At 76.1% G+C, this 57476-nt stretch carries 49 protein-coding genes and 1 tRNA gene (1 of these 50 running past the window's edge); 29 read left to right on the forward strand and 21 right to left on the reverse strand.

Annotated elements, in window-relative coordinates:
- Positions 1-10: 10 nt before the first annotated feature.
- Both Cph01nite_RS19410 and Cph01nite_RS14500 read left to right on the forward strand, forming a co-directional pair.
- Positions 11-103, forward strand: a complete 93-nt coding sequence (locus Cph01nite_RS19410) for a non-reducing end alpha-L-arabinofuranosidase family hydrolase (RefSeq protein ID WP_505661174.1) — start codon at positions 11-13, stop codon at positions 101-103.
- Between the two features lie 208 nt (positions 104-311).
- Complete coding sequence (locus Cph01nite_RS14500; protein ID WP_203675401.1) at positions 312-548, forward strand: DUF7455 domain-containing protein; 237 nt, start codon at positions 312-314, stop codon at positions 546-548.
- Positions 549-566: 18 nt separating this feature from the next.
- On the opposite strand, the gene Cph01nite_RS14505 is transcribed toward Cph01nite_RS14500, so the two are convergent.
- Positions 567-1898: a serine hydrolase domain-containing protein gene (locus Cph01nite_RS14505; RefSeq protein WP_203675402.1), complete on the reverse strand. Its 1332-nt coding sequence runs from the start codon at positions 1896-1898 to the stop codon at positions 567-569.
- A 100-nt stretch (positions 1899-1998) separates the two neighbouring features.
- Positions 1999-2529 carry a TetR/AcrR family transcriptional regulator gene (locus Cph01nite_RS14510; protein ID WP_203675403.1) on the reverse strand — a complete coding sequence of 177 codons (531 nt, stop codon included), beginning with the start codon at positions 2527-2529 and terminating at the stop codon, positions 1999-2001.
- Positions 2530-2616: 87 nt separating this feature from the next.
- Here Cph01nite_RS14510 and Cph01nite_RS14515 point away from each other — a divergent pair, with 87 nt between their 5' ends.
- The 4 genes from Cph01nite_RS14515 (at position 2617) to Cph01nite_RS14530 (ending at position 6459) form a co-directional block, all read left to right on the forward strand.
- Positions 2617-3333, forward strand: a complete 717-nt coding sequence (locus Cph01nite_RS14515) for an MBL fold metallo-hydrolase (RefSeq protein WP_203675404.1) — start codon at positions 2617-2619, stop codon at positions 3331-3333.
- A gap of 85 nt (positions 3334-3418) precedes the next feature.
- Positions 3419-5362 (forward strand): ATP-dependent helicase, encoded by a 1944-nt coding sequence (locus tag Cph01nite_RS14520; RefSeq protein ID WP_203675405.1) that lies wholly within the window; start codon positions 3419-3421, stop codon positions 5360-5362.
- A gap of 119 nt (positions 5363-5481) precedes the next feature.
- On the forward strand, positions 5482-5934 hold the full coding sequence (locus tag Cph01nite_RS14525; protein ID WP_203675406.1) for a hypothetical protein: 453 nt from the start codon (positions 5482-5484) through the stop codon (positions 5932-5934).
- A 48-nt stretch (positions 5935-5982) separates the two neighbouring features.
- On the forward strand, positions 5983-6459 hold the full coding sequence (locus Cph01nite_RS14530; protein ID WP_203675407.1) for a heme-binding protein: 477 nt from the start codon (positions 5983-5985) through the stop codon (positions 6457-6459).
- 43 nt (positions 6460-6502) lie between these two features.
- Here the strand turns inward: Cph01nite_RS14530 and Cph01nite_RS14535 are convergent, their stop codons facing one another.
- The 5 genes from Cph01nite_RS14535 to Cph01nite_RS14555 all read right to left on the reverse strand — a co-directional run bounded on the left by Cph01nite_RS14535 (position 6503) and on the right by Cph01nite_RS14555 (position 10375).
- Positions 6503-7495 (reverse strand): RDD family protein, encoded by a 993-nt coding sequence (locus Cph01nite_RS14535; RefSeq protein WP_203675408.1) that lies wholly within the window; start codon positions 7493-7495, stop codon positions 6503-6505.
- 151 nt (positions 7496-7646) lie between these two features.
- Complete coding sequence (locus tag Cph01nite_RS14540) at positions 7647-8894, reverse strand: type II toxin-antitoxin system HipA family toxin (RefSeq protein ID WP_203675409.1); 1248 nt, start codon at positions 8892-8894, stop codon at positions 7647-7649.
- On the reverse strand, positions 8881-9210 hold the full coding sequence (locus tag Cph01nite_RS14545) for a helix-turn-helix domain-containing protein (protein ID WP_203675410.1): 330 nt from the start codon (positions 9208-9210) through the stop codon (positions 8881-8883). Before Cph01nite_RS14545 ends, Cph01nite_RS14540 begins: the two co-directional genes overlap by 14 nt.
- 41 nt (positions 9211-9251) lie before the next feature.
- A complete protein-coding gene (locus Cph01nite_RS14550) occupies positions 9252-9806 on the reverse strand; it encodes a hypothetical protein (protein WP_203675411.1) in 555 nt (184 codons plus the stop codon).
- On the reverse strand, positions 9803-10375 hold the full coding sequence (locus Cph01nite_RS14555) for a hypothetical protein (RefSeq protein WP_203675412.1): 573 nt from the start codon (positions 10373-10375) through the stop codon (positions 9803-9805). The genes Cph01nite_RS14550 and Cph01nite_RS14555 overlap by 4 nt, the downstream gene beginning before the upstream one ends.
- Positions 10376-10759: 384 nt before the next feature.
- Here Cph01nite_RS14555 and Cph01nite_RS14560 point away from each other — a divergent pair.
- Positions 10760-10835: transfer RNA gene (locus Cph01nite_RS14560), tRNA-Lys, on the forward strand.
- Between the two features lie 187 nt (positions 10836-11022).
- On the opposite strand, the gene Cph01nite_RS14565 is transcribed toward Cph01nite_RS14560, so the two are convergent.
- Positions 11023-11274, reverse strand: coding sequence for a hypothetical protein (locus tag Cph01nite_RS14565; RefSeq protein WP_203675413.1), 252 nt, complete (start codon positions 11272-11274; stop codon positions 11023-11025).
- Between the two features lie 426 nt (positions 11275-11700).
- Entirely contained in the window at positions 11701-12588 is an 888-nt protein-coding gene (locus tag Cph01nite_RS14570; RefSeq protein ID WP_203675414.1) for a DUF2599 domain-containing protein, read from the reverse strand.
- A 104-nt stretch (positions 12589-12692) separates the two neighbouring features.
- Between Cph01nite_RS14570 and Cph01nite_RS14575 the strand changes: the two genes are divergently transcribed.
- Together Cph01nite_RS14575 and Cph01nite_RS14580 are read left to right on the forward strand one after the other, a co-directional pair.
- The gene (locus Cph01nite_RS14575; RefSeq protein WP_203675415.1) at positions 12693-12923 is read left to right on the forward strand and encodes an antitoxin; all 231 of its coding nucleotides are present in this window, start codon (positions 12693-12695) and stop codon (positions 12921-12923) included.
- Positions 12920-13267, forward strand: a complete 348-nt coding sequence (locus Cph01nite_RS14580) for a type II toxin-antitoxin system PemK/MazF family toxin (RefSeq protein ID WP_203675416.1) — start codon at positions 12920-12922, stop codon at positions 13265-13267. Before Cph01nite_RS14575 ends, Cph01nite_RS14580 begins: the two co-directional genes overlap by 4 nt.
- Positions 13268-13585: 318 nt before the next feature.
- Here Cph01nite_RS14580 and Cph01nite_RS14585 read toward each other — a convergent pair whose 3' ends face one another.
- Positions 13586-14695: a right-handed parallel beta-helix repeat-containing protein gene (locus Cph01nite_RS14585; protein WP_203675417.1), complete on the reverse strand. Its 1110-nt coding sequence runs from the start codon at positions 14693-14695 to the stop codon at positions 13586-13588.
- 200 nt (positions 14696-14895) lie between these two features.
- Here Cph01nite_RS14585 and Cph01nite_RS14590 point away from each other — a divergent pair, with 200 nt between their 5' ends.
- The 4 genes from Cph01nite_RS14590 to Cph01nite_RS14605 all read left to right on the forward strand — a co-directional run bounded on the left by Cph01nite_RS14590 (position 14896) and on the right by Cph01nite_RS14605 (position 18331).
- Positions 14896-16311 (forward strand): sugar porter family MFS transporter, encoded by a 1416-nt coding sequence (locus Cph01nite_RS14590; RefSeq protein WP_203675418.1) that lies wholly within the window; start codon positions 14896-14898, stop codon positions 16309-16311.
- 135 nt (positions 16312-16446) lie between these two features.
- On the forward strand, positions 16447-16644 hold the full coding sequence (locus Cph01nite_RS14595; protein WP_203675419.1) for a hypothetical protein: 198 nt from the start codon (positions 16447-16449) through the stop codon (positions 16642-16644).
- Between the two features lie 85 nt (positions 16645-16729).
- On the forward strand, positions 16730-17821 hold the full coding sequence (locus Cph01nite_RS14600; RefSeq protein WP_203675420.1) for an NADH:flavin oxidoreductase/NADH oxidase: 1092 nt from the start codon (positions 16730-16732) through the stop codon (positions 17819-17821).
- A 99-nt stretch (positions 17822-17920) separates the two neighbouring features.
- Positions 17921-18331, forward strand: a complete 411-nt coding sequence (locus Cph01nite_RS14605) for a TIGR03618 family F420-dependent PPOX class oxidoreductase (protein WP_203675421.1) — start codon at positions 17921-17923, stop codon at positions 18329-18331.
- A gap of 9 nt (positions 18332-18340) precedes the next feature.
- Here the strand turns inward: Cph01nite_RS14605 and Cph01nite_RS14610 are convergent, their stop codons facing one another.
- The 3 genes from Cph01nite_RS14610 to Cph01nite_RS14620 all read right to left on the reverse strand — a co-directional run bounded on the left by Cph01nite_RS14610 (position 18341) and on the right by Cph01nite_RS14620 (position 21443).
- Positions 18341-18970, reverse strand: coding sequence for a DUF2238 domain-containing protein (locus Cph01nite_RS14610; RefSeq protein ID WP_203675422.1), 630 nt, complete (start codon positions 18968-18970; stop codon positions 18341-18343).
- Between the two features lie 89 nt (positions 18971-19059).
- Positions 19060-20301, reverse strand: a complete 1242-nt coding sequence (locus tag Cph01nite_RS14615) for a glycosyltransferase family 2 protein (RefSeq protein ID WP_203675423.1) — start codon at positions 20299-20301, stop codon at positions 19060-19062.
- Entirely contained in the window at positions 20298-21443 is a 1146-nt protein-coding gene (locus Cph01nite_RS14620) for a polysaccharide biosynthesis protein (protein WP_203675424.1), read from the reverse strand. Before Cph01nite_RS14620 ends, Cph01nite_RS14615 begins: the two co-directional genes overlap by 4 nt.
- Before the next feature lie 138 nt (positions 21444-21581).
- Between Cph01nite_RS14620 and Cph01nite_RS14625 the strand changes: the two genes are divergently transcribed.
- Both Cph01nite_RS14625 and Cph01nite_RS14630 read left to right on the forward strand, forming a co-directional pair.
- The gene (locus Cph01nite_RS14625) at positions 21582-22127 is read left to right on the forward strand and encodes an MOSC domain-containing protein (protein WP_203675425.1); all 546 of its coding nucleotides are present in this window, start codon (positions 21582-21584) and stop codon (positions 22125-22127) included.
- Between the two features lie 165 nt (positions 22128-22292).
- Complete coding sequence (locus Cph01nite_RS14630; RefSeq protein ID WP_203675426.1) at positions 22293-22982, forward strand: YceI family protein; 690 nt, start codon at positions 22293-22295, stop codon at positions 22980-22982.
- 7 nt (positions 22983-22989) lie between these two features.
- On the opposite strand, the gene Cph01nite_RS14635 is transcribed toward Cph01nite_RS14630, so the two are convergent.
- The gene (locus tag Cph01nite_RS14635; protein ID WP_203675427.1) at positions 22990-24495 is read right to left on the reverse strand and encodes an Hsp70 family protein; all 1506 of its coding nucleotides are present in this window, start codon (positions 24493-24495) and stop codon (positions 22990-22992) included.
- The gene (locus Cph01nite_RS14640) at positions 24492-25904 is read right to left on the reverse strand and encodes a hypothetical protein (RefSeq protein ID WP_203675428.1); all 1413 of its coding nucleotides are present in this window, start codon (positions 25902-25904) and stop codon (positions 24492-24494) included. The genes Cph01nite_RS14635 and Cph01nite_RS14640 overlap by 4 nt, the downstream gene beginning before the upstream one ends.
- 203 nt (positions 25905-26107) lie before the next feature.
- Between Cph01nite_RS14640 and Cph01nite_RS14645 the strand changes: the two genes are divergently transcribed.
- The 4 genes from Cph01nite_RS14645 to Cph01nite_RS14660 are packed head-to-tail and all read left to right on the forward strand — an operon-like array spanning position 26108 to position 32329.
- Positions 26108-27097 carry an AAA family ATPase gene (locus tag Cph01nite_RS14645; RefSeq protein WP_239069282.1) on the forward strand — a complete coding sequence of 330 codons (990 nt, stop codon included), beginning with the start codon at positions 26108-26110 and terminating at the stop codon, positions 27095-27097.
- A gap of 1 nt (position 27098) precedes the next feature.
- On the forward strand, positions 27099-28241 hold the full coding sequence (locus tag Cph01nite_RS14650) for a DUF58 domain-containing protein (RefSeq protein ID WP_203675429.1): 1143 nt from the start codon (positions 27099-27101) through the stop codon (positions 28239-28241).
- A gap of 49 nt (positions 28242-28290) precedes the next feature.
- The gene (locus Cph01nite_RS14655; RefSeq protein ID WP_203675430.1) at positions 28291-30609 is read left to right on the forward strand and encodes a transglutaminase domain-containing protein; all 2319 of its coding nucleotides are present in this window, start codon (positions 28291-28293) and stop codon (positions 30607-30609) included.
- Positions 30599-32329, forward strand: coding sequence for an NHL repeat-containing protein (locus tag Cph01nite_RS14660; protein ID WP_203675431.1), 1731 nt, complete (start codon positions 30599-30601; stop codon positions 32327-32329). Before Cph01nite_RS14655 ends, Cph01nite_RS14660 begins: the two co-directional genes overlap by 11 nt.
- A gap of 108 nt (positions 32330-32437) precedes the next feature.
- On the opposite strand, the gene Cph01nite_RS14665 is transcribed toward Cph01nite_RS14660, so the two are convergent.
- Both Cph01nite_RS14665 and Cph01nite_RS14670 read right to left on the reverse strand, forming a co-directional pair.
- Entirely contained in the window at positions 32438-33943 is a 1506-nt protein-coding gene (locus Cph01nite_RS14665) for a dynamin family protein (RefSeq protein ID WP_203675432.1), read from the reverse strand.
- Positions 33940-35835: a dynamin family protein gene (locus tag Cph01nite_RS14670; protein ID WP_203675433.1), complete on the reverse strand. Its 1896-nt coding sequence runs from the start codon at positions 35833-35835 to the stop codon at positions 33940-33942. The genes Cph01nite_RS14665 and Cph01nite_RS14670 overlap by 4 nt, the downstream gene beginning before the upstream one ends.
- 171 nt (positions 35836-36006) lie before the next feature.
- Here Cph01nite_RS14670 and Cph01nite_RS14675 point away from each other — a divergent pair, with 171 nt between their 5' ends.
- Positions 36007-36711, forward strand: coding sequence for a response regulator transcription factor (locus Cph01nite_RS14675; protein ID WP_203675434.1), 705 nt, complete (start codon positions 36007-36009; stop codon positions 36709-36711).
- A gap of 118 nt (positions 36712-36829) precedes the next feature.
- On the opposite strand, the gene Cph01nite_RS14680 is transcribed toward Cph01nite_RS14675, so the two are convergent.
- Entirely contained in the window at positions 36830-41722 is a 4893-nt protein-coding gene (locus Cph01nite_RS14680) for a beta strand repeat-containing protein (RefSeq protein ID WP_203675435.1), read from the reverse strand.
- A 158-nt stretch (positions 41723-41880) separates the two neighbouring features.
- On the reverse strand, positions 41881-43233 hold the full coding sequence (locus Cph01nite_RS14685) for an NlpC/P60 family protein (RefSeq protein ID WP_203675436.1): 1353 nt from the start codon (positions 43231-43233) through the stop codon (positions 41881-41883).
- 147 nt (positions 43234-43380) lie between these two features.
- Between Cph01nite_RS14685 and Cph01nite_RS14690 the strand changes: the two genes are divergently transcribed.
- Entirely contained in the window at positions 43381-43944 is a 564-nt protein-coding gene (locus Cph01nite_RS14690) for a Pvc16 family protein (protein WP_203675437.1), read from the forward strand.
- A gap of 32 nt (positions 43945-43976) precedes the next feature.
- On the opposite strand, the gene Cph01nite_RS14695 is transcribed toward Cph01nite_RS14690, so the two are convergent.
- Positions 43977-47684 carry an eCIS core domain-containing protein gene (locus Cph01nite_RS14695; protein ID WP_203675438.1) on the reverse strand — a complete coding sequence of 1236 codons (3708 nt, stop codon included), beginning with the start codon at positions 47682-47684 and terminating at the stop codon, positions 43977-43979.
- Positions 47685-47874: 190 nt separating this feature from the next.
- Complete coding sequence (locus tag Cph01nite_RS14700) at positions 47875-49878, reverse strand: ATP-binding protein (RefSeq protein ID WP_203675439.1); 2004 nt, start codon at positions 49876-49878, stop codon at positions 47875-47877.
- Between the two features lie 185 nt (positions 49879-50063).
- Between Cph01nite_RS14700 and Cph01nite_RS14705 the strand changes: the two genes are divergently transcribed.
- The 8 genes from Cph01nite_RS14705 to Cph01nite_RS14740 all read left to right on the forward strand — a co-directional run.
- Positions 50064-51617 carry a phage tail sheath family protein gene (locus Cph01nite_RS14705; RefSeq protein WP_239069283.1) on the forward strand — a complete coding sequence of 518 codons (1554 nt, stop codon included), beginning with the start codon at positions 50064-50066 and terminating at the stop codon, positions 51615-51617.
- 27 nt (positions 51618-51644) lie between these two features.
- Positions 51645-52091, forward strand: a complete 447-nt coding sequence (locus tag Cph01nite_RS14710) for a phage tail protein (RefSeq protein WP_203675440.1) — start codon at positions 51645-51647, stop codon at positions 52089-52091.
- Positions 52091-52570: a hypothetical protein gene (locus tag Cph01nite_RS14715; protein ID WP_203675441.1), complete on the forward strand. Its 480-nt coding sequence runs from the start codon at positions 52091-52093 to the stop codon at positions 52568-52570. The genes Cph01nite_RS14710 and Cph01nite_RS14715 overlap by 1 nt, the downstream gene beginning before the upstream one ends.
- Positions 52564-52734, forward strand: a complete 171-nt coding sequence (locus Cph01nite_RS14720; protein ID WP_203675453.1) for a hypothetical protein — start codon at positions 52564-52566, stop codon at positions 52732-52734. Before Cph01nite_RS14715 ends, Cph01nite_RS14720 begins: the two co-directional genes overlap by 7 nt.
- Before the next feature lie 2011 nt (positions 52735-54745).
- Positions 54746-55327, forward strand: a complete 582-nt coding sequence (locus tag Cph01nite_RS14725; protein WP_203675442.1) for a hypothetical protein — start codon at positions 54746-54748, stop codon at positions 55325-55327.
- Between the two features lie 74 nt (positions 55328-55401).
- On the forward strand, positions 55402-55860 hold the full coding sequence (locus Cph01nite_RS14730; protein WP_203675443.1) for a phage tail protein: 459 nt from the start codon (positions 55402-55404) through the stop codon (positions 55858-55860).
- Positions 55857-56579 carry a CIS tube protein gene (locus Cph01nite_RS14735; RefSeq protein ID WP_203675444.1) on the forward strand — a complete coding sequence of 241 codons (723 nt, stop codon included), beginning with the start codon at positions 55857-55859 and terminating at the stop codon, positions 56577-56579. Before Cph01nite_RS14730 ends, Cph01nite_RS14735 begins: the two co-directional genes overlap by 4 nt.
- Positions 56576-57476, forward strand: partial view of a VgrG-related protein gene (locus Cph01nite_RS14740; protein ID WP_203675445.1) — the 5' portion only. 866 nt of this gene lie beyond the right edge of the window; the window shows 901 of its 1767 coding nt (coding positions 1-901); its start codon is at positions 56576-56578; the stop codon falls past the right edge of the window. Before Cph01nite_RS14735 ends, Cph01nite_RS14740 begins: the two co-directional genes overlap by 4 nt.

Here is a 57476-nt window from a genome sequence, read left to right on the forward strand (position 1 = left end):
CCCCTGCAACCTGCAGCTCCTCTACCAGGGCCGCAGCCCGAGCTCGGGTGGCGACTACGGCCGCCTGCCGTACCGGCCCGGCCTGCTGACGATGCAGCGCTAGTCCGCACCGCCACGCCCCCCACGCACCGTCCCGTCCGGACGGGGCGTGGGGGGCGTCGTCGTGCCGGGGCGGGGGTCCCGCCGGTTCACCGCTCAGCGAACACCCCTGCGGGATGGTCCCGCGGCAGCCGATGGTTCAGGTGAGCACAACGCGCGGTGCCGTCAGGGACGAGTGCTGCTCCCCCGCCAGCGAGACGAGGAGTCCGCCCATGAACGCCACCACCGTCGACACCCGCCCGACCAGCGCGCAGCTCACCCGGCAGGACCGCTGCGACCGCTGCGGCGCCCAGGCGTTCGTCCGCGCGACCCTCGCCGGGGCCGGCGGCGCGGACCTGCACTTCTGCGGGCACCACTTCCGCGCCCACGAGCTCAAGCTGGTCGCCGCCGGCGCGACGATCCTCGACGAGCGCCACCGCATCGACGAGCAGGCGGCCGAGCGCGTCTGACGGCGGGACGGCTCCGGCTCAGCAGGTCGCCAGCAGCATCGGCACCAGCAGGTCGCCGAGGTCGTACAGGGCCTGCGGGTCGGCACTGAGGTTGCGCCCCGTCACGCCCAGGGCGAGCGAGCGGGAGCCGTCCGGCGAGCTGAGCGCGACGCTCACGGTGCCGTAGCTCGCGCCGTCGTGGCCGTACAGGTACGCGGGGGCCTCGGGCGGCGCGCACGGGTCCGGCAGGCGGTAGACGCCGAGCCCGTACTCGAGGAGGTCCGCGCTGCGCGGCCTCGTCATGTCGGCGACGGTGCTCGGCGCGACCAGCCGGCCGGTGAGCAGGGCGCCGGAGAACGCGACGAGGTCGGCCGTGGTGCTCGTCGCGGCCCCGGCCGCGCCGAAGACGTCCGGGTCGAAGTGCCCCAGCGGGTACCAGCCGGCGCCCTCGTCGCCGGTGTAGGCGGCGCCGACCAGGAACGGCCCGCGGTCCTGCGGCTCGTCGGGCAGGTCGCTGTGGCGCATCCCGGCGGGCCGGAAGACGCGCTGCCGCAGCAGGTCAGCGAGGTCCTGGCCGGTGACCTCCTCGAGCAGCATGCCCAGCACGACGTACCCGGAGTTGGAGTAGGACCAGCCGGCCCCGGGGGCGAACAGCCACGGCGTGGCCAGGGCGGCGGCCACGTGGTCGGCGTCCGTGTAGTCCTGGCCGATCGCGTCGATGAACTGCTCGAGCGACGCCGGGTCGCTCATGCGCGCCAGGAGCAGCGCGTCCGTCCCGGTGGGCATCCCCGAGCGGTGGCTGAGCAGGTGCTCGACGGTGACGTCGGGCTGCCCGGGCAGCAGACCGGGCAGCACGTCCTCGACGCGGGTGCCCAGCGCCCAGGTGCCGCGCTCGACCTCCTGCATGACGAGCGTGGCGACCATGGGCTTGGTGATGCTCGCGACGCGGAACCTGTCGGTGACGTGGGCGGGCGGGCGCCGGTCGAGGTGCCGCACGCCCGCCGCGCCCGACCACCGCAGGCCGGGGGCCTGGACGCGCGCGGTGACGGCGACGGCGCCGTCGTCCACGAGCGTGCGCACCGCGGCGTCGAGGGCGCGGCGGTCGGCGCCGCCGGGTGCGGGCCGGGGGCCGCCCTGGCTGCGGGTCGACGCGTCGGGCCCGGCGGCGGCCGCGGTCGCAGCCGCCAGCACGGCCCGGGACAGCGCGGTCTCGTCCTGCGTGGTCCACGTCGAGCCGACGGCGGCACCGGTCGCCGTCGTCGCGACGGGGGCGGAGGCAGCGGGGGCGGAGGCAGCGGGGAGGGCGGCGAGCGGCAGGGCGAGCGCGGCAGCGGCGACGACGCCGGCGGTCAGACGGGCACGGGACGGCACGGGCGGCTCCTCCGGGTCGGGGTGAGAAGTCCACCGTGGCAAACCCGACGTGCGGGCACAACCGCGACGCCCGTCGCGCAGGGTCGGGTGCGGGCAGTTCTCAGCCGGCCGGTGCGAGCGCGGCGGACAGCCGCGCCAGGCCGTACTCGAAGGCCTCGTCGAGGTCACCGCCCAGCCGGAACGCCCCGGACAGCTCCATGGTGAGGAACCCGGTGGCCCACGCCGTGACCAGGCGGGCCGCCTCGAGCGCGTCGGCCTCCCCCACGAGGTCGGCGGCGATGCGCAGCACCGGGGCGCTGGCGCGCGCCAGGGCCTCGAGGTCGGCGCCGGAGGACAGCAGCAGGCGGAACCCGGCGGGTCGCTCGTGCGCGAACGCCCGGTAGGTGCGGGCGGCTCCGGCGACGGTGGCGTCGGCTGCCGCGAGCCGGCGGCCCAGCTCGTCCGCGGTGGCGGCGCAGACCAGCGCGAGCAGCGCGTCGCGGTCGCGCACGCGCTTGTAGAGGGACGGGGCCCGGACCCCGACGCGGCTCGCGACGGCCTGCATGGTCAGGCGCGCCTCGCCGTCGGCCTCGAGCACCTCGCACCCGGCGGCGACGATCTGCTCGAGCGACGTGCGCTCCGGGGTGGGCATGGCATCTCCTCAAGGCTATTGACGTTAGCCATGATGGCTAACTACCGTAGCCATTCCTACCACGACCCCCACCGCGAGAGGCACCCGATGAAGCTCGGACCGCACCTGCACCGCATCGGCAACGACGTCGTCGCCGCCTACCTCGTCGACACCGACGACGGCGTCACCGTGATCGACGCCGGCCTCGCCGGGCACTGGTCCGAGCTGCTCACCGAGCTCACCGCCATGGGCCGCACCGTCCAGGACGTCCGCGGCGTCGTCCTGACGCACGGGGACACCGACCACCTCGGGTTCGCCGAGCGGCTGCGCCGCGAGCACGGCGTGCCCGTGCACGTCCACGCCGCCGACGCCGACCGCGCCCGCGGCGGCGACAAGCCGAAGCCGAGCCTCGGGCGGTGGCGGCCCGGCGCGGTCCTCGGGTTCCTCGCCTACGCCGTGCGCAAGGGCGGCCTGCGGACCACCTACCTCACCGAGGTCGTCGAGGTCCACGACGGTGACGTGCTGCCCCTGCCCGGCGCGCCGCGTGTCGTGGGCATGCCCGGCCACTCCCCCGGCAGCATCGCGGTGCACGTCCCGGTCGCGGACGCCGTCTTCGTCGGCGACGCCCTGACCACCCGTGACGTCCTGACCGGGCGGACCGGCCTGCAGCCGGCACCGTTCACCGACGACCCCGCGCAGGCGCTCGACGCGCTCGCACGGCTCGCGGACCTCGACGCCACCTGGGTGCTGCCCGGCCACGGCGCACCGTGGCGGGGCGACCTCGCGGCCGTGCAGGAGCAGGTGCGGCGGGCCGCCGCGGGGTGAGCCGACGCGGACGTCGCACCCACGAGGCACCATGGGGCCACGGACGACAGACAGGAGCACGTGGTGGGCGGGCGGTGAGCGCACGGTGAGCGCGGCGGCAGCGGAAGAGGTCCTCGCGGGCCTCGACGACCGCCAGGCGGCAGCCGTCGTCGCACCCCCGGGCCCCGTGCGCATCATGGCGGGCGCCGGCACCGGCAAGACGCGGACGATCACGCACCGCATCGCCTACCAGCACCTGACGGGCGCGACGCCGGCGGACTCCGTGCTGGCGGTGACGCACTCCGCCAAGGCCGCCGGGGAGATGCGCGACCGCCTCGCGCGCCTCGGTGCCGGCAACGTGCAGGCGCGCACGTTCCACGCCGCGGCGATGCGGCAGCTGCGGTACTTCTGGCCCGCGACCGGCCTGCCGGGCGACGGCCCGGTGCTGCTCGACGTCGACGGGCGCGGCGCCTACTACCGCTACCTGCGCGGCGCGCTGGCGGTGACGCTGCGCACGTCCGCCGGTGACCTCGACGCGGCGCTCGTCACGGACCTCGCCACCGAGCTCACCTGGGCCGCCGCCCGCGACCTGACCGCCGACAAGTACCCGGCCGCGGCCACGGCGGCGGGGCGGCGGCCGGGCCTGTCGCTCGCCACGGTCGCCGGGGCGATGCGCCGGTACACGACCGCGAAGCGCGCCGCGGGGGTGCTCGACTTCGCGGACCTGCTGAGCACGTGCGCGCGGATGCTCGAGGAGCACGAGGAGGTCGCCGCGGCCGTGCGGGGTCAGTACGCGTCGTTCGTCGTCGACGAGTACCAGGACACGGACCCGGCGCAGCAGCGCCTGCTCGACGCGTGGCTCGACGGGCGCGACCGGCTCGCGGTCGTGGGTGACGCGCGGCAGGCGGTCTACGCGTTCAAGGGCGCGGACCCCGCACTGCTGCGCGACTTCACCGTGCGGTTCCCGCACGCGGTCACCGTCGACCTGGTGCACGACCACCGCTCGACACGGCAGGTCGTCGAGGCGGCGAACCGGCTCATGGCCGGGCGGACCGAGGCGGCCGGCCCGGCGCTGGTCGGCATGCGCGGCGACGGGCCCGCGCCGCTCGTCGAGCGCTGCGACGACGAGGACGACGAGGACGCGCGCGTCGTCACGACCGTGCAGGGCTGGCTGCGCGCCGGGGTCCCGGCCGAGGAGATCGCGGTCCTGCACCGGTTCAACGCGCAGGCCGTCAAGCTCACCGCGGCGCTGCGGGACGCGGGCGTCCCCGTCGTCGCGGGCGACGGGTCGGCGTACTTCGACCGCCGCGAGGTCGCGCAGACCCTCACGCTCCTGCGCCGGCACGCGTCCCGGGCCCCGGACGACGACGCCCGCGCGGCCCTCGACGACGCGCTGGCCCGGGCCGGCTACGACCCCGACGCCCCGCCCGACGGCACCGGCGCCGCGCGCGAGCGCTGGGACGCCCTCGACGCGCTGCGCGCCCTGGTCGCGTCCCTGCCGGCGGCGCTGACCCGGACCGTCCGCACCCTGTCCGTCGACCTGGACCGGCGGGCCGCGGAGGACCACGCACCGCCCGGTCGCGGGGCCGTCACGGTCACGACCATCCACAAGGCCAAGGGCCTGGAGTGGGACGCGTGCCTGCTGGCGCGCGCGACGGCCGGGTCGCTGCCGTCGGTGTACGCCACGACGGGTGCGGAGCTCGCGGAGGAGCGCCGCCTGGCGTACGTCGCGGTCACCCGCGCCCGGCGCCACCTGGTGGCGACGTGGGCGGCGGGCCGGCCGGGCGGGCGGCCCGCGCGACCGTCGCCGTACCTCGACGCGCTCGCACCGGCCGACGCACCCCGCGGGCGTGACGTCGCCCGGGCCGCCCTGCCGGGGCGCGGGGCGGGGGACCGTGCGGGGGCGCGGTTCACCGCCGGGCAGCGCGTCACGCACGACCGGCACGGGCTCGGGCGGGTGGTCGACGTGCGCGCCGGCAGGGTGACGGTCGACTTCGGGTCGGACGGTCGGCGGACGCTGACGCCGGACGGGCGGCTCGTCGCCCTGTGAGCGACGCGCCCCGGCCCACGTCGGGTGGCGGGGCGTCGGGGCCGTAACGTTGCCCGCCGCGGCGGGAGCGTCATCCCCCGCGCGAGGCGTGAGGACCGGACGACGAGGAGGAGACGCCCGTGGCACCCGATCCGGGACCAGGGACGCGGGACGTCCCGCGGACGGCGCTGCTCGTGCTCGGCGTCGTGGGGGTCGCCGCGCTCCCCGTCCTCGTCACCGTGCTCGTGGCGGCCCTGCTGCCCGGGGTCGGACGCCTCACCACCGAGGGCGGGGCCGGACGGCTGCTCCACCTGCTGTGGGTCTACCCCGTGTTCGCGGCGGTCACCCTGCTCGTCGTCGGGCCGGTCGCCCGGCGGGCGGGACGCTCCGCCACCCGCCTCGGTGAGACCGTCACCGAGGTGATCGGTGCCTGGGTCCTGCTGACGGCGCTGTTCCAGATGTTCTTCGAGCAGGGTGCGGGTGCCGCCGTCGCCGGCGTCGTCACGCTGGCCGCGCTGGCCCCCGTGGCCGTGGTCCTGCGACGCACCGCCCCCCGCGACGACGACGTCCCGCAGGAGCCCTCCCCCGCATGACGCGCGCCCGCCGCTGCCGCGCGCGACGGCGTGCGTCAGGATGAGCACGTGACCGAGCTCCCCACCTTCACCGTCGCCGACCTCGAGGCCGAGCCGCGGCTCGACCTGCCCGCCTTCACGCAGGACGACGCCGTGGACCTCGGCCTGCTGGCCGTCGGGGTGGTCCGCGAGCGCGGCGCGAACCTCGCGGTGCGTGTCGAGCTGGGCGGCGAGACCGTGTTCCTGGCCATGACCGGCTCGACCGGCGCGGGCAACGTGCCGTGGCTCGAGGGCAAGGCGCGGGTCGTGCACCTGCTCGGTGAGCCGTCGCTGCTGGTGCGCCGGCGCCACGAGGCGGCGGGCACGCCGTTCGACCAGCGCGCCGACGTGGACCACGACCTGTTCAAGGCGCACGGTGGGTCGGTGCCGCTGCTCGTCGGCGGTGAGGTCGTGGGCACGCTGACGACGTCGGGCGAGCCGGACGTCGTCGACCACGCGGTGGCCGCGGAGGCCGTGCGCCGCTACCTGGCGGCACGCGCGGGCTGACGCCGCCCGGACCCGACCGGCGGCTCGTCACCCGGCAGGGGCGTCAGCCCGCAGGGGCGTCCGCCGACCTCGGGGGCAGCGGCGCGGTGCAGGACATCAGCGTCCGGCCGTCCAGCAGGACGTCGACCTGCACGGTCCCGGAGCTCCGCGCCTCGATGGGGACGCTCGCCCCGAAATCGCCCACCAGCCCCTGGTGCTCCATCACCGCGCCGCCGGTGGTGGCACGCACGACGACCGGCCGCTCGTGGTCGGCCGGCCCCGGCACGTCCCAGTGGACCTCGAGCTGCAGCTCCTCACGCTCGGTCCGCTCCGTCCCGGCGACCCACGTCCACAGCCGCACGGGGTGGCGCCACTCGACCTCGCGGACCAGCTCCGCTCCCATCACGCGGACCGGGACCCCCGGGTCCCGGGCCTCGAGCGGGCACGCGGTGCGGGCCTGACGATCCATCCCGCCCGACTCGGTGAGCGTCACGCCGGCGGCGAGGCCGACCGCGACGACGAGCCAGGCCGCCGCCGTGACGGCCCGCGACCGCCCGTCCTCCCGCGGCGCCGGTGCCCGGTGGACGACGACGGTGTCGGCGAGGCTGTCGGCGAACGTGCGCCGCTCCGCGTGCCACAGCGGTCGCAGGTACCCGACGAGCAGGAACGCGTCGAGCAGGTGCGCGAACCACCGCAGGACCGAGCGCAGGACCCCGGGTGGTCCGCCCACCGGACCGTCGGACGGCGCGTGCACGACCTCGATGCCGACGACGCGACGGCCCGGGGTCTGACCCGTCAGGCCCTGCAGCACGAGCATCGCCAGCCACGCCCCCGCGAGGACGGCGGAGGACGTCCACGGGACGGTGTCCGCTGGGCCCCCGCTGTCGAAGGTCGGCTGCAGCGACGGGGCCGTCGCCCCCTCGCCGGCGGCGAACCACGTGATCGCGCTGAGCACGGCGCCGTCCAGGAGCGCGGCGACGACACGGCGCCCCCAGCTGGCGAACCGGGGCGTGACGACCCGGCTCTCCACGGTCGGGGCGAGCGGCGTCGTCGTCACGCGGGCCATCGTGGCAGCAGCCGCGCCCGGCCACCAGGGCCGGACGTCCACGCTCAAGGCCTCCCTGCGCCCGACATCCGTGGGGTGGGCTGAGCGGAGGCGGGCTGGGCGGACGCGGGCGACTGCCCGGCATCGACCGCGGGCGACGACCTCAGACGTAGAAGACCGACGGGTTGAGGATCTGCCGTCCCCACAGCAGGGCACGGTCCGCCGCGGTCAGGCGCGCACGGTCGGCGGCGTCGTCCCACTGATCCCGGATCGTGGTGACGACCCGGTCGACGACGTCACGCGCCTCGTGGCGGTCCAGCAGGTACACCTCTGCCGCCTCCACGCACGTGGCGAACCGCGCCGCGCGCTGCCCGGCCCGCCCGATCGCCATCGCCTGCGCGGTCTCGTCCCCCGCGCGCACCTGCGGGCACAGGTCGTACGCCGGCGTCAGCGTCAGCGCCTGCCCGTCCCAGAACGCCGCGTGGTTGCGCGCGTGGTCGTCGGTGTTCCCGATCGCGACGTTGAGCACGATCCGCGTGAACAGCTCGCGCAACGTCGCAGCCGGCGCGGTGAAGTGCCGCCGGACCAGGTCGGCCAGATCCGGGTACGTCGCGTACCGCCCGGTCCTCTCGCTCAGGCCCAGCATCGTCAACGCCGAGACCATCAGGGTCCGTCCGCCGCCGCTGGGTCGGTCGAACCGCTCGACCAGCAGCACCGCGCGCCCCGCAGCCGTGGTGCTCGACGTGCGCGCGACGTCCACCCCGGCGCGCGCCGCCAGCTCCATGGCGACCGCCTCACCCTGGACGACCGGGTACGGGTCCATCGTCGAGGAGAACTTCGCGATGAGCTCACGGTCCCCGTCACGCACCACGGCCTTGGGGCGGGCGCCGCCGATCGACGTCCCCCGCAGCAGCGCCTCCGCGAGCGCCGGGGGCAGGACCTCGCCGGCCTGGACCCGGTCGGCGGCGTCCTGCAGGTCCTCCACCGACGCCGACCCGCCCCCTCGCGGGACGTACCGGCTCGGTGACTCCTGGAAGTCCAGCGCCCCGATACGGTCCGACGAGGACTCGAGCAGGTACGTCAGTGCGCTCAGGTCCTCGGTGTCCGAGGACGCGCCCAGCCGCCCGAGGTGACGCGCCAGGATGACCCGCTGCCCCCAGGAGTCCGGGCCGGCGTCGCTGAGGCAGCCGGGCATGTCGAGTCCGTCAGCGGGCGGCTGCGGCCCAGCGACCAACGGCAGCTCGGGGGTGTACAGCGAGATCGCGTCCGGACGCGCCAGGTACGACCGCCCGTAGGTGAACAGGTGCCGGCCACCGTCGACGTCCAGGCGCCCCGCCACCACGGGCTCCAGGTGCCCCGGCAGCCACACCCACACGAATGCGGTCTGCGGCCTCGGGTCAGAAGTCGTCATCGACCTGCACCGTCGCACGCACGCGCTGCGGCAGCAGCGCCAGCCGGTCGGCCGCCCGTGCCGCAAGAGCCGGCAGCTCCTCCGCAGGCACGGAGAACAGCGGCACGCCCAGCACCGTGGCGACCTCGAAGACCATACCGATCGCCACGGTCGGCGCCCCCCGCTCGACCGAGCGCAGCGTCCCCGGGTCGATGCCCACCCGCTCGCAGACCTCCGCCACGCTCATCCGTCGCTCCCGGCGCGCGGCCGCGATCAGCGCTCCGAGGGTGGCCGTCGCGTGCTCGGTCGCTCGGGAGTACGTTCGGACACGCCGCATGACCGCCACCTCCTGGAGGGAGTTTAACCACTCTTTACCCTCTAAGGCTGGATACATTCCTCCCGCACCCGGCGCTCACAGCCGAAAGTGTGCCGATCGAGGGCTGCGCGGGGCCGGCGACGTGACGCATCCGCTCGGCGCGGCCCCTGCGCTCCCCGCCACACCACGACCACCACGGTGACGCAGGCCAGCACCGTCCACACATCGGTCGCGTCGGGCTGGACGACCACCCGGACCGGTGCGACGGCCCCGCCCACGAGCGCGTCGACCGGGAACCGCAGCGCACCGACCACGGCGGTGTACACGTCCCGCACCGCCTCGGAGAGCTTGACCGCCGCGAAGACCAGGGCCGTCACGGCGGCCACGACCGACGCCGGGACGACCGAGGGTGGGCGCCGCGTGACGACGTCGCGCGCCGCGAGCAGCAGGAACGGGAAGAACGCCAACCCGGCGACGTCGGACAGCTTGCCGGTCACCCAGCCCGGCGCCGCCGCCTTGAGCACGTGGTCGTTGAGCAGCAGGACCGCGAGCGCGACCAGCGGCACGGGGTGCAGCACGATCTCGCCCGGCACCCGGGCCGCGTCGGGCGGCCTCATGAGCCGTCCTCGCCGGGCGGGTCGAGCAAGAGCCGGTCGACCGCCCCGCTCATGCCGCCGAGGTGCAGGGTCACCGGTGTCGGCACGTCGACGGGGAGCAGGAACGTCACGCTCGCCCAGGCCTCGTACCCGTCACTGCCCTCGACCGGCGAGGGACGCCAACCGTACGACGCCACGCCTTGCACGGACCACGTCCGGCCGCGCCCGTCGCTCACCGTGAGGGTGCGCAACAGGTCCTCCGGGACGGGCTCGGGATCCCGCCCGTCGAAGGTCAGGCCGACGTCCACGGGGACGTCGGCGTCGTCTGCGGAGAGACAGCTCGGCGTGCGCACCCAGACGTACCGGGCCCCGTACCCGCCGCCGAGGAACGACGACGGGGTCGCGGGCCAGGTCTGCTCGTCGTCGTACTCCTGAGGGCCGTAGAACGCGCTCACCTCACCGTCGGACGTCGGCTCGGGGCACCGCTCGAACCCTGGCGAGGTCGCCACGCTGGCCACCGCTCCGACCAGGAGCACAGCGGCGACGGCGGCGGAGCGCAGGCGGGACGGTCGCGGCAGGTGCGTCGTCATGGCGGCACCGTAGGGCGAGGTCGCAGGTCGCGTGGGCGTCGATGCCGATCTGTCACCGTGCCGACGCGGCGCCGAGACCAGGGACCGGACGAACCGGGCAGACGACCGTCTCCCCGGAGACGATCTCACTCCCTCCATGAGCTCGACGGCCCGGGATCTGTGGTTCGAGACCGTCGACGGCGTCGACCGCTACCCGCGCCGCGGCAGAGCGGCACCAGCAGGGCCGGCAGGGTGCGGGAGGGGCCCGAGCCGAGCCCGCAGCGGCGAGAGCCCGCCCGCCTGGCGACGAGCCGCGTACCCTGGGTGCGCGGACCTGCGCGGCTGACCAGGGGATTCTCTCTCGAGCTGTCTCGAGCCTGGTCTCAGTGAAGGAGCGCTTGTCCCGGGCCTCTAGCTCAACTGGCAGAGCAGCGGACTTTTAATCCGCGGGTTGTGGGTTCGATCCCCACGGGGCCCACCATCGCAGGTCTCTGAACTGCACAGACGCTGCTCCACGACTGACATCGCGGCTGGCCGGGATGTCTCTTGTGGCAGTTTGGGGCAGGAAACGGGTCGCAGCCACAGATGGACGGTCACCGGTCGCGTCTGCGATGAGGGCATCGACGGTGTCGCGATAGGAGCGGGTCATGCCCCCAGATGTGCGGCGGTCAGGCGACGGCGTGGAGGACCTGGCGGCTCTGCAGGTAGGGCCCGAGCCGCCCGCGGGTGATCCCGGTCGCCGCCGACAGCATGCGGTCCGAGGCATCCGGGTCGGCGGCCAGCGCTGCTTCGACGGCGGCGATCTCGGCGTCGGTCAGCGTGACCTCGCGGGCACCGGCTGCTGCCGGGCGAGGTGCGCGGGGTGACGACACGGCCGTCCGCGCGCTCTCGATCGACAGGTCCATCCAGCGGGTGAGCACGACACGGTCGACGAGGGCGTGCTCAACTGGCCGACCCGCTCGTCCCCAACTAGCCCGAGACCGGCTGTCCGTCGACCTCCTCGCTTTGTGACCCCAGCACCGGGACGACCCCCGCCTGCATGGCTCGGGGGCCGCCCTGGTGCACAGGCACGCTCACCTCATAGCGGTCGCGCCCGCAGGCCGCTCAGCCCCTCCGGCGAGCGGCGCGGACCGTCAGGAGCACCCCGCCGACCAAGGCGGCCATGATCAGTGCCCACCCGGCGAAGGTCCAGCCCATGAGTTCGTCGGGTACCCCGCAGCCGAACGAGGAGTCCTCGTACTCGCAGGACGCCCATGGTTGCAGCAGTAGCACGACCGAAGCCACGGCGCTGGTGACCATGAGCAACGGTCCTGCGATGTTCGTCCGCCTGGACGCCGACGGCTCGGTCATCCGCGCTCACCGCCGTTGGCCGTCAGCCAGTTGCACCGGTGCGATGCGACGTGCCGTCCCCACCCGTTGGGCCGGTTGGGGCGGAACTTCTCCAGGTTCCAGTCCCCAGCCAGGTTGAAGTATCCGCCGGCGACGTGGCATTCGTACTGCTGGTGCAGGCTCAGCTTCTCGGTCACGCGCGGCTGCTTCGCCGCCACCTCGGCCCATCCTGCGGTGAAGAAGATGGTGAGGTTGCCTGCCGCCGGTAGGTGCATCGCCTGCCCCCAGGTGGACTTGGTCGCGTTGACCCGCAGGTCGCCACGGTCAGTGTGCCGCCAGACATTCGAGAATAGGTCGATACCGAGCCACGGGTCGGCGACGACTGGGTACGTCACGCCTTCGGTACGGTGGTCGACGACCTGGGTGATGACACCGTCGGTGACTTCGAACCGAGTGGGAACGGCGACTCCGGCTGCGTCCACCGCCCACGGCGCTGCTGCGCCGAGCACGATACGGCCGGCCTGGTCGAGTAGGACTACGCCACCGTTGCCCAGGGTGTGCCACTGCGCATCGTCGTCAGCGTCGATGGTGAATGGGTAGTGCGTGGGGGAGTCCTGGCCGGTGATCGAGTAGATCACCTGTACCGAGCCATCGTCCTTCTCTAGCGCGGCGAACGCGGTGTCCTCCTCGGTCACGACGACCGCGTCACCAGTGGTGAGTTCTCCGACCCGTGCGCTGTCTCCGACGGGTATGGCGACGGTGACGTCATCGGCGAGCTCGAGCTGGGCGACGCCGGCGTCGAGGTCAAGCGCCAGCGTGATCCGCCAGGAGGAGCGCCACCGCGGGAAGGGTGGAGACCTCATGACGACCGGGGCGCCGAGGCAGGTCGTGAACTTGCAGCTCATCGTCGATGTCAGCGCCAGGGAACGCGGCCTCCCCGGCGGCGGTGCACACGCGCCTACTCCAGGTCGGTAGGAATGACGGTAGGAATCGCCGTACGCTGCTCGGTATGAAGGTGTCCGTGAGCTTGCCGGAAGCCGATGTCGAGACCCTCCGCCGGTTTGCTGCCACACAGCCCGGTGTCACCGGGCTGTCCGGTGCGGTCCAGGCCGCCGTGCGGGCACTTCGCGAACGTGAGCTCCTTGCCGAGTACGACGTCGCGACCGCCGAGTGGGCCGAGTCCGGGCAGGCTGAGGACTGGGCCACGGTGAGCGCCGACGGCCTCGCCGAGCGCCCGTGAGGGGCGAGATCTGGCTGGTCAACCTCGATCCTGTCGTCGGATCGGAAGCGTTCAAGACACGCCCTGCTGTCATCGTCGGGCGTGCGCCGCTCGCTCACCGGGCCATGGCGAACGGCCGCGGTGTCGTGCCAGTCGTTCCGGTGACGTCGAACACCGAGCGGGTGCTGTCCTTCCAGGCGCTGCTGCCTGCCGCACGAACCGGCCTGGACGGGGACTCGAAAGCGCAGTGCGAACAGCTGCGCGCCGTGGACGTCGCGTGCCTCGTCGAGCACGTCGGCACCGTTCCCGATGACGTCATGGTCACGGTCGACGCGGGCATCCGTGTCTGGCTGGACCTGCCCTGACCTGCGGCGTCAGACGCGCCGGCTCCCGGTCCACTGCCGGGCCGGGCCGGGTTCGAGGAGACAGGTCGATACCGAGCCACAGTCGGCGACGACCGGCTACGTCACGCCTTCGGTGCGGCGGTCCACGACCTGGGTGACTGACCGGAACTGCTCGCAGGCCGGGTGATCTCGTCCGCGGGTTCTGGGTTCGATCCCCACGGGGCCCACCTGCAGCTCCCGCCCGGTGTGCCCGGCGGCCCGGCGCTCGCACGCCGGACTGCCGGGCCGCCGGTCGTCCGGGACCCGCTCGGGCGTGATCCGCCCGACGCGACACCCCTGTCAGGAGGTGCCGCCGCAGACCACCCCGACGCACTGCGGGGCGTTGCCGTTGCCCTGGGCCCGGTTGCCGCCCAGGTCGGTGGCGTTCGGTGCGTGAAGGCCCCAGCCGGTGTTCCTGGTCGCGGTGTTGTCCCCGAGCTCCAGGTCCGGGTCCTGCGACACGATGCCGTCGCCGTTGCGGAGGAACCTGTTGCCGGTGAGCGTGTCGAGCGGCGAACCCGGGGTGCCGGCCTCGCCGGCGTACCCCGTGCCGTTGCCGGTGAACGTGCTGCGGGTCAGCTCGAGGCCGAGCTCGTAGCTGCTGCGGACGCCCGTCTGGTTGCCGGTGAACGTCGAGCCGTCGATGCGCGCCGTCGAGAAGGCGCCCTGGTAGCCCGTGCCGTTGTCGGTGAACACGCTCGCCCGGACCGTGAGGTCACCGGCGTCCTGGAACACGGCCTCGCTCGAGTTGCGCCGGAAGGTGCTGCGCTCGACCGTGCAGGTCACGCTGCACACCAGCCCGATGGCGTTGTCCTCGAACGTCGAGCGCGACACCACCGCGGTGCCGCTCCACGCGAGCTCGACGCCCCGGTTGTTCTGGCTGACGGTGCTGCCGGTGATCTCGATGCGGCGCAGGTAGGCCGTGGACACGCCGGCGATGTTCCCGGTGACCGTTGAGTTGACGAGCCGCACGTCCGCCTCGTTCTCGTCGAACATGTCGCCGAACCCGGCGACGCCCAGGGAGTTCCCCTCGGCGGTGATGCCGCGGATCGTCTTGGCACCCGGGCCCGAGACGTACACGCCGTTGTAGAACCCCACGATGCGGCCGTTGCGGACCTGGGCGTCGCCGACCCCCGAGAGGTGGACGCCGGTGCCGCCCTGCGACGCACCCGGCCCCTGGAGCGTGCGGCCGCGCAGGTCGAGCGAGCCGCCCGCCCCGACGACGACCCCGGTGTCGCTGCACACGAGGTCCCGCGCGAGGTACGCGGGCCCGGTGACGGTCTGCCCGCACGCGGTGACGGGCGTCGGCCGGGCAGGCGGTCCCGCGTGCGCCGGTGCTGCCTGGGCCGGTCCGGCGAGGACGAGCGTGGCGCCTGCGAGGACGGTCACGACGACGGACGTGGTGCGCATGTGGTTCCCCCTTGTCCGGGCCCACCTCCGCGTGGGCCACCGGCGCCAGGATGGCGAGCCGGCGCCCGGTCTGTCCGCTTTCCTGCCGGTTTTTCACCCTCCCGCTCCAGCACGGCAGCTCGGTGCACCGAGCTGCCATCTCGTGCCGACCGTCCGACCGGGTGATACACATCACAGGACGGTCGAGCAGGGGAGACACGATGGCTGACAGCGCACCGACGGTCGAGCGGTACCACGCGGGCCGGGTGATCATGCTCGCGGTCGTCGCCGCCCTCGGCGGCTTCCTCTTCGGCTTCGACACCGCCGTGGTCAACGGCGCGGTCGTGGCCGTCCGCGCCGAGTTCGAGATGGGCGCGGGGCTCACGGGTTTCGTGGTCTCGTCCGCCCTGCTCGGCTGCATCGCGGGCGCCTACCTCGCCGGCCGGCTGGCGGACCGTCAGGGCCGCATCCGGGTCATGGTGCTCGCCGCCGCGCTCTTCATGATCAGCGCCATCGGGTCGGGACTCGCCGTCGGGCCCGTCGACCTCATCGTCTGGCGGCTCGTCGGCGGCGTCGGGGTGGGCGCCGCGTCCGTCATCGCCCCCGCGTACATCGCGGAGATCTCCCCCGCCGCCGTCCGTGGTCGCCTCGGCTCGCTGCAGCAGCTGGCGATCGTCACCGGCATCTTCGTCGCCCTGCTCTCCGACGCGCTGCTCGCCAACATCGCCGGTGGCGCCGCCGAGGAGCTGTGGCTGGGCCTGGCCGCCTGGCGGTGGATGTTCCTGGTCGAGGTGATCCCCGCGCTCGCCTACGGGATCCTCGCCCTGCAGATCCCGGAGTCCCCGCGGTTCCTCGTCGCCAAGGGCGAGCTGGAGCGTGCCCGTTCCGTGCTCGGTGAGGTGCTCGTCACGGGCGTCAAGGAGCGGATCGAGGAGATCCGCAAGACCGTCACGCAGGAGGCCCGGACGTCGTTCGCCGACCTGCGCAAGCCGTCCGGTGGCCTGCTGCCGATCGTCTGGATCGGCATCGCCCTGTCGGTGTTCCAGCAGTTCGTGGGGATCAACGTCATCTTCTACTACTCCTCCACGCTGTGGCAGTCGGTGGGGTTCACCGAGGAGGACGCCCTCACCCAGACGGTCATCACCTCGGTCACCAACATCGTCGTGACCATCGTGGCGATCTCCTTGATCGACAAGATCGGCCGCCGCACGCTGCTGCTCATCGGCTCCGCCGGCATGTTCGTCACCCTCGGGGTCCTGGCGGTGGTGTTCGGGACCGCGAACCTTGTCGAGAACGCCGACGGCGTCCTCGAGCCGATCCTCGGGGACACGCAGGGCGTGATCGCGCTGATCGCGGCCAACGGGTTCGTCGTCTTCTTCGGGATGTCCTGGGGCCCTGCGGTGTGGGTCCTGCTCGGTGAGATGTTCAACAACCGCATCCGCGGCACCGCGCTGGGACTGGCCGCCGCCGCGCAGTGGCTGGCGAACTTCCTCATCTCGACGACGTTCCCCGCCATGGCCGAGGTCGGGCTGTCGTTCGCGTACGGCTTCTACACGGTCTTCGCGCTGCTCTCGCTGTTCTTCGTCGCCAGGTTCGTGCCCGAGACCAAGGGCCGCCAGCTGGAGGACATGGCCTGACCAGCGCGTCCGCACCCGCCACCCGCGCCCGGCCCACCATCTCGCCGCATCCGTTCAACCTCGCGCACCGGTGTACCGATACACCTGGGGACAGCACGACCAGGCGTTGCACCGCCTCGGCCCGAGGAGCCCGCGATGAGCACCACCACCGTCATCGACACCCGTCACGACAGCGCCGCGTCGCTCGCCGTCGCCCTGGGCCTGGTGCACCCGGCTCCCCGGCCGGTGCGCGTGCCGCCGCTGACGCAGCGGATCGTCCCGGGCCGCTCGCCGCTGGAGGCGTCCGGGTGGGCCGAGACGGTCGAGACCGACGGGCCCCTCGCCCGCCTCTGACCCGCGGACCGGCGGTGCCGTGAGATCGGCCACGTCCGCCCCTCCGGCAGCACGTCCGGCGTCCGACGACGGCCAGAATGGCGCCATGCCCTCGGCTCTCTTCTCCCCCCTCACCGTGCGCGGCACCACGTTCTCCCACCGCGTGTGGATGGCCCCCATGTGCCAGTACTCCGCCGCCGCGGACGGCCCCGACGCGGGCGCGCCGACCGACTGGCACGTGCAGCACTACGGCTCCCGCGCGGCCGGCGGTGCGGCGCTCGTGATCGTCGAGGCCACGGCCGTCGTGCCCGAGGGCCGGATCACGCCGTTCGACCTGGGGATCTGGGACGACGCGCAGGTCGCGGCGCACCGCCGGGTCGTCGACCTGGTCCACGCGCAGGGCGCGCGGGCAGGCATCCAGCTGGCGCACGCGGGGCGCAAGGCCTCCACCGACGCGCCGTGGCGCGGCGGCGCACCGCTCGGCCCGGACGCCGGCGGGTGGCCGGTCGTCGGCGCGAGCCCCGTGCCGTTCGCGGACGGGCACCCCACGCCGACCGCGCTGACGACCGACGGGATCGCGGACGTCGTCGCGGCGTTCGCCGCCGCGGCCCGCCGGGCCGTCGCCGCCGGGTACGACGTGGTCGAGGTGCACGCCGCCCACGGCTACCTGCTGCACCAGTTCTGCTCGCCGGACTCCAACGTGCGCGACGACGCGTACGGGGGCACGTTCGAGGACCGGACCCGCCTGGTGCGGGAGGTCACGGCGGCCGTGCGCGCAGCGGTCCCGGAGGCGATGCCGCTGCTGGTGCGGGTCTCCGCGACCGACTGGGTGGAGCCCGCAGGGTGGACCGGCGACGACACCGTGCGCCTCGCGCGGGACCTCGCCCCGCTGGGTGTCGACATGGTGCACGTCTCGACGGGCGGCAACCTGCCGGGCGTGGCGATCCCCGGCGGCCCCGGCTACCAGGTGCCGTACGCCGCACGGGTGCGCGCGGAGGCCGGTGTGCCGACGATCGCCGTGGGCGCCATCACCGACCCGGCGCAGGCCGAGCAGGTGGTCGCCGGCGGGTCGGCGGACGCCGTCGCGCTCGCCCGGCCGCTGCTCGTCGACCCGTTCTGGCCGCACCGGGCGGCGCTCGCCCTGGGGGCGGACCTCCCGCTGCCCGTGCAGTACGACCGGGCCCGCGCGCTCGTCTGAGACGCCGTCGCCCGCGCTGCCCCCGGGACGGCGGCGCCCCGGGGCGGCGGCGCGCGGTCTCGGGGAGGATGGGCCGGTCACCCTGCGGAAGGAACGCCCGTGCCCCAGCCACCCCTGCCTCCCGAGGTCGCCGACCTGCTGGCCCGGCCCAATCCGGCGGTCATGGCGACCGTCCACCCCGACGGGCACCCCGTCACCGTCGCCACCTGGTACCTCGTGGAGGACGACGGCCGGGTGCTGCTCAACCTCGACGCCGGGCGCGCCCGCCTGCGGCACCTGCGCAGCAACCCGCACGTCTCGCTGACCGCACTGTCGCAGGACAGCTGGTACACACACGTGAGCGTGCAGGGCCGCGTCGTGGAGATCGTCGACGACGTCGACCTGGTCGACATCGACCGGCTCTCGACGCACTACTCCGGCAAGCCGTACCCGGTGCGGGACCGCCCGCGCGTCAGCGTCCGCGTCGTCGTCGAGCACTGGCACGGGTGGGGCGCGGCCAAGGCCGACTGACCCGGGCGGTCACGTCGCGGCGGGCTCGTCGCGGGGCGTCGTGGACGCACCGGCGACGGCCCGCGGGCGGCGCCGCGCGGTGAGCCACACCCCCGCGACGGCCGACCCGATCCCCCCGGCGACCAGGTCGCCGACCGTGTCGGCGTACCCCACGTAGATCTCGGGGTCGACGTACGTGTTGCCGAGGTACTCCCCGACCTCCCACAGCACGCTGAGGGCGCAGCCCAGCGCGGCGGTCACGGCGACGACACCGAGCCGCGCGGCGCCCGTCGTCACGGTGCCCGCGTCGACGACCACGCCCGTGCGACGTTGCAGCAGCAGGTACGCGACCGCGGCGACCAGGCCCGTGACGACGAGGTGCGCGACCACGTCCAGCCACGCGACCGCCTGGTACAGCTGCAGGGCACCGCACCACGCGGCCGCGACCAGCCCGAGCCCGTACGCGGCGTCGAGCCGGCGCGGCGCGGCGGCGGCGAGCGGCACGACCAGCCCGGCCAGCACCAGGGAGAACAGCGCGACGTCGACCGGCCCGCGCCACACCAGCGCGACGACCAGGCAGACCGCACCCAGGACGCGCACCGCGCCCCCGGGCCCGCGCACCAGCGCACGCATCGCCTCCGCCCGCTGCGTGCGCGCCATGTCCGCCTCCGTCCGCGGGCCGGCCCGCCCGGCGCCCGCGGCGACGCTACGTCGGCACCGCACGCGCCGCACGGCGAGCGGGACGTGCGTCAGCGGCGGGCCCACCAGTCGGTCGCGCGCGCCGGCCCGGGGCCGGGCAGCCGTCGGATCACCGGGGAGTCGGCGGGCTCGGGTGCCCACCACGGGTCCCGCACCCGCAGCAGCCCGGCCTCACCGGCCCGCACCGCCGCGACCACGTACGCGAGCGCCGCCAGCGGCAGCAGGACGAACGCCCGCAGCAGCGCGTACAGCGGGTACAGCCACGCGACGGGGTCGCGCAGGTCCCGCGTGAGCGCCGCGGTCAGGGCGCCGTGCGCGACGACGACAGGCACCAGCACCCACGGCACGTGCCAGGCGCTCCACCACAGCAGCGGCACCAGCCCGAACCCTGCCGCGACCGTCCCCAGGTGCAGCGACGGCCGGCGGAGGGCCAGGTGCGGGTGGACGACGGCGACGCGGAACACGCCCGCCAGCTCGGCCAGCCGCTGCCCCGTCCACGCCGACGCCGTGCCGGTCCCGCGCTGCACCGCGGGCACGTCGAGGTGCGCGACCCGGTGACCGCGCGCGGCCGCGAGCACCCCGAGCTCGACGTCGTCCCCCTGGCCGAACCGCGTGTGGCGGCGCAGCAGGTCGGCGTGCACGGCGCGGCGCGCGACGTGGGTGCCGCCGCGCACGTACCAGGGCACGCGGTGCCGCAGCCGCGCGGCCAGGGTGTCCTCGATGCGCAGCACGCGCGCGAGCAGCCCGTGCGCCGGGACCGTCGCGGTGATCGTCCCGAGGTCGACGCCGGCGGCGACGAGCCCGCCGACGACCTCCTCGAGCGGCCGGGGGATCTCCGTCCCCGGGTCGACGCACACCACGTAGGTGCTGGTCACGACGGCGTGCGCGTCGTCGAGCAGCCCGACCCGCACCGCGCGTGCGGGTGCGGCGCCGGCCGGGGCGCGCCGCGCCCGCGACGCCCCGGCGACGTGCACGCGGAAGCCGTGCGCACCGGCCACCGCCCACAGCCGCCGGTAGAACGCGGGCGTCTGCGTCGCGGTCGTGACGAGCAGGACGCGCGCGCCCTCGGCGTGCAGCCAGCCCAGCCGCTCGAGGTCCCCCGGGTCGCCGTGCACGGGGACGACGACGGTCAGGTCGGGCACGGGACCCGCACCGCCCCGGGCCGGGACCGCGGGGGCGCGCGGTGCGGTGCCGCGCCGGGCGCGCAGCCGCGTGCCCCACGCCACCGCCAGCGCGAGCACCGGCTCGGCGAGCAGCGTGAGCAGCAGCGCGACCTGCGCGGCCGTGGTCATGCCGGGACGGGTCCGAGCACGCGCAGCGCGGGGCCGGGGCCGCTGCGGGGGACGTGGTCGTCGGGTGCCGCGTCGTCGTCGGCGCGGGCGGCGAGCCCGCCGTGCTGCTCGGCGAGCAGGCGGCGGACGCGGGGCTCGTCGGCGTCGTCGGCGGCCGCGTAGAGGCGCGCCAGGACGCGGTCGAAGCCCGGCGGGCGCGTGACCGGCGGGCAGCGCAGCACGCGGTCCACCGGGGTGGGCCGGGGCCGCTCGCCCGGGCCGACGGGCGCTCCGTGGTGCTCCTCGCCAGGGGTGGGCCCGGTGGCGGTGACGCGGGGCGCGGGCAGCCCGGCGAGCTCGGCGTACCGGTGGACGAGGTCGAGGACGCGCACGCGCTCACCGGCGTCGAGCACGAAGGTGCCGCCGCTGCGGTCGATGAGCGCGGCGGCCTCGAGCACGAGCCCGGCGGCCTCGTCAGGCGTCACGAGGCGGCGCGCGGCGTCCGGGTCGCCGACCGTCACCGGCAGGCCGGCGGCGGCCTGGTGCACCAGGGCGTCCCAGAACGAGCCGCGCCCGCCCAGGACGGCGCCGACCCGCACGGACGCGGCCTGGAGCCCGTCCTGACCGCGGACGACGAGCTCGGCGAGCCGCTGGGTGGCGCCGAGCACGGACGTCGGGTGCGCGGCAGCGGCGCCGGAGACGTGCACGAGGCGCCGCACCCCGTGCCGGTGGGCCGCCCGCACGACGTTCTGCGTGCCCCACACGTTGGTCATGACGCCGGCGGCGCTGAACCGCTCGAGCAGCGCGCCGTGGGTGAGTGCCGCGGCGTGCAGGACGAGGTCGGGGGCGGCGTGCGCGAACGCGGCATCGAGCGCCCGGGCGTCGCGCACGTCCGTCAGCCAGACGGACGACGCGTCGGTGAAGCCGGCGCCGGTCAGCTCGAGCTGCTGCGCGTGCAGCCGGCCCTCGTCGACGTCCAGCAGGTGCAGCGCCGCGGGCCGCAGCGCGGCGAGGCGGCGGGCGAGCGCCCGCCCGAGGGAGCCGGCGGCTCCCGTCACCAGGACGTGGCGCCCGGCGACGAGCTCGCGCACGGCCGCGCCGGTGGCGTGCGGGCGCGTGGCCGGCAGCAGGTCCTGCGGGCGCGGGCGGCGGTGGTGGGTCATGGGTGCTTTCCTGACGGGGGCGCCGGACCCGTCGAGCGTATTGCCGGGTATGTCCGGTTCTCGCTGCGGGCGGCGTGGACCACCCGTTCGGCGGTGACGTTCCAGCCGTCCGGCCGAGCCCGCCCCTACGCTGGTCGGGTGGCCGTGATCCTCGCCGTGTGCGTCGTGCACGCCCTGCGCCCCGACGCGGGGCCCGTGGGGGTGACGGCGATCGACAAGCGCGCCGTCGCCGGGCCGGTGCGGGTGGGACCGTACGGCCTGCGGGCGGACGTGCAGGCCGACCGGGTGTTCCACGGCGGCACCGCCCAGGCGCTGTACGCGTACGGCCAGGACGACGCGGACCACTGGGCGCGCGAGCTGCGGCGCGAGCTGGCTCCCGGCTGGTTCGGGGAGAACCTGCGGGTGGCGGGCCTGGACCCGAACGCGGCGCGGGTCGGCGAGCGCTGGCGCGTCGGTGCGGACGTCGTGCTGGAGGTCACCGGGCCGCGCGAGCCGTGCTCGACGTTCGCGCGGTGGGTGGGCGGCGCGGACGAGCAGGGCTGGGTCCGCCGGTTCCGGGACGCCGGTCGCGTGGGCGCCTACCTGCGGGTCGTGTCGCGCGGGTCGGTGCAGGCGGGCGACCCGGTGGTCGTGGAGCCGGCGGCACCGGGCGCGCCGACGGTGCTCGAGGTCCTGCGCGGCTGAGCCGGCAGAGGGTCCCCCGGGTGGCGGGTGTCCACCGCCCAAAACGTTCCGTACCGGGGCAGACCGCCCGGCAGGATGGTTGAATATTCTCGGACGACTGTCCAACCGGCGCCTCCCGGATCGCGGACGGGCGGGACGCCGGACGCCCGAGACGTGGGGGACGACATGAGCGAGCCGACCCGTACCGCCGACCGACCCGTCCGCCAGTGGCAGGGCCTGACCATCCCCGACCCGGGGGTCTACGAGCTCGACGACGCCCACAAGCGCGTCGGGTTCGTCGCCCAGCACATGATGGTCAGCCCCGTGCGGGGCGAGTTCGCCCGCGCCGCGGCGACCATCGTCGTGGGTGAGGACCCGCTGCACTCCTCGGTGACCGCCGTCATCGCCACCGAGAGCCTCACCACCCACCACGACGACCGCGACGCCCACCTGCGCAGCGCCGACTTCCTCGACGTCCAGCAGTTCCCGATGATCGAGTTCCGCAGCACCGGCGTCGCGTGGCGCGGCGAGCAGGACGCGATCCTGCAGTGGGCGCGCCTGCGCAACCACAACGCCGACCGCCGCCGCGTGTCGCCCGACACCATCGAGCGCGCCGACCGCAACCGCATGAAGTTCGACGTCACGGGCGACCTGCGGATCAAGGGCGTGACGCGCCCGGTGACCCTGCGGATGGACTTCGGCGGGGCGCGGCGCGACCCATACGACCGCGACATCTTCGGGTTCCACGCCGTGACCGACATCGACCGCGAGGACTTCGGCCTGGTGTGGAACGTCGCGCTCGAGGCGGGCGGCTGGCTCGTGGGCAAGAAGGTCCGCATCGAGATCGCGGGCGAGGCCGTCCACCAGTCCGCCTGACGAGCCGTCAGCCGCCGCGCGCGAGCGCCGCCACCACCAGCGCGCCGACGACCGCCGCGACCGCCACCAGCACGCCGAGCGCCAGCAGCGCACCGCGCCGCCGGTCGCCCCGCCACGTGACCTCGACCTCGTCGCGCGACGCGAGGTGCCGCAGCGCCCCGCGCACCTCGCGCGTGCGCACCGCCTCGTCCACCGGCACGACGACCCCCGCGTCCTGCGGGGTCGCCGCCAGCACCACGCCCTGCGGCTCGGGCGCGGCCAGCAGGTGCCGCTCCTCGCCCGCGGGCACCGCGTCGCCGGCGTCCTCACCGAGCAGCCGCACCGCGACGCCACCACCGTCGGTCGTGGCGCCCGCCCCCGCCGCGACGGGGAACACGGTCCCCGCCGGACCCTGCGCGCCCCCCGGCGGCGCCGGTGTCCCCGGCGCGGCGGTGCGCGCCGCCGGCAGGATCCGGCCGGCCGCACTGAGCGCCGCCCCCAGGCACACCGCGTACTTCGGGTGGGCGTCCACGACGACCGGGGCGCCCACCTCGGCGGCGAGGAGCTCGGACACCAGCGGGATCCGGCTCGAGCCCCCGGTGAGCAGCACCGCGTGCAGGTCCGCCGGGCGCACCCCCGCCGAGTCCACGGTCCGCGCCAGGGTGTCGACGGTGCGCAGCACGTCGATGCGGATCGCCGTCTCCAGCTCGCCGCGGGTCAGCCGCACCTGCCGCGTGAGGCCCGGCAGCAGCACCGGCACCACGGCCTCCACGTCGCTCGACAGCGCCTCCTTGGCCAGCACCGCCTGGTCCTTGACGGCCGCGAGCGCGGCCAGCACCGCCGGGTCCTGCGTGTCGAGGGACGTCCAGGCCCGTCCCAGCGCCGCCACGACGTGCCGCAGCACCGCCTCGTCCACGTCCTCACCGCCGATGTGCTCGTCCCCGCCGGGCTCGCCGCGCAGCTCGTACCCGTCGGCGGTGCGCACCACGACGGTTGCGTCGAACGTGCCCCCGCCCAGGTCGTACACCGCCACCACGGCACCGACCGGCAGCCGGTCGAGCGCCGCGTAGTGCACGGCCGCCGCGACGGGCTCGGCCAGCAGACCGACGTCGGCCAGGCGCGCGTGACCCGCGGCCTCGACCAGCAGGTCCCGTCGCAACGACCCCCACGTCGCCGGGTGCGTGAGCGTCACGTGGTCCGGCTCGCCGCCCTCCCGGGCGCGGACCGTGTCGACGACGTGGCGCAGCACCGCGCCCGTGAGCTCGACGGGGTCGAGCTCGTCGTCGCCGAGCAGCAGACCCGTCGGGTCGCCCAGGCGCCGCTTGAACCCCCGGGCCAGCCGCTCGGGCTCCAGCACGCCGCGGCGCACGGCCGCGTCGCCGACGAGCAGCGCACCGTCGGAGCGCAGCAGCACGGCCGACGGGATCGTGTCCGTGCGGTCGCCCAGGCCCACCGTGGTCGCCCGCCCGTCCCGCCACACGGCCGCGGCGGTGCGCGACGTGCCGACGTCGACGCCGAGCGTGTACCCGCTCACGGCGTCGCCGCCGGCGCAGGAGCGGCCGGCGGCCGGGCGATGCAGAACCCGGCGACCGCCCGGAACGCGTCGCACTCGGCGCGCGCGTCGGCCTCGGACGCGAACCCGTCCTTGAGGACGACCACCATGCCGGAGTCCCCCGGGCCGTCGGCCACGGCGACCGACCCGCGGGAGTCCTCCATGCGCACGCCCGTCGCCCCCGCGGACTGCAGCTGCGCGAGCAGCTCCTGCGGGGCCGTCGCCGACGCCGTGTCGGCGAGCGGGAACGCGTTGTAGACCACGTACCACCCGACGGGCTCCCAGGCGGGGCCGCCCGCCGCCGACGTCGCCTCCGGCTCGGGCGTCGCCGTGGGCGTCGCGGTGACCTCGCTGACCTCGACGCACCGCTGCGGGCTGGCGGGCCCCGTGAGCCCGGCGGCGACGGCCGCGACGTCGTAGCAGTGCGTCCCCGGCTCGCGCTCGGGCCACGTGAACGACGTCTGGTCCTGCGCGTCGACCGGCTGGACGCCGGTGCCCTCCCCCGACTCGGACCGCTCGCGCACCACGTAGCCCGTGGCGTACGCGCTGCGCTCCCACACCAGCCGCACCTGCCGCTGCCCGGGCTCGACGGCGGTGAGCACCACGGGTGGCGGCAGCCCCGGCTCCAGGTCCACCGAGCCGCCCTGACCGCGCAGCCACAGCCACCCCAGCACCAGCCCGAGGACGAGCAGCGCCCCCACCACGAGCCACCAGGTCCGCACGGCCGCGCGCTGCTCCCACGTGCCCGCCAGCTCACCGCCGTGCAGGGACGCGGCCTCGGCGTACGTGACCGTGAACGGGTGCGGGACGGGCGGCCCGAGCAGCCGCGGCGCGCGTCCCGTGACCGCCAGCAGGCCGACGACGGTGCCCCCCGCCGGCACGGTCGCCCGGCGCGGCGCCAGGGCGAACCGCAGCAGCCCTGCCGCGTCGGTGACCTGCAGGTCCACGTCCAGCGGCGTCGTGCCGACGTTCTGCAGCTCGACCCGGAACCGGCCCGCGCGCGCCCCGCCCGGGCCGTCGGGGCGCAGCCGCGCGTCGAGCCCCTGCACGGGCGAGACGACCAGGTCGCCCTCCACCACCGCGGCGACGTCCCGGTGCTCGAGCGACACGCAGCGCACCCCGAACGGCACGTCGCCCACCGGCGCCGCGGGCGGCGGCGGGGGCCGGAACACGACCTCCACGGTCACGCCCTGCTCCTCGCCCGGCAGCACCGAGACGAGGTGCGGCGTGACCGTCGACCAGCGGGCGGCGTCCCCCAGCACCTCGACGCGGTACTGCGCGACGACGTCCCCCGTGTGGTGCACGGTCACCCGCGTGCGCGCCTCGCCGCCGGGGTCGACGGCGAGCACCGCGGTCGCCAGCTCCAGCACCGGGTCGGTGACGACGTCCATGACCGCACCCTTCCCCCGCCGGGCCCCGCCGACGGCCCCGCGGGCCCCCGGCTGCCCCAACGGGCACGAAACCTGCCCGCCCGACGTATCTGCCCGCCGCGCGGCGGGTCCTACCGTGCAGGTACCGCGCCCGGCGCCCGGTGATACGCCCGCCGCGGTCCGCACCGCCGCGGCGGCGGTGCCGTCGCGGGGAGGGGGCAGGCGTGGACAACGACTTCGCCGATGCGTCGGCGCAGGGCCGCACCGCGTGGTTCGCCGAGCAGTTCGACGCGCTCGCGGGCAACGTCGAGTCGTTCATCCGCGGCAAGCCCGACGTCGTGCGCATGGCCCTGGTCTGCATGCTCGCCGAGGGGCACCTGCTGCTGGAGGACGTGCCCGGCACGGGCAAGACCTCGCTGGCCAAGGCGATCTCGCAGTCGATCGACGGGTCGATGCGGCGCATCCAGTTCACGCCCGACCTGCTGCCCTCGGACGTCACGGGCGTGCAGGTGTACGACGCGGGCAAGCGCGAGTTCGTGTTCCACCCCGGCGCGGTCTTCGCCAACATCGTGCTCGGTGACGAGATCAACCGGGCGTCGCCCAAGACGCAGTCGGCGCTGCTGGAGGTCATGGCCGAGCGCCAGGTGACCGTCGACTCGATCCCCTACCTGGTCCCGCGCCCCTTCGTCGTCATCGCGACGCAGAACCCCGTGGAGCAGGGCGGCACGTACGACCTGCCGGAGGCCGAGCTCGACCGGTTCATGATGCGCGCGACCCTCGGCTACCCCGACCATGACGCCGAGGTCGAGGTCGTCGCCCAGGTCACGGCCGGGCAGAGCACCGACGACCTGCCGGCGGTCCTGAGCACCGCGGACCTCGAGCAGATGAACCAGATCGCCGCCCAGGTGCACCTGGCACCCGCCGTGCTCGCGTACCTCGTGACCGTCACCGCGGCCACCCGCACCATGCCCGAGCTGCGGCTGGGCGTCAGCCCGCGCGGCACGATCGCGACCGCCAAGGCCGCGCAGGCCCTGGCCGCCACGCAGGGGCGCTCGTTCGTCACCGCCGACGACCTCAAGGTCGTCGCGCCGTACGTGCTGCCCCACCGCATGGTCCTGCGCCCCGAGGCCGAGCTGCAGGGCCGCACGGCGAGCGACCTGCTCGACCAGGTGCTGTCCAGCGTGCCGGTGCCGCAGCAGCGCGCCGGGGTGTGACGTGCTCACGCGCTCGGGTCAGGGGGTCGCCGTCGCGGGCGTCCTGCTCCCGCTGGTCGGGTGGCTCGCCGACTGGCCCGAGCTCGTGCTCGTGGGGCTGGCGTGCCTGCTCGCCCTGGCGGGCGCGGCCCTGTGGATGGTCTACCGGCCCGCGGTCACCGTGCGCCGGGAGATCCAGCCGCTGCGCGTCGCCGAGGGCGAGACGGCCCGCGGCCTGCTCACCGTCACCAACACCGCCGCGCGCCGCAGCCCCCCGGTGCTGGCCACCGAGCGCGTCGGGTCACGCTCGGTGACCCTGCCGCTGCCGAGCCTGGGCGCGCGCGCCTCGCACGTCGCGGCGTACCCGCTGCCCACGGCGCGCCGGGGCGTGTACCCCGTGGGCCCGCTCGCCATCGGGCACTCCGACCCGCTGCGGCTCATGCGCATCGCCTCGGACCACGCCTCGACCGGCCGCCTGACCGTGCACCCGCGGATCCACCACGTCGCGTCCGTGCCGTCGGGACGCTCGCAGGACGCCGAGGGGCCGACGTCCTCGAGCGCACCGCGCGGCGGCATCGCCTTCCACTCCCTGCGGGAGTACGAGCCGGGCGACGACCACCGGCTCATCCACGCCAAGGCCAGCGCGCGCACCGGAGTGCTCATGGTCCGGCACAACGTCGTGCCGTTCGAGCCGCGCCTCATGGTCGTGCTCGACACGCGCGCCGTGTCCTACCCGGGCGACACGTTCGAGGACGCGTGCCGCATCGCCGCGTCCCTCGCCGTCGCGGCCGTCGACGGGCGGTTCCCCCTGCAGCTGTCGACGACCGCGGGCGACACGGTCGTCGTGGACCGCACGCGCGACCGCAGCGAGGTCCTCGACCTGCTCGCCGCGGCCCGTGCCACCGTCGAGGACCCCGGCCTGCCGGCGCTGGCCTCGATGGTCCCGCGCGAGGACGGCGTGTCCCTCGGCGTGGTGACGGGCCAGCCGCCGGCGGCCGAGCGCGCCGTGGTCGCGCGCGTGCGCGGCCGGTTCCAGATGGTCTCGCTCGTGCAGGTCGGGGTGGCGCGCGGGCGGCGCGCGGCGCCCCTGGACGGCACGCTGGTCGTCGGGGTCGCGTCCGACGAGGACTTCCCCGCCGTCTGGGACGCGCTGGTCCGGGGGTGAGGCCGTGACGACGCCCGCACCCCGGGGACGGCGGCGCTGGGGACCCCTCGTGGCCCGCGGAGCCGAGCCCGTGCTCGCGGTCGGCGCCGTCCTGGCCGCCGCGAGCGCCCTGGCCCCGTTCTTCACCGGCCGCGGCTGGGTGCTGCCCGTCGCGCTCGCCGGGCTCGCCGGTGGACTGCTCGGGTGGCTCGTGACCTGGCGGCGGCTGCCCGGGTGGTCGCTGGCGCCGGTCGGGCTCGTCGTGCTCGTCGTCGGGCAGCTCTACGGCCTGCACGCCGCGCAGACCCGGTACGGGCTGCCCGGTGCGCCGGCGCTGCGCGCGACCGTGGACGGGCTGCTGTCCGGCTGGGCGCGCATGCTCACCGTCACGCTCCCGGCCGACGCCTCCCCCGACCTGCTGGCGCTGCCCGTGGGGCTGGTCGCCGCGGCGGCCTACGGCGCGGTGCTGCTCGCGCTGCGCACCCGCCTGGTGGTCGGTGTCGTGCTGCCCGCGCTCGTCGTGCTCGTCGCGTGCTTGGCCCTGACGGCCGGGCGGGACGCCTGGGCGCTGGTCCCGACCGTCGCCCTGCTCGCGACGGCGCTGCTGCTGGTCCTCGTGCGCGCCAACCGCGCGTCGACCGACGACGGCGCGAGCCTCGCCGACGCCCGGGCCGTGGGCGTCGACCTCGCCGCGCAGCGTCGGCACTCCACAGCCGGGCGCGTGCTCATCGGCCTGCCGGGCGCGGCGGCCGTGGTCGCGCTCGCCGGGCTCGGTGCGTCCGCGCTGCCCGTGGCCGACGGCAGCAGCCGGGCGGACCCGCGCGCCGTGTACGCCCCGCCCGTGCAGGTCGACCAGGGGCTGAGCCCGCTGGTCCAGGTGCGCCCGCAGCTGACCGACCCGCCCGTGCCGCTGTACCGGGTGCGGGTGCGCAGCGAGGGCGACCCCGCCGCGGTCGACCGGGTGCGCCTGGCCGCTCTCGACCGGTTCGACGGTGCGCTGTGGACCCAGGGCGGCCGGTTCGTGCTCGCGGGCAGCGCCCTGCCGCACACCACCACGTACGCGTCCGGTGCCGGGACCGTGCGCGCCGACGTCGAGGTCCTCACCGGCGGCAGCCTGTTCCTGCCCGTCGTCGGCGAGCCCGTGGGCCTCACGGGGACCGCGGCCGCGCTCGACGCGGCGAGCGGGACCCTGGTGCGCGCCGACACCGACGCAGGGTCCGGCGCCACGTCGTACACGGTGACGGGCCTGGTCGCCGACCTCGACGGGGTCCAGGACGCGGGCCCGGCCCCCGGCGACCCGGGGCTGCTCGCGCTGCCGGACGCCCCCGCGTGGGTCGCCGAGCAGGCCGACGACGCGCGGGCCGCCGGGGCGACGCCGTGGGCGCAGCTCGACGCGCTCGCCGCCACGCTGCGGGCGCGGTCGTACGACCCCGAGGGGCTGCCCGGGCACTCGTACGGCGCGCTCGAGCGGCTGCTGCGCGCCGAGGACCCCGTGCCGGGGTACGCCGAGCAGCACGCGTCGGCGTTCGCCGTGGTCGCCCGGGCGCTCGGCTACCCCGCACGCGTCGCGGTGGGGTACCGGCTCGACCCGGCGCGCGCGGTCGACGGGGTCGTCGACGTGGCGAGCAGCGACGTGCACGCGTGGCCGGAGGTCCTGCTCGACGGCTACGGCTGGGTCGCGTTCGAGCCCACCGACGTGACCAACACCGTCGACGCGCCGCGGCCCGACGAGCCGGAGGTCCCGCAGGTGGCGCCCGACGACGCGGTCGCGCAGCCGACGCAGGCCGACGACGCGGCCGACAACTCCGCGAGCGAGGTCGGCGGGGTGCTGGCGCGCGTGGTGCGCACCGGCGTGCTCGTCGTCGTCGGGGTCGTCCTGGGCCTGCTGCTGCTGGCCGCCGGCGTGGTCGCGGCCAAGGCGGCCCGCCGCAGCCGGCGCCGCACGCGCGGCACCCCCGCCCGGCGGGTGGCGGCCGCGTGGCGCGAGGCGTGCGACGTGCTGCGCGAGCAGGGCGTGCCCGTGGCCCTGGCCCGCACCCCGCTCGAGGTCGCCCGCACCGCGCGCGTCGGCACCGGCCCGGCGTCGGCCGCGGGCGACGCCGTGGCCGAGCTGGCGACGCTCGTGACCGCGGCCGTGTGCGGGCCCGCGGAGCCGACCGACGCGACGGCGCGCCGCGCGTGGGCGCACGCGGCCGAGGTCCGGCGCCGGGCCGCGTCCCGCGTGCCCCTGCCCCGGCGCGTGCTCGCCGCCGTCGACCCGCGGACCCTGCGCGGGCCCCGGACCCGCGGCGCGCCGGCCCCCGAGGTGGCGCCGCCGGGCCGCGACGCGCCCCGCGCCGAGGCGCCCGTGCCCGTCGGGGCGCAGGACGGAGCGGGGCGTGCGGGCTGACCGTGGGGCCGGCCACGCGGTGGGGACGACGCTCGGCGCGCTGCTCGCCGCGGTGCCGCTCGTGCTCGCGGGGCTGTGGGGGGCGGGGCACGCCACCCACGTGGTCGACCTCGCCGACGGTGCGGCGTGGCTGGTGTCGCCCGAGCGCGGCCTCGTCTCGCTGGTCGACGCCCCGACGGCGCAGGTCGCGGTGACGCTGCGCCTGCCCGTGGCCGACGCCGCCACCCGCGTCGTGCAGGGACGGGACGGCGCGTACGTGGTGCGCGGCGGGACGCTCGCCCGGATCGACGCCGCGACGTGGACCGTGGGCGGGGCCGTCGTGTTCGGCGACGAGGACGCGACGCTCGCCGTGGTGCCCGGCGCGGGACGCGAGGCGGGCCTGTGGGTCCTCGACGGTCGCACGGTGCGCCTGGTCGACGCCCGCACGCTGCAGGTGCGCGCGACCGCCGACCTGCGGCTCGGCGACGACGTGCGCGCGGTGGTCGACGACCGCGGCGACCTGTGGGCCGCCGACGACGAGCGCGTGGTGCGGGTCCGGCACGAGCACGGCGGGCTGCAGCCCGTCCCGCAGCGCGGTCCGGGGGGCGAGCTCGTGCTCGTGCAGGGCCGGGCGGTCCTCGTCGACGTCGCCGCCGGCACCGTCCGCCCGCTCGACGGCCGCGCCGGGGTGTCCTGCGCCCAGACCCGCTCGCGGTCACCCGGCGCCGCCGTCGCCGGCTCGTCGACGTCCCCCGAGGTGTTCGCCGCCTTCGGTGGCGCCCTGCGCGTCGCGGGCACCGACGGCGCGGCGTGCGGCACGGTCGCGCGCGTCGGCGACCGGGACACGACGCTCGGCGCGCTCGCCGAGGTCGCCGGGTACGTGGTCGCGACGGACCCGCGCACCGGCGGCACGACGGTGGTGGACCGGCGCACGGGTGCGCTGCAGACCTTCGCCCTGACGTTCCCGGGGCACCGCGTCGAGCTGGTCGTGCGCGGCTCGACGGTGTTCTGGAACGACCTCGACGGGCACGCCTCGGGCCTGCTGGAGCTCACCGGCGGCGCCTGGCGCAGCACCCCGGTCCAGAAGTACGACCCGGCGACGGGCGCCGGGGCCCAGGTCGCGCGGACGGACACCGCCCGCCCCGGCCCCGCGGACGCCGACCCCGAGACCGCGTCCTTCCGCATCGTGTCGCTCACCCCCGACCGTGCCCTCTACGCACCGGGCGCCCCCGCCGTCGTCACCCCCGAGATCACCGGCGAGCCGGTGCCCGGCGAGGTCTGGTGGTGGCGGTTCGAGAACCTCGTGACGGGCGCGTTCGAGGACTTCCGCACCCCGGGCGTGCCCATCGCGTTCGACGCGCTGCCGGACGTCGGGGAGTACGCCACCACCCTCGTGGTCGTGCGCGACGGGTCCGTCGCCACGGCCACCACCACGGTGCGCGTCGTGACGTGGTGCGCGCTCACGGTCTCGACGACCCTCGTCGACCTCGCGGTCGACCCCACCGTCCAGGTCTCCGTCGACCCCGCGTGCCCGGTGAACCAGGAGATCACCGTGGCCACGGCGCCCTGGCTCGACGCCGACACGAGCGCCGCGACCGTGGCCGGGGCGTCGGGTGCGGTGACGCTGCGCGCCGTCGCCGAGCCGCCCACGACCGGCCCGGTGGCCGGGGCGCTGACGCTCGAGGTGACCGGCCAGCCGGCCTCGCAGGTCCGCGTCGACGTCGTGGGCGCCGCACCCTGAGCGACCACGTATCACGCGACCCGCCCGCCGCTCCTCCTGGGCGGGCGGGCGCACCGCCGGTGGAGGGTCGGCGGTGCGCCCGTGGGGGAACGAGGGGCGACGGCGCCGTCACCGTGCGGCGGCCGCGATCCCCTCGCACGTGCGCCGCAGCACCTCGGTCACCCGCCGCACGTCCGGCCCGGCGAACGGGTGCGCCGCACGGCGCTGCCACGAGCGCAGCGCGGCGACCGCGGCGGCGCGCACCTCGGCGGCACCGACCTGGCGACCGGGGTCGTCCGGCTCGTCGGCGCCCGCGCCGTGACCGGCTGCCGGCAGGCCGAGCCGCGTGCGCGGGTCGTCACCCAGCGCACCCAGCAGCCGCTCCGCCTCGTCGCGCGCCGCGTCGTCGCCCACGTCGATCTCGCCCGTGCGCAGGTCGGCCAGCAGCCGCAGCTCGACCAGGTCGTGCGCACCGGCCACGACCTCGTCGCAGCGCCGCGCGAGGCGGTCGGCGCCCGCCACCGGGACCCGGGCGACCAGCGTCTCGACGGCCCGCAGCGCGCGCTGGGCCTGCAGCGCGCCGGACCGGGCCACGAACCGGTGCAGCAGCAGGTCGCGGACGTCGTCGAGGCGGCTGGCACCGCGCAGCACCGCGGCGAGCGCGGCGGCGTCCGGCGCCGACCCGTCGCGCACCGCACCGACCGCGAGCCGCACGCCGAACAGCCCGAGGTCGTCCAGGAGCGCCGCCCGGGCGTCGGAGGGCACGGCCCCCGCGGCACGCAGGAACCGGTCCGCGGACAGCAGGACGTGCGCCGGCTCGGCGGCCAGCGACGCGACGTGCTCGTACCGCGCCTGCGTGAGCTCGACCGCCGCGAGCCCCAGCAGCCCGCACACCGGCACCACCGTCTGCACCAGCGCGCGCACCCGCGGGTCGGCCCGGTACCGCGCGGCGATGGACTCGGCCGTCGCCAGCGCGTCGGGCCGGCCACCGCCGGTCTCGTCCGCGCGGGACAGCACGCCGACGGCGTTCACGGGGGTGACCGCCCACGTGTCGTCGTCGGCGTGGAAGGCCCGCAGGAAGTCGACGTCCGACTCGTGGACCTGCCGCAGCATGTACAGCACCGCGTCGGCACCGTCGGCACCGTCGGCGTCACCGAGCAGGAACTCCTGGGTGCGCGCCGACACCTCCCCGCGCGCCGACGCCAGACCGGGCGTGTCGACGAGGGTCAGGTGCTCCAGCCGCGAGGACGGGTACTCCACGACGAGCCGCGCGACGTCCTCCACCGCCAGGGCGCCCAGGTCGACGCGCGTCTGACCGCCCTCGCGGACGAACGCGACCTGACGGCGCTCCCCGGTCGGCAGCACCGCCCACGCGCGTGCCGCCGGGCCGTCGACGTACGTCGTGACCAGGCGGGTGCACTCGGTGGCGTCGGTGGCCGCCAGTCGCTGCCCGACCAGCGCGTTGAGCAGCGTGGACTTGCCCGCCTTGACACGCCCGGCGAACGCGACGCGCAGGGGCCCGTCCAGCCGCTGCGCCGCGGTGGTCAGCGTCGCGGCGTGCGGGGTGCCCGCGTAGGTCGCGGCGGCGTCCCGCAGCAGGTCGCGGACGGCGTCGACGGTGCGCGCCCCGGTCACGTCGTCCCTTGCGGCACCGGCACGGTCGCCTGCCGCGCGGCCAGGAGCGGGGCGAGCAGGCCCTGCGTGCGGGCCGCGAGGTCCCGCAGCCGGTCGAGCTCGGCGTCGACCCGGGCGGTGCGTGCCAGGCGTGCCGTGTCGTCCTCCGCGATGGCCGTCGAGAGCTGCTCGACCGTCGCCGTCGCCGTGGCCAGCAGCTCCGCGGCGCGTGCCGCGTACGTCTCGCGCAGCAGCCGCTGCAGCCCGCGCACCGCGGCGCGGCTCTGCTTGCGGGCCGCGGTGTCGACCTCCTCGAGGTAGGCCCCGACCGCCCGCTCGGTCTCACCGCGCAGGGCGCGCAGCTGCCCCTCGCGCGCCGCGTGCCACGACCGGCCGGCCAGCACCGCGGACAGCACCACCGCGACGGGCAGCACCACCGGCAGCGCCAGCCCCAGGACGAGACCCGCCCCGTGGCTGATCATCGCGCCGGCCGAGCCCCCGCGCAGCGCCACCAGGCCCAGGTCCAGGCGCGACGCGCGCGTCCCGGGCGCGGCGACGAACGCGACGTCCACCCCGCCGGACCCGTCGGCGCCCGTCGCGACCCCCTGCCGCAGCTCCCACGCCGCGGAGCCGAACTGCTCGGCCACCGCGTCGGCCACCTGGTCCGCGAGCGTCCGCACCAGGGCCTGGTGGTCCAGCAGCGCCGCGGTCGTGCGCTGCTGCAGCCACGGCCCCAGGTCGGCCTCCAGGCGCGTGGCCGGCAGCTCGGCGATGTGCGCGACCGCGTCCCGGCGCAGGGCCCGCAACCGCACCGTCAGGTCCGTCTCGACCTCCGAGGCGAGGTCCGACGTGCGGTCGAACAGCACCTGCTGCCAGCGCGCACCCGCACCGCGCAGGTCGGCCGCCCGGGCGCGTGCCTGCTCCCACGCCACGCGTCGCTCCCGGGCCGTCGCGTCGTCGCCCAGCGCGTCACGCTCGGCGGTGAACGCCGTGAGGAGCTGCCCGAGCGTGCTGGCCGCCACCGCGGCCGCAGCCGCCTCCCCCGTGCCGGCGGCCCGCACCCGCTCGTCGAGCAGGCGCGCGGCGAGCGCCGGGTACCCGGACTCCGCCAGCAGGTCGCGGTCCTGCGCGCGCAGCCCCGCGTGCCGCAGCGGGGCCGACAGCGGCAGGACGTCGGCCCGCACGCCGGCGACGCGCAGGTGCCGCACGTCGGCGTCGCGGATCCGCCGCCAGTGCGCGAACAGGTCGGTGCGCGTGAGCCCCACCAGGACGACGGGGCACAGCGCGGCCGCCTGCCGCAGCAGCTCGATCTCCGCGGCCCCGAGCTCGGACCCCGCGTCGGTGACGAACAGCAGCGCGTCGGCCACGGCGAGGCTGCGCAGCGCGACGCCGGCGTGCGTCGACGCCAGGCCGCCGCTGATGCCCGGCGTGTCGACCAGCACGAGCCCGCCGCGCAGCAGCTCGCGCGGGAGCCGGATCTCGACGGCCCGGCCCGTGGTCCCCGCGCCGTTCCCGGCCGGCGGGGCTCCGGGCGCGGCACCCGGCGCGTCGTCGCGCAGCAGCGGCACCGCCTGCCCGGTGGCCGCGGTCGGGACGTCCGCGGGTGCGACGTCGCCCAGGGTCGGCGCGTCCGGCTGCTCCTCCGCCAGCACGCGCGCCGCGACCCGCTCGCCCCAGCGCACGTAGGTCGGCACGGCCGTGGCCACGTCGGCGTCCGTCGCGCACACGCGCGCGCCGAGCAGGGCGTTGACCAGGGAGCTCTTGCCCTTCTTGAACTCCCCGCACACCACCACGCGGAACGCCGGGTCCGCGAGACGGGCACGGGCTGCGTGCACCCGCTGCACGAGGTCGCCGCGTCCCGCGCGGGCGGCGGCGTCCGCCACCGCGTCGAGCAGCCGCTCCACGTCCCCCATCACCGCATGGTCCCACCGCGACGGCTGCCGGGGACGGTGTCGCGCGTGCAGTGCCTCAACAGGCACCCGCGCGGGACGGTGTCCGGAGGAACCGGGTGAAACGCGACGTGTTGAGCGGGCGTTGAGCGCCTGTGGAGGGGACGTTGAGCCCGGCGCGCGAGCCTGCTGCGCATGACCACCGCCTCCGTGCACACGCTGCGACCGCTCGAGTCCGTCCGCCCCACCGGGGCCACGCTGCACCTGCGGGTCGCCGTGCAGGGCGGCGACGCCCTGACGCGCGCCGGCCTGCGGTCGGTCCTGGACACGCTCACCGACGTGCAGGTCGAGCACGTCGAGGTCGAGCAGCCCGGCGACCTCGCCCAGGCCGAGGTGGTCGTGGTCGTGCTCGAGACGGTGAGCGCACGCGCCGTCGACGCGGTGCGACGCCTGGCGTCCCGCCCCGGCTGCCGGCCCGTGCTCGTGGTCGGCGAGGTCAGCACGGAGGCCGTCGCGCTCGTCGTGCAGGCCGGCGCCGTGGGCGTCCTGCGACGGCGCGAGGCGACGGCCGAGGGCGTCGGGGCGCTGCTGCACGCCGTCGCGTCGGGCGAGGCGGTCGTGCCCGTCGACCTGCTCGCGGCGCTGTTGCCGCGCACGTCCGCCGAGCACCCGTCCGCACCCGCGCGGCCGGGCCACGTGCTCGCGCTCACGGGCGTCAACGACCGCGAGCGCTCCGTGCTGCGGCTCCTGGGCGAGGGGGCGGACACGCGGGAGATCGCGCGCCGCCTCGCGTACTCCGAGCGCACGGTCAAGGTCGTCGTGCAGGACCTCACGCGCCGCTTCGGGCTGCGCAACCGCACGCACGCGGTGGCGTACGCGGTGCGGCACGGCCTGATCTGAGCGCCGCACCCCACCGACGCGTCGGCGCCGCGAGCGCGCCGCCGGACCGCGGACGGCGACGGCCGGCCACCCGCGCGGGGTGACCGGCCGTCGCCGGGACCGTGGCCCTGCGTCGCCGTCAGGCCTCGCGGCGTCGCGCCGTGACGACCAGCGCCGCACCGGCCAGGAGCAGCAGCGCGACGCCCACGAGCGACGCGCCGAGCTCCGTCCCGGTCACCGCGAGCGCCGGTCGGGCGGGCGTCGGCTCGGCGGCGGCTGCCGCGACCGTCGCCGCGTAGGTCGACGTCGCCGACTGCCCGTACGCGTCCGTCACCCGGTAGACGACCGGGGTCGCCGCACCGGAGAAGCCCACGACCGGGGTGAACGTCAGCGCGCCCGTGGCCGGGTCCAGCGTGTACGTGCCCTGGCCGGGCACGTCGACCACCAGGGTGTCCCGACCGTCCGCGTCGACCAGCGTCACGGACCCGCCGGACGGGACGGTGACGGTCGTCGTCGGGCGCTGGGCGGTGCCCGGTGCCCCGGTCGACGTGAGCGGGGCCGCCGTCGGCCGCGCCGGGAGGACGACGGTCGGCGTGTAGGTCGCCGACGCCGTCTGGCCGTAGGCGTCGGTCAGGACGACCGTCACGCCGCTGGCCGCACCGACGAACCCGAGGACCGGGGTGAAGGTCACCACACCCGTCGCCGGGTCGAGCACGTAGGTGCCCTGACCGTCGACCGCGACCGTCGTGGCCGCGGCGCCCCCGGCACCGCGCAGGGCGACGGTCGTGCCCGGGGGGACCGGGAACGTCGCCGTCTGCACCGCGGTGCCGACGCCCGTCGTGCCGGCGGGCGTCGCCGTCGGCGGGGCCGGTGCGACGACCGTCGGGGTGGAGGTCGCCTCGGCCGTCTGGCCGTAGGCGTCCGTGACCCGGAAGGTCACCGGTGTCGCGACCCCGCTGAAGCCCGGTGCCGGCGTGAAGGTGACGACCCCCGTGGCGGGGTCCAGCACGTAGGTGCCCTGCCCGACCACGGTCACCGAGGTGACCGGGTCGCCGTCGGCGTCGAGGAGCGTGACGGAGCCGCCGGTCGGGACCGCGACCGTCGTGCTCTGGGGTGCGCCGGCCGGTCCGGACGTCGTCCGGTCGGTCGCCGCCGGTGCCGACGGCGCCAGGACGGTCGGCGTGTAGCGGCCGTCGTCGCTCTGGCCGTAGGCGTCGGTGAGACGGAACGTCGCACCGGCGGCCTCGCCCGTGAAGCCCAGCGCGGGCGTGAAGGTGACGACGTGCGTGCCCGGGTCGAGGACGTAGGTGCCCTCGCCCGCGACGACCAGCCGGTCGACCAGCTCCGTGCCGTCGACGAGCTGCACCGTCGTGCCGGCCGGGACCGGGACGACCGTGCTCTGCGGCGTCGTGCCGGTGCCGGTCGTCGTCGCGTCGACCGCGACGGGGCCGGCCGGTGCCAGGACGAGCGGCGCGTACCGCGCGTCGTCGCTCTGGCCGTAGGCGTCCGTGACGCGGATCGTCACGCCGTCGGTCTGCCCCGCGTAGCCGGGCACCGGGGTGAAGACGATGCCACCGGTGCTCGGGTCGAGGACGTAGGTGCCCTGACCGGGGACCGTGACCGTGCCGACCAGGTCGCCGTCCTCCGCCACGAGGGCGACGGAGCCGCCCCCGGGCACGGGCACGGTGACGGCCTGGGTCTGCTCGGCGGGGCCGGACGACGCCGGGTCGCCCAGCACGGGTGCCGGGGGTGCGGTGACCGTCGGGGTGTACGTCGTGGTGCCGGTCTGCCCGTAGGCGTCCGTCACCTGGATCGTCACCGGCGGTGCGGCGCCCTGGAAGCCGAGCTCCGGGGTGAACGTCACGACGCCCTCGGGCGTCACGGCGTAGGTGCCGACGCCGCCGACGACGAGCGTCGGGACGACGTCTCCGTGACCGTCGAGGAAGCCGACGGAGCCGCCCGCGGGGACCGTCACCGACGTGACCGGGCCCTGCGGCTCCTCGCCCGTGCCGGACGAGGTCAGGGGCGTCGGAGCCGGGGCCGGCGGGGCCTCGACGGTCGGGGTGTAGACGGCGGTGGCGGACTGGCCGTACGCGTCGGTCACCTCGTAGGTGACGCCGTCCGCCTCGCCCGCGAAGCCCAGCTCGGGGGCGAACGTGATCACGCCCGTGGCCGGGTCGAGGGTGTAGACGCCCTGGCCGTCGACGACGACGCGGATCGGCGACCCGCCGCCGACGAGCGCCACCGAGCCCGACCCCGGGACCGTGACGGTGGTCGACTGCGTGGCGGTGCCCACGCCGTCGGTGGTCGCGGGCAGCGGCTGCGGTGCGGGCGGCGCGGTGACCGTCGGCGTCCACGAGCCGGTCGCCGACTGGCCGTAGGCGTCGGTCACGACGACGGCGACGCCCTGCGACTCACCCGAGAAGCCCAGGTCCGGCGTGAAGGTGATCGTGCCGGTGCTCGGGTCGAGGGTGTAGACGCCCTCGCCGTCGACGACGACGCGGGTCGGCGACCCGCCGCCCGACAGCGCCACGGTCCCACCCGCGGGGAGGGTGACCGTGAGGTTCTGCGGCGTCACGGCCGGGCCCGTCGACGTCGCGTCGGGTGCCACGGGGGGTGCCGGCGGGGTCACCGTCGGGGTGTACGTGGCCTGCGCCTGCTGGCCGTAGACGTCGGTGACGCGGAAGGTCACGGACGTGGCGGCACCCTGGAAGCCGAGCTCCGGGGTGAACGTGATGGTGCCGGTGCTCGGGTCGAGGGTGTACACGCCCTCGTCCTCGACGACGACGCGGGTCGACGACTCGCCGCCGAGCAGGGCGACGGCGCCCCCGGTCGGGGCGACGACCGTCGTGCCCTGCGGCTGCGTGCCGACGCCGGTGCTGGTGCGGGCGGTGACGACCGGGCCGTCCGGCGCGGTCACAGTCGCCGTGTACGTGCTCTGGGCGGTCTGCCCGTAGGCGTCGGTGACCCGGTAGGCCACCGCGGTGGCGGTGCCCTGGAAGCCCGCGACGGGCGCGAAGGACAGCTCACCGGTCGCGGTGTCGACGGCGTAGGTGCCCTCGCCGTCGACCGTCACCGAGGTCGCCGGCGTGCCGCCGTCGAGCAGGCGGACGGAACCACCGGCCGGGATCGGCACGGACGTGGCCGGGCGCTGGACCGCGGTGCCCACGCCGGTGGACGTGTACGGGGAGGCGGACGGACCTGCCGGCGCGGTCACCGTCGGGGTGTACCGGGCCTGGCCGGTCCGGCCGTACGCGTCGGTCACGCGGAACCGCACGGCGGGCGCCTCACCGACGAACAGCGGGGCGGGCGTGAACGTGATGACCCCCGTGGCGGTGTCCAGGGAGTAGGAGCCGCCGGCGACCGCGAGCGTCGTCGTCGGGTCGCCGCTGCCGTCGAGCAGGCGCACGGAGCCCGACGGCGGGACCGTGACCGTGGCCGTCTGGCTGGCGGGCGACGTGCCCGTGGTCAGCAGGTCGCCCGGCGCGGGGGCGGCGGGCGGGGTGACGGTCGCGGTGTAGGTGCCCGTCCCCGTCTCGCTGCCGACCGTGACGCGGAACGGCGCCGCCGGAGCCTCACCCTGGAAGCCGAGGACCGGCGTGAACGTGAGGTTCGCGCCGGAGACGGCGTAGGTGCCGACGCCGGTGACGCTCAGGCTGGTGACCGGCGTCGTGCCGTCCAGCAGCGTCAGCGTGCCCCCCGCCGGGACGGTGACCGCCTGCTGCTGCACCGCGGTGCCGACGCCCGTCGTCGTCAGGGCCTGGGGCTGCGGCGCGACGACGAGCGTGGCGGTGTTGTCGGTGAGGTCCTGCTCGTTGCCGATGACGGTGACCGTCGAGCTCGTCGAGACCGGGTGGGACGCCGGGGCGGTGCCGGTGAACGTGTAGGTGTCGCTCGCGCCGGGCGCGAGCTGCCCCACGACGCACTGCACGACGCCCGAGGTGAGCGTGCAGCCGGTGTCCAGACCCGCGTCGGTGAGCCCCACACCCGTCGGCACGGGGTAGGTGAAGGTCGCACCGGAGGACCCGGCATCGCCGGAGTTGGTGACCTGGACGGTCCAGGTGATGGGCGCGGACGGCGCGGACGGGGCCGGGGACGTCACCGCCAGCGTCAGGTCCGTCGGGGTGGACGGCGACGTCGCGCCGTCGTTCTGGCTGGTGGGCGGGCCGGCGATGGTCGAGACCAGCGTCGCGGTGGGCAGCGTCGCGCTCGGGTTCGTCACCCGGAGCTGCGTGATGTTGCCCGTGTTGTTGTAGCTGAAGGCCAGGTTGCCGTTGCCGTAGACCCAGGCGGCGCCGTAGCCGGTGCCGAGCCCGCCCGTGGAGTCGTCGGCGTCCGGGAAGAGGTTCGTGACGTCGATCGAGGTGACCTGACCGGTCGTGCTGATCCGCTTGAGCGTCCGGACCGGGACGGACCCGCTGCCGGCTGCGACCTCGACGCCCCACAGGTAGCCCTGCCAGAAGGTGAAGTCGTTCATGGTGACCGCCTCCGAGAGCGTCACCGCGGTCGAGGTCCGGGCGACCACGTCGACCGCCCGCATGGAGGTCGAGCTGCCCGTCGGCCGCACGTAGAGCGTGTTCGGGCCACCGAAGGCCCCGGAGTACTGGCCCGTGGTCACGCCCGAGATCGTCCCGAGCTGGGTCGCGGTGCCGTCGTGCTGGATCCGCACGAGCTGGCCGTTCGACGCGATCCCGTACAGGAAGTTGTCCGAGGGGCGGTAGTCCACCGCGTTGTAGAGGAACGCGGCGCGGCTGCCGAGCGAGGCGATGGTGACACCGCCCCTGCCGGCGTTGGCCAGGCGGGACTGCACGACGGTGCGCATGGTGGTCGTGCTGTCACCCGGGACGAGCTGCGAGATGAAGACCGTCGGGTAGGTGAGAGCGAACGGGGCGGCCACGGCGGGGAGACCCGGTGCGACCAGCGCCGCCGCCGCGACGAGCGCGACGCCTGCGCTGCGGCGTGCACCGCGTGCCGCAGGGGTGGTGGTGCGGGACCTGGGCGCGCGCGCAGACCTCGGGGAGAACAGGGGCACAGATGCTCCTTCGGAGGACATGAGGTCGGCGCGGGGGATCGCGCGCTCGACTCAGGGCTCCCGGGGCATCGGGACGTTGGACGGTCGTCCTGAACGCATGACCCGAACGGGTCGGGTGAAGCGCGGGACGGTGTGCGCTGCGCGACCGCAGCAGCGCCTCAGAGGCTCGTGTCGTCCGGCGCGACCGACGCCAGCGGGTTGCTCTGCGCGTCGAGGGGGTCGAACCCGGCGGCGTGCTCCGCACCGTCGACGAACCCGTCGCGGTCGGTGTCCGCGGCGAACGGGTCGGTGCCCATGATCTGCTCGAGGGCGTCCGACAACCCGTCCGCGTCCGCGTCCGGGCCGCCGGCGGCGCCCCCGTCGACGTCACCGTCACCGTCGGAGTCGGCCCGCAGCGGGTCGGTGCCCAGCAGCAGCTCCTGCCCGTCGGACACGCCGTCGCCGTCGGAGTCCGCGGACTCGGCCCGCGTGCCCAGCACGAGCATCTCGTAGCCGTCGGACGAGCCGTCGCCGTCGGTGTCGGCGAGGAACGCGTCGAGACCCAGCCGCTGCTCCAGGACGTCGGTGATGCCGTCGCCGTCCGAGTCCAGGCCCGGGTCGAGGCCGACGGGCCCGTCCGGGCCGACCGTGCCGCCGGTCAGCCCCGGGATGAAGCCCGCGTACTGGAACCGGCCCTCCGCCTCCCCGAAGATCACGCCCTTGCGGGGGTTCGCCGCCTCGATCGTGCGGCCGTCGCCCAGGCTGATCGCGACGTGCGCCGACGGCGGCCGGCCCTGACCGGGCTGCGGCTCGTAGGGGAACGAGAACAGCAGGGCGCCCGGGGTGTTGATGGCCTCCTCCACGGACATCGTCGCGCCGTCCGCCTTGAGGTCGAGGTACTGCAGCCACGTGCCGTCGGGCACGGTGACGCCCTGGCGGCCGGCCGCCCACTTCACCAGCTCGGAGCAGTCGAACGCGTCGGGGTCGGCGTCGTCGATGCTCGCCGTCACGCCGAACACGTACCGGTCGCCCGCCTGGGCCGTGGCCGCGTCGAGGAAGGCCTGCAGCAGGCTGCCCCCGGCGGGCGAGCCCCCGGCGGCCGCGGCGACGGCGTCCCCGCCGAGGCCCGCCCCCACGACGTGCCCGTACCCGGAGGTCCCCGACCACACCCCGCCCGGCGCGTCCCCCGCGAGCTGCGCGGCGGTCTGCGCCTCGTCCCGGAACTGCAGGTAGCGCGCCCCGCCGCCGCCGTGCGTCACCGTCCACGGCGAGATGTTCGCGCCCTGCCCGGACACGCGGAACGCGGCCCGGGCGTTCTCCAGCGGGTCCGAGAGGTCGACGCCCGCGAGGTCCTTGTGGGCGGCCACGTTGATCTGCCAGAGACCGCGCGAGTCCTCACCGACGGGGTTGTGCGCGCCGGTGTTCCCCCCAGACTCGGCCAGGGCGATCGCCGTCATCGTCTGCGCCTGGTCGGGGCCGAACCCCGCGAGGCGTGCGTACCGGTAGATCTCCTGGGCCGACAGCACGGCCATCCCTCGACGGTAGCCCTGCGGGTCACCCCGGACCAGGATGAAACGGGCACGTGGTGCCCGTTGGGGCAGCGCGGCGGGCCGGGCGGGCCGCGCGGCCGCGGGCGGCGCGAGCATGGGCCGGACAGGTCCAGCACGACGGGGGTGCGCATGATCTCCGACGCCGACGACGCGCTCGTCGCCCTGGTGCAGTCCGAGGCGCTGCGCGGGCAGCCCGCCGAGGTCGTCCTCGACGCGCCCACGTCGAGCTGGGCGGCCCGGCGCACCGGGCCCGTCGTCGACGTCTTCCTCTACGACCTGCGCGAGGAGGTCGACCGGCGCGACGCGCAGTCGCGGACCGTGCGCGACGACGCCGGGCGCATCGTCGGGTACACGCCGGGGCCGCGCTGGTACCGGCTGTCGTACCTGGTGACGGCGTGGACGCAGCGCCCGGAGGACGAGCACACACTCCTCGGGCTCGTGCTGGCCAACCTCGTGCGGTTCGACGCGATCCCCCCCGAGCACCTCGGCGGTGCGCTCGAGGGCGCGCACGTCCCGCTGACCGTCGGGCTGCCACCGTCCGGCGACCGGTCCGCCCCCGACCTGTGGAACGCGCTGGGCGGGGAGCTGAAGCCCGCGCTCGACGTCGTCCTCATCGCCCCGATGACGGTGGCGACGACGCAGGTCGCCGGGCCGCCGGTCGCCGGGCGCGAGGTGCGGGTCGGGGACCGCTGAGTCGCGGCACCGACCGGCGAGGTGCGACCCCGCTACCGCCGCGACCGTTGCGGCCCGACGAACCCCGGCCGCGTCGACGGGTCGTACGAGACGTCACGCGAGCCTCGGCGGCTGTTGCAGCTCGCGCACATCACCCGCAGGTTGGCCGCGTCGTTGTACCAGGTGCGTCGCTCGTCCTGCGTCGTGCAGCACCCGACGTCGTTCCAGTGCTGCGCGACGGGGATGTCGTGGTCCCAGGTCGGCCGCGTGCGCGACTCGTCGCGGTTGCGGTTCACCAGGTGCGGCACCTGGTCCTCGAACCCCGGGCACAGGTACCACGACGCGTCCGTCATCTGGCTGCGCACCGGGTCCGCCGCCACCAGCACGCGCGCCTGGTCCTGCATCTCGCGCATCTGGGCGGCGGCAGCGGACGCCAGGCTCGCGTCGAACGCCGACGGGTAGAAGCGCCGGCGGATCTCGCTGCGGGTGAGATTGGTCTCCATGCTGATGCCGGCCGCCCGCGACAGGGCGCTGACCAGCGCACCGGCCTGGGTCGCCAGCTCGTCGAGCTCGCGCAGCGCCGCCCGCTGGATCGTGCTGTCGCTGACGGCGTCGCCCTCGGCCAGGTCAGCCCGCGCGACGCCGACCCGCGCCCGCAGCGCGCCCAGCGCGGCGCGCAGGCGCACCACCTCGGCGTCCTCGGAGTCCGCCACGGCGTCGAGCAGGGGCGCGATGCGCTGGAACACCGGACGCCGCTCGGCCGAGGCCATCTCGAGGACGATCACGCCGTCGCGCAGGACCGCGTAGATCGTGTGCGACTCCTCGTCCATCGACGTGGGCTCGCTCGCCTCGAGCGTGGGGCCGGCCGCGCCCGGCGCCGCGGGCTCGCCCTCCGCCCCACCCGTGCCCGTCAGCGCCGCCAGCGCGCCCCTGCCCAGAGCGACCGCCCGCTCGATGAGCCAGTCCAGCGCCTCGAGCAGCTTCTCGCGCAGCCCGATGACGAACTCGGCGATCTTCTCCGGCGCGTCCCCCAGGCCCACCTGGTTCGCGAGGAACCCGATCGCCACCGGCACCGCCGCGGCCAGCCCGCCCTCGAGCATCGCGGCACCCGGGCCGACGTCGCCCTTGGCGATGGCCCCGATGGTCGCGACGTAGGAGTCGACGATCTCCAGCAGCTCGCGCACGTAGTCGAGCACCGACTGGACGGCACGGAAGAACGCGATCGCGCCGTTGATGACCGCCATGATCCCCGTGGGGTCCAGCATCGACAGGACCTTGGCGATCGCCGCGTCGACGATCTCGGACATGATCCAGTCCTTGACCATCCCGAACAGCGTGTCCCACAGCATCGACAGCTTCTCGGTCAGGCGTGCCCAGATGGCGGAGAAGCCACCGTCCTGGACCTCCTTGACGAACGCGAACGCCTCGCCGGCCATCGCGACGGCCCCGCGGATCCGGTCGACGGTCTCCTGCCCGAGGTGCGTGGCGAGCTTCTGCCAGATCACCTCGACGGTGATGCCCGAGATCTGCACGATCAGCGTGATGGCCGTCTCGAGCGTCAGCTCGGCGGGCCGCTCGACACCGATCTTGCTCAGGCCACGGAAGAGCCAGTCGGCGAGCCCGTCCAGCAGGTAGGTCCCGATCTTGCCGAAGAACGACGAGAACCCGGCCTTCATGGCCGCGACGAGGTTGAGCAGGAACCCGACCGGGTCGTTGACGATGTCGTCGATCGCGGCCGTCGCGTTGGCCACCACGTTGCCCACCAGCTCGGGCGGGAAGTTCATCATCCGCAGGACCAGGTCGATGACGACCTGCACGACGACCGAGATGAACTCGAAGATCCGCCCGAGCGGCTCCCCGAACTTCGCGGTGATCTCGTTGAACGTCTCGACCGGCGAGAGCAGCTTCTCCAGGGTGACGAGGTCCCACACGCCCGTGAACGTCGAGACGACGAGGTCCCAGCTGATGCCGAGGCTCTCGACGGCGCCGTCGATCCGGGCACCGGCCTGCGCGATGGCGCCGGACTCGGCCAGCTGGTCGTACATCGCCGCGCCGCCCGGCAGCAGGGTGATGAAGCCGCGGACAAGGTTCTCGCCCGTGCGCGGCACCCGCTCCTCGGTGAACGGGTTCTGCTCGATGATCACGGTCAGCAGGTGGAATCCCGGGATCGTGTGGGCGTGCTCGCTGAGCCACTCCAGCAACGACCGCTTGACGAGGACCAGGACCTGCTCGATGACGTCCCACGCGAACCGGCCCACGTCGCCGACCAGGGTGAACGCCCGGTCGGCCAGGTCGGGCAGGGTCTCGAGCAGGTGCGGCAGGTTCGCCGGGCTGATCGCGTCCCACGCGGCGGTGAACAGCGCACCGGCCTGCCCGACGAGCGCCGTGAACCGGCCCACCATGGTGTCGAGCCAGTCGGCGGTGGCCTGCAGGGTGTCCCGCTCGGCCATCTGGTCGACGACCTCGCCCCTGCCGATGAGCCGCAGGAAGTCCCCGAGGATCTCGACCGTCGGGGCGTCGACGGACTCGCCCGTGAGGGGGTCGTGGTGGAACACCTTGATCGCCAGGTTCCACAGCGGCGCGATCTCCGGGGTCTGCAGCAGCGGCCGCGCGACCGCGGCGACGACCTGCCGCACCTGGGCGATGACGGCGTCCTTGACCTCGTCGACCAGGGCACGCACGTCGGCGAGGAACGCGTCGACGTACCGCTCGACGATCGCGACGTTGCCGCTGATGCCCTCGGTGACGCCCATCTCGTCCCACGCGGCGGAGACGTCGGCGCTGATGCGGTCCCACGTGAGCCGGTGCGCGGCCATGCGCTCGCGCAGGTACGCGACGATGTCGGCGAGGATCTCGACGCCCTGCAGCACCGGCCCGACGGCCGCGCCGAACGGCCCCCACGTGAGGACCTTCTCGACGAGCTCGAGGTCCGGCGGGCGCACCGGCTCGTCGGTCAGCGGGTCCTTGCCGGTGATCATGCCGATGAGCGCGTAGCCGGGGATCGCCTGCACGGCCGAGGTCACACCGTCGACGATGAAGTCCGGCAGCAGGTCGGTGACCTCGAGGTCGCGCGCGACGGGTGCGCGCCAGGTGTCCAGGGCGACCTGCTGCACGACGTGCGTGGCCTCGTGGCCCATGAGCTCCAGGTCACCGACGGACTGCCCGTCCCCCAGGAAGATGTGCGCCCCCACCGTGAACGCCCGTGCCTGCAGCTCCGCCGCCGCGGCCGCGGCCTGCGCCCCGGTGTGCACCTGCACGCCGGACAGGTCCGCCCCCAGGTGCGGCTCGATCCGCGCCCGCACCGCCTCGGGGATCGGGACCCCGCCGCCCGGGCTCGCGATCAGCGACTGCGTCGCCTGCGAGACCGGTACCTCACCCCCGGCCGCCACCTGCTCCACCGACGCCGCGCCCTCCCCGTCCCGCGCGACACCCCCAGCGGCCGCAGGGCTGGATCGACCTCTCACGCCGAGGGGAGTGGGGGTGGGGGTGGGGAGGGCCGCGCGGGCTCCGCGGCCCGCGGGAGGGCGATCCGGCCCTGCGTCCGTCATCCGCTCCGCGGGTGGCGCCGACGGGGGACGCTGGTGCGCGATGCGCGCCCCGAACGCCTCCGCCTCCTTCTCCGCCGGGTCGTGCGGGTGGCTCACCGTCAGCGTCGAGCGCGCCGCCGCCACCGCCGCCCGGTGACCCGGACCGGTCGCCCCGGCGGCGCGGGCGGCGTCCGGGCCGCGCGCCGCGCGGGCGACGGCCGCGTTGGACAGCACCGCCGTCCCCCCGCCGCCGGCGCCGGGTGCGGCCCCCGGCCGTGTTGCGGCGCGCGACGTCGTGCGCGCACCGGACGTGTGCCGCGACCCGGCCGCCGTCGCACCGGCCGCCGTCGCACCGGCCGCACGGGTCGCCCGCGTCCCGGCGGCCGGCGCCGCGCCGCGCTCCACGGCGGCCGCGCGCTCCGTGTCAGCCCCCGACCCGGCGGGCCGACGCGTCCGGGGGCGCGTCGGGCGGGTCGACCACCGACAGGTGACCGAGCTTGACGAGCTCGCGCTGCAGGGCGCGCACGACCCGCGCCATGGTGATCGACCCGTCCTCGTCGGCGGCCGCGAACGCCGCGCCGAGCGCCGCGTTGCGGATCACCCCGCCCGTCACCTTGAACCGGCGCGCCAGCAGGTCGAGGTCGACGTCGTCGACGGGCGCGGCCGCGGGGAACACCCGCTCCCAGATGCGGCGCCGCTCCACCTCGTCCGGGGCGGTGAACGTCACCGACACCGCGATGCGGCGCCAGAAGGCGTCGTCGATGTTGCCCTGCAGGTTGGTCGCCAGGATCACCAGGCCGTCGAAGACCTCGAGGCGCTGCAGCAGGTAGGCGACCTCGATGTTCGCGTACCTGTCGTGCGACGACGCCACGTCGGTGCGCTTGCCGAACAGGGCGTCGGCCTCGTCGAAGAACAGCACCATGTCCCCCGACGCCGCCGCGGAGAACACCCGCTCGAGGTTCTTCTCCGTCTCCCCGATGTACTTGGAGACGACCGCCGACAGGTCGACCTTGTACAGGTCGAGCCCCAGGTCCGCGGCCACGACCTCGGCCGCCAGCGTCTTGCCCGTCCCGGACGGTCCCGCGAAGAGCGCGACGACACCGGCCGACGGCACCGCGGGGAACCCCCAGGAGCCGAAGACGGTGCGCCGCTGCCGGTACCGCGCCACGAGGTCGTGCAGCTGCCCGGTGGGGGTGACGGGCAGCACCAGGTCCTCCCAGCCGCGGCGGGCGTGCACCCGCGCCGCGACCCCGTCGAGGTGCCCGCCCGCGAGCCGCCGGACGCCCGCGGCCACGTCGTCGGCCCGGGGGTGCGCCGCCGCGCCCGGCCCGGCGACCAGCCGCAGCTGCTCACGCGTCAGCCGCACGCCCGCCGGCGCGGGCCCGCCCGTGCGGCGGTGCCAGTCGACGTCGTCGGCCTCGCCGTCGCGCACGTGGACCTCCCGCCAGGGCCGCGCGGGCAGGCAGTCGAGCGGCAGCTCGCGCGCCGAGGCCAGGACGAGCGCCAGGTGAGGCGCGCGGTCCAGCTGCTCGGTGTCCTCCCGGGCCAGGCGGCCGTCGACCTCCACGACGAGCACGGCGCAGCGCAGCGTCGCCTCCCGCACGACCGCACCCCACGCGTCGGGCGACGCCGGCAGGGGGGCGACGAGCAGGTCCGCACCCGGCAGCGCCGACGCCGCCGCCTGGCGCCGGCTCTCGGGGTCGGCCCCGTGCACGAGGAGCAGGGCGCCGGCGCCCGCCGGGGCGTCCGCGGGCGGGCGGGCGGGTGCCGGCGCGCCCCGTCCGCGGGCGCCCGCGTCGGACCCGGCGTCCGCAGCAGGACGGAGCCGGGTGCCGGGCGGCACGTCGGGGTCGAGCGTGTCGTCACCGCGGGCCGCCCACGCCACGCGCGGCGCGACGCCGCACATGCGCGTACCCCACGCCCCCTCCCCGCCGACCACCGCCAGCCCCGCGCGCACGAGGGGCCCGCGCGGCGCCAGCGCCCGCAGCGCGTCGTCGCCCAGCACCCGCGCCACCCACGCGAGGGTCGGCCGGGGCAGCTGCACGCTGTCCTGCACGTACGCGACGAGCCGCTGCCGCTGCGGGTGCAGGTCCACGGCGAGCAGCACCGCCGCCACCTCGGCGGCGACCCCCCGCACGCCGGCGTACCGGCACGCGCGCGCCAGCCCGTCCTCCCCCGTCCGGACCCAGGCGTGCAGCGCCACGCGGGCCGCGGTGACGTGCGGCTCGAGGCGTGCGCGCAGCGGCGCGACGCGCTCCGGGGCGGGACCGTCGAGGCCCGGCAGCGTCGCGAGCAGCGCGTCGACCTCCTCGTCGCCGACGTACATCCCGGCGAAGTCGCGCGGCGGGACGCCCTGGACGACGCGGCACACCGCGGCGTCGGCGGCCAGCACGACGTCCGCGAACCGCTCCCACGCCGGCGCGTCCATGCCCACGTCGTACCCCCCGTCGCGGGCCCGCGACGACGCCCCCGGCGGAGCCCTGCCCGTTGGGGCAGGGCGGACGTCCCCTACCGACGCCCGGGCGGCACTGTCGCCGGCCCCGGCCGCGTCCGACGCTGGCCCTGGTGCGGACCGCAGGGGGCGCGCCGCACCCACGACGAGGGGGACGAGCCATGGCCACGCTGAGCAGCATCCGGTCGCCCGGTGTGTACGTGCAGGAGGTGGCGTCCGGGCCACGGCCCATCCAGGGCGTCGGCACGGCCGTCGCGGCGTTCGTCGGCATCACGGCCGACGGCCCCTACGACCAGGCCGTCAAGGTCGTGAACTGGTCGCAGTTCACGCGGACCTTCGGCTCGTTCGTCGAGGGCGCGAACCTGCCGTACGCCGTGCACCAGTTCTTCGACAACGGCGGCGGTGCGGCGTACGTCGTGCGCATCGGCGCGCTGGGGTCCGACGAGGGGCAGCGCGCGACCGCCGAGCTGACCAGCTCCGTGCGCGCCGGTCACGCCGTGTACCGCGTCGAGGCGGTCGACCCGGGGGCGGGCGGCGACGCCATCATGGTGGCCGTCGAGCCCAAGGTCGAGGTCGAGGGCCAGGCCGAGGCCCCGCCGGAGGAGGCGTTCACGCTCGTCGTGCGCCGCGGCGACGACGTCGAGCGGTACGAGAACGTCACGAGCCGCAAGGGCGCGGCCAACGTCGTGGCGGCCGTCGCGGAGTCGCGGCTGGTCCGCCTGACGGAGGTCGGCTCGTCACCGGTCGCGGAGCGGCTGCCCGCGTCGGGCCAGGTCGCGCTGACCGGGGGCGCGGCCCTGCCGGCACGCGTCACGCCGGCCGACTACCTCGGTGACGTCACCGCGCGCTCCGGCATCGCGGGCCTCGACGCGCTCGACGACGTCACGATCGTCGCCGTGCCCGACCTGGCCGCCGCCTACGAGGAGGGCCAGCTCGACGCGGACGGCTTCAAGGCCGTCCAGGCCGCGATGGTGTCCCACTGCGAGGCCCGCAAGGACCGCATGGCGATCCTCGACACCCCGCGCGGGCTCAACGCGCAGCAGGTGCACGAGTGGGTGACCGAGAAGATGGCGTTCTCCTCGCCGTTCGCGACCGTCTACTGGCCGTGGGTCTCGATGTGGGACACCCTCCTGGGCCGTGCGCGGCTGTTCCCGCCCAGCGGTGCGCTGGCGGGCATCTGGGGTCGCAACGACGACACCCGCGGCGTGCACAAGGCGCCGGCGAACGAGGTCGTCCTGGGGGCGCTCGACGTCGAGCAGGCCCTGACCCGCAAGGAGCACGACGACCTCAACCCGGCGGGCATCAACGCGATCCGCGCGTTCCCGGGGCGGGGCATCGTCGTGTGGGGCGGGCGCACCCTCGCGTCGGACGCGCAGTGGCGGTACGTCAACGTGCGCCGCCTGTTCAACTACGTCGAGTCGTCGATCCTGCTCGGGACGCAGTGGTCGGTGTTCGAGCCCAACGACCAGAAGCTGTGGCAGCGGATCGAGCGGTCCGTCGGGTCGTTCCTGCTGGGGCTGTGGCGCGACGGCGCGCTGTTCGGCACCACCCCTGCCGAGGCGTTCTACGTGCGCTGCGACGCCGAGACCAACCCCCCGGACCAGGTCGACGCCGGGTACGTCGTCATCGAGGTCGGCATCGCGCCGGTCAAGCCCGCCGAGTTCGTCGTGTTCCGCATCAGCCAGCTGCCGACCGGCGGCGCGGTCGCCGAGTGACCTGACCTTCGAGAGAGGACGACGCCCATGCCCATCGGTGAGGACGCGATCGGTGCCAGCCTGTTCGAGGTGCAGGTCGACGGCGTGACCATCGCGCAGTTCAAGGAGGCCTCCGGACTCGGCATCGAGATCTCGGTGATCGAGCACCAGGAGAACAAGCCCGGGGGCATCCCCGTGCTCAAGAAGCTGCCCGCGTCGCAGAAGTTCAACGACGTCACGCTCAAGCGCGGCATGACCAAGGACGACGGCTGGTGGAAGTGGATCGCCGCGGTCCAGGAAGGCGACATCGACGGCTCGCGCCGCGACGCGTCGATCATCCTGCTCGACTACCTGCACCACGAGGTCCTGCGGTTCAACCTGTTCTACTGCTGGCCGTCCAAGATCACGCTCGGGTCGCTGCAGGCGGGGTCGACCGAGGTCGCGATCGAGGAGGTCACCCTGGTGCACGAGCGCGTCGAGGTGAAGGTCTCCTGATGAGCGCCGACGTCGCCACCGCACCGGACGCGGGTGCGCCCGGCGCCGGTCCGGTGGGCACCGGGCCCGTGCCGGTGCCCACCGGCGGCACCGGGCTGCAGACGGAGTTCTGGTTCGAGCTGCCCGTCGGGTTCGAGGACGACCACGGGCGGGTCCACCGCCAGGGCACGATGCGCCTGGCGCGCGCCCGCGACGAGATCACGCCCCTGCGGGACCCCCGCGTGCGGGACAACGAGGCGTACCTCACGGTGCTGCTCCTGGCCCGGACGGTGACGCGGCTCGGTGACCTGCCCGCCGTCACGACGGGCGTCATCGAGGGGCTGTTCACCCCCGACCTGGCGTTCCTGCAGGACCTCTACCGGCAGGTGAACGCGGAGGGCGCGACGACGACCGCCGTGTCGTGCCCGGCGTGCCGCGAGGAGTTCGCCGTCGACCTGCGCGGTGGCGGGGGGTCGGGTGGTGCGCCGGGGGGATGGTGACGTACGCGGCCGTCGACCTGCTCGACGAGATCGCGTACCTCGCCGCGGTGCTGCACTGGCCGCTCGACACCCTGCTGGACCTGGAGCACGCCGACCGTGCGCGCTTCGTGGCGGCCGCCCGCGCCCTCGTCGAGGGCGCCGAGGACGAGGGAGCCCGGTCATGACGCGGGTCCACGGACGCGGCGGAGGTGGCACGTGAGCGCCGACGAGGAGTGGCGGCCGGTGTCCGGGCGACCCCTCGAGGTGCGGGCGGCCGCGGCGAGCCGCCGGTTCGCGCGCGGGCTGACGACCCGACGGGTCCTGCCTGCCGCCCTCGCGCAGCCGCTCGTGCGCCCGCCACGCCCCACCCCCCAGCCCGCGAGAGCGCAATCCAGCCCGCCCACCCCCACCCCCCAGGCCGCGAGAGTGCCATCCAGCACACCCTCCCCCCATCCCCCGGACGCGAGAGCACAATCCAGCACGCCCACCGCCCCCTCCACTCCTGCGGCCACCACCACCCCCCAGGCCGCGAGAGGGCAATCCAGCCCGCCCTCCTCCCACTCCCCGGCCGCACGAGCGCCAGCCAGCACACCCGGGGCCGCGGGCGTCGCCGGCGCCCCGGTCGCGCGGACGACGGCTGAGCGGATCTCGAGCGCGTCGCGCCCGGCCGCCGCCGACGCCGCCCGGGGGCAGGTCCGCCCGGCCACGACCGCGTCCCCGCTGCAACGCCTCGCGACGCTGCTGCGCGGCCGACGGACGCCGTCCCCCAACGACGCGCCCGCGGCCCGCGCACGCGACGAGCACCCCGGCCACCCCGCCGCGCGGGCCACGACCCCGTCGCTGCACCCGGCAGCCGGCCCCGGGACTGCCGTCGTGCGCACCGTTTCGCCGGGGGCGGCCGCGGCCGGCGGCCGGCAGCCCTCCGACGCCGGTCCTGCGGCGGCCGGTCCGAGCACGAGCCGAGCCGCGCGCACGGTGACCGAGGCCGGCGGCCGCGATCCCGCCCGCACCCCGGCGCCAGTGGCTCCCGCCCGCACCCCGGTGCCTGCGCCCGTGCGCGGGTCCGCGGTCACCCGGCGCCCGGACTCCGTCGCCCCTCGGTCGGACCCAAGCCCTTCCGCGCCGCGGGACCGGACGTCGCGTGCCGGGCTGGCCGCGGACGTCGCGGCGGCACCCCCGGCGACGGCAGCGCGGGCCGCCGCGCCCCCACCGCCCGCCGACGCGCGCGGTACCGGCGGGTCGAGCAGCAGCGGGTCGAGCACGCTGCGGCGGAGCCGCGCCCGAGAGGCCCACGACGGCCCCGCCGTCAGCCGCGCGACGCAGGCCGTGGGGGACGCCGGCCCCCGTGCGGACCCGGCGGCTCCCGTGTGGAGCTCGGTGATGCGGGCAGCTCGCCTCGCCGCACCCCCGGCAGGCCGCACCACACCCGCGCGCACCACACTCGCGCCCACCACCCCCGCGCCCACCACCCCGGCACGGACCCCCGCCAGCACCCCGCCCGTCGGCACCCCGCCGACCAGCACCCCGCCCGTCGGCACCCCGCCGACCAGCGCCCCACCCGCCGGCACCGCACGCCTCGACGCACCCGCGCGCAGCACGGCACCCGCCGTCGTCCCCCGCGCCTCACCGGCCCCCACCCCGACCACGGCGAACGGCGCCCACCCGGTGCACGGTCCGGCGTCGGCATCGGCATCGAGCACCTCCCTCACGCGCCGGTCTGCCGCCCCGCAGGGCGCCCCGGCGGAGGACCACCCGCCCGCCCTGCCGGCGGCCCCGTCCGCCTCCCGGGCCCTCGACGGCCCGCCGCGCACCGTGGCGGGCGGGCTCGGGCGTCCGTTCCGTGCGCCCGCTGCGCCGCTGCGGCGGAGCAACCCGGTACCGCCCTCGTCCCTCACCGACCCGACCCCGGGGATCGGCCCCCACGCGCCCGGGTCCCCGGCGCGCGCGCTGACGACCACGCCCGACGTGGCGCACCGCACCCCACCGGCACCCGGGGCGCCGAGCGCCGGACACGCACCCTCGGCGACCGACCACGCCGCGTCGCCCGGCCCGGTGCGCCGCGCGACCTCCGGCGACCGGTCCGGACGTGCGTCGGTCGCACCGGCGGGCCTCGGCCCACCGCTCGGCGAGCCCCCGCGACCCGCCGCACCCCGTCACCCACCGGCGCACGCGCCCGACACCGCCACGACCACGCACTTGTCGAGAGCCGCGTCGCGCTCGCGCGCCGGCGGCTCCGCAGCGCCCGAGCCCGAGGACGTCGCCCCCGACGTGCCCGACCGGCCGGCACCCGCCGGGGCACCGGCGCGCGCCCTCGCGCCGCGCGTCGTCGACGCCCCGCCGGCGCAGCCCCACCCCCTCCCCGACCCTCCGACGCGCCGCCGCGTCGACCCGCCGACCGCCGGGCGCGGCGACACCGCCGCCCGCGCACCGCAGCCGCCGCGCACGGGCGGCAGCAGGACGGCGGCTCACGTGCCCGGCACCGACGGCCCGGACCGCGCCGGAGCCGCGCTCGACCTCGTCGGGCGGGCGCCCGCGGGGCACCGGTCCGCCGTCGCACGCGCGGACCAGCCGCACGACGACGTCGTCGGGGAGGTCGTCACGGCCACCCCGGAGCCCGGCGGGCCGACCTCCCCCGGCGCCGCGCCCGCGCCCGCCGACGTCGACGCCCCCGCCGACCTCGCCGGCCTCGCCGACCGGCTGTGGGACCACCTCGAGCTGCGCCTGCGCCGCTCGCTCCTGCTGGAGCGCGAGCGCCGCGGCGTGCTCCCCGACCTGTGACACCCGACGCCCGACCCCACCGGCCGACCCCACCGACCCGCACCCGCACCCGCACCCGCACCCGAGGAGCCGACATGAAGCGCACGGACGGCGACCCCGTCTCGACGATGCACTTCGACGTGACCATCGACGGCGTCGACGTGGGCGCGTTCACCGCCCTGGACGGCCTGTCCGCGCAGTACGAGGTGCGCACGTACGCGGAGGGCGGCGAGAACGGCTTCGTCCACAAGCTGCCCGGGCGGCTCACGTACGGGACGGTCAAGCTGACACGGCCCGTCGGGTGGCGCACGTCGGCGCTCGTGCAGTGGTTCGACGACGTCGCTCAGGGGAAGTCCCCGGCCGACGCGACGGCGAGCGTCGTGGGGATGGACCAGAAGCGCAACCGCGTCGTCACGTGGGAGTTCCGCAACGTGTGGCCCGTCAGCTACAAGGGCCCGAGCTTCGCGTCCGAGGGCGGCAAGGTCGCCCTCGAGGTCTTCGAGTTCGCCCACGAGGGCTGGACCGAGACGTTCGCCGAGCCGGTGGCGTCGTGAGCACGGGCCGGGCGGTCGCGGTCCTCGCGGAGGAGGCGGACCCGTCGCGCAAGCTCACGTTCCACTACAACCCGACGACCATCGCGTTCAGCCGCGCGGTGCAGTACAACCGGCAGCCGCGGCAGGCCAACGACCCGCCGGTGCAGTTCACGGGCGCCGGGCCGACGACCATGACGCTGCAGGTGTTCCTCGACGCCGCGGGACGCCGCGAGCCGGCGAGCGTGCAGCCGGAGATCGACCTGCTGGTGTCGTGGACGAGCGTGCCCGACGTGACGAACCCCGGGGACGGCCCGCCCAAGGTCACGTTCACGTGGGGGCACCTGTCGGTCAACGGCGAGCAGACCCTCGTGGGCAACGTGTCGCAGCTCAAGGTCACCATCGAGCGGTTCGACCGGGAGGGCCGACCGCTGCGCGTCGTCGCGGAGCTCACGCTGGTCTCGGCGCAGACCGAGCCCCAGCGCACCAACCCGACGTCGGGCGCCGAGCGCTCCCGGCGGCGGCACGTGCTGCGCCGCGGCGAGACCCTCGCGTCCGTCGCGTGGTCGCGGCTGGGTGACCCCGGGGCGTGGCGCGCGGTCGCCGAGCTCAACGACGTCGACGACCCGACGCGCCTGCGCGCCGGGCGTGAGCTGCTGCTGCCCGACGCCCCCGAGCGCGGGGCGCTGGGCCTGCGCCGGGCCGCACCGGTCGCGCCGGCGTGGCGGGGGGACGCGCGATGACGACCACGGCGACGCGCACGAGCGGCACGTCCGCGTCGGGGACCCCGGACACGGGCAGCGCGACGGGAGCCCGTCCGGTCGTGCAGGTCGAGGGGGTCGAGCTCACGGGCCGGCTGCTGACGGCGCTGCGCTCGGTGGTCGTCGACACGGACGTCGCCGGTCCGGACGCGTGCCGCCTGGTGCTGGACGACCCGGCACGGGACGTGCTGGCCGACACCGCGCTGGACCTGGCCGCGCGCCTGACGGTGACCGCGGGCCCGCCCGGGGGGCCCGCGGCGGTCACGCTGTTCGACGGCCTGGTGCACGCGATCGGCTACGACTTCGACGAGCGCGGCGGCTGGACCACGGTCACGGCGTACGACCGCTCGTACGCGCTGTACACCGGCACGCACACCGCGTCGTACCAGGACGTCACCGACGCGGACCTGGCGACGGCCGTGGCCCGCGAGGTGGGCCTGGACGTCGGGGAGGTCGACGCGACGGACGTCGTGCACCCGCACGTCGCGCAGGTCAACGAGACCCACGTCGCGCTGCTGGAGCGCCGCGCGCGCGAGGCGGGGCGGGTGCTGCTGGTCACGGGCACGTCCCTGTCGTTCGTCCGGCCGCCGCGGGCGGGTGACGCGCCGCGGCCCGGCGACCACGAGTCGCGTGGGCGCCGTCAGCTGGTGCCCGGCGCCAACCTCGAGCGGCTGTCGGTGCGGGTCACCGGCGCGCAGCAGGTCGCGGAGGTCGAGGTGCGCGGCTGGGACCCGGCGTCCAAGCGGGAGCTGGTCGCGACCACGTCGGCCGCGACGAGCAGCGCGGACCTGCGGGACACGCCGGCGTCCGTCGCGGACCGGTTCGGCCGGCCCCGGGCGGTGGGGGTCGACGTGCCCGTCGCGCAGCAGGCGGAGTGCG

It is taken from the genome of Cellulomonas phragmiteti (assembly GCF_016862775.1).
Classification (GTDB): Bacteria; Actinomycetota; Actinomycetes; order Actinomycetales; family Cellulomonadaceae; genus Cellulomonas; species Cellulomonas phragmiteti.

Excerpts from the sequence above, each read along its gene's own strand:
- Cph01nite_RS14595 (WP_203675419.1), top strand. The coding sequence starts at position 16,447 with ATGAGCACCACCACCGTCATCGACACCCGTCACGACAGCGCCGCGTCG.
- Cph01nite_RS14500 (WP_203675401.1), top strand. The coding sequence starts at position 312 with ATGAACGCCACCACCGTCGACACCCGCCCGACCAGCGCGCAGCTCACC.
- Cph01nite_RS14705 (WP_239069283.1), top strand. The coding sequence starts at position 50,064 with ATGGCCACGCTGAGCAGCATCCGGTCGCCCGGTGTGTACGTGCAGGAG.
- Cph01nite_RS14555 (WP_203675412.1), bottom strand. The coding sequence starts at position 10,375 with ATGACGACGCACCTGCCGCGACCGTCCCGCCTGCGCTCCGCCGCCGTC.
- Cph01nite_RS14600 (WP_203675420.1), top strand. The coding sequence starts at position 16,730 with ATGCCCTCGGCTCTCTTCTCCCCCCTCACCGTGCGCGGCACCACGTTC.
- Cph01nite_RS14685 (WP_203675436.1), bottom strand. The coding sequence starts at position 43,233 with ATGGCCGTGCTGTCGGCCCAGGAGATCTACCGGTACGCACGCCTCGCG.
- Cph01nite_RS14620 (WP_203675424.1), bottom strand. The coding sequence starts at position 21,443 with ATGACCCACCACCGCCGCCCGCGCCCGCAGGACCTGCTGCCGGCCACG.
- Cph01nite_RS14715 (WP_203675441.1), top strand. The coding sequence starts at position 52,091 with ATGAGCGCCGACGTCGCCACCGCACCGGACGCGGGTGCGCCCGGCGCC.
- Cph01nite_RS14515 (WP_203675404.1), top strand. The coding sequence starts at position 2,617 with ATGAAGCTCGGACCGCACCTGCACCGCATCGGCAACGACGTCGTCGCC.
- Cph01nite_RS14640 (WP_203675428.1), bottom strand. The coding sequence starts at position 25,904 with ATGGACGTCGTCACCGACCCGGTGCTGGAGCTGGCGACCGCGGTGCTC.
- Cph01nite_RS14545 (WP_203675410.1), bottom strand. The coding sequence starts at position 9,210 with ATGCGGCGTGTCCGAACGTACTCCCGAGCGACCGAGCACGCGACGGCC.
- Cph01nite_RS14550 (WP_203675411.1), bottom strand. The coding sequence starts at position 9,806 with ATGAGGCCGCCCGACGCGGCCCGGGTGCCGGGCGAGATCGTGCTGCAC.
- Cph01nite_RS14585 (WP_203675417.1), bottom strand. The coding sequence starts at position 14,695 with ATGCGCACCACGTCCGTCGTCGTGACCGTCCTCGCAGGCGCCACGCTC.
- Cph01nite_RS14700 (WP_203675439.1), bottom strand. The coding sequence starts at position 49,878 with ATGGACGCGCCGGCGTGGGAGCGGTTCGCGGACGTCGTGCTGGCCGCC.
- Cph01nite_RS14570 (WP_203675414.1), bottom strand. The coding sequence starts at position 12,588 with ATGAGCTGCAAGTTCACGACCTGCCTCGGCGCCCCGGTCGTCATGAGG.
- Cph01nite_RS14710 (WP_203675440.1), top strand. The coding sequence starts at position 51,645 with ATGCCCATCGGTGAGGACGCGATCGGTGCCAGCCTGTTCGAGGTGCAG.
- Cph01nite_RS14690 (WP_203675437.1), top strand. The coding sequence starts at position 43,381 with ATGATCTCCGACGCCGACGACGCGCTCGTCGCCCTGGTGCAGTCCGAG.
- Cph01nite_RS14615 (WP_203675423.1), bottom strand. The coding sequence starts at position 20,301 with ATGACCACGGCCGCGCAGGTCGCGCTGCTGCTCACGCTGCTCGCCGAG.
- Cph01nite_RS14590 (WP_203675418.1), top strand. The coding sequence starts at position 14,896 with ATGGCTGACAGCGCACCGACGGTCGAGCGGTACCACGCGGGCCGGGTG.
- Cph01nite_RS14720 (WP_203675453.1), top strand. The coding sequence starts at position 52,564 with ATGGTGACGTACGCGGCCGTCGACCTGCTCGACGAGATCGCGTACCTC.
- Cph01nite_RS14610 (WP_203675422.1), bottom strand. The coding sequence starts at position 18,970 with ATGGCGCGCACGCAGCGGGCGGAGGCGATGCGTGCGCTGGTGCGCGGG.
- Cph01nite_RS14575 (WP_203675415.1), top strand. The coding sequence starts at position 12,693 with ATGAAGGTGTCCGTGAGCTTGCCGGAAGCCGATGTCGAGACCCTCCGC.
- Cph01nite_RS14730 (WP_203675443.1), top strand. The coding sequence starts at position 55,402 with ATGAAGCGCACGGACGGCGACCCCGTCTCGACGATGCACTTCGACGTG.
- Cph01nite_RS14540 (WP_203675409.1), bottom strand. The coding sequence starts at position 8,894 with ATGACGACTTCTGACCCGAGGCCGCAGACCGCATTCGTGTGGGTGTGG.
- Cph01nite_RS14675 (WP_203675434.1), top strand. The coding sequence starts at position 36,007 with ATGACCACCGCCTCCGTGCACACGCTGCGACCGCTCGAGTCCGTCCGC.
- Cph01nite_RS14670 (WP_203675433.1), bottom strand. The coding sequence starts at position 35,835 with ATGGGGGACGTGGAGCGGCTGCTCGACGCGGTGGCGGACGCCGCCGCC.
- Cph01nite_RS14630 (WP_203675426.1), top strand. The coding sequence starts at position 22,293 with ATGAGCGAGCCGACCCGTACCGCCGACCGACCCGTCCGCCAGTGGCAG.
- Cph01nite_RS14510 (WP_203675403.1), bottom strand. The coding sequence starts at position 2,529 with ATGCCCACCCCGGAGCGCACGTCGCTCGAGCAGATCGTCGCCGCCGGG.